Origin of the sequence: Segatella copri (assembly GCF_015074785.1) — a bacterium.
GTDB lineage: Bacteria > Bacteroidota > Bacteroidia > Bacteroidales > Bacteroidaceae > Prevotella.
Genome location: NZ_CP042464.1, coordinates 1441788 through 1499458 on the forward strand (window position 1 = coordinate 1441788; position 57671 = coordinate 1499458).

General features: G+C 48.0%; 50 protein-coding genes, 2 tRNA genes and 2 pseudogenes (2 of these 54 cut by a window edge). 24 read left to right on the forward strand and 30 right to left on the reverse strand.

The window, feature by feature from the left end; genetic code table 11:
- A protein-coding gene (yfcE, locus tag FO447_RS06405) for a phosphodiesterase (RefSeq protein WP_200758138.1) crosses the window boundary here: on the reverse strand, positions 1-533 show its 5' portion. 13 nt of this gene lie to the left of the window's left edge; the window shows 533 of its 546 coding nt (coding positions 1-533); its start codon is at positions 531-533; its stop codon lies beyond the left edge, outside the window.
- Between the two features lie 131 nt (positions 534-664).
- Positions 665-919, reverse strand: coding sequence for a hypothetical protein (locus FO447_RS06410; protein ID WP_006848733.1), 255 nt, complete (start codon positions 917-919; stop codon positions 665-667).
- Positions 920-1191: 272 nt separating this feature from the next.
- Here FO447_RS06410 and thrA point away from each other — a divergent pair, with 272 nt between their 5' ends.
- The 4 genes from thrA to FO447_RS06430 all read left to right on the forward strand — a co-directional run bounded on the left by thrA (position 1192) and on the right by FO447_RS06430 (position 7385).
- Positions 1192-3633, forward strand: a complete 2442-nt coding sequence (thrA, locus tag FO447_RS06415) for a bifunctional aspartate kinase/homoserine dehydrogenase I (RefSeq protein WP_200758140.1) — start codon at positions 1192-1194, stop codon at positions 3631-3633.
- A gap of 21 nt (positions 3634-3654) precedes the next feature.
- Positions 3655-4905 (forward strand): cofactor-independent phosphoglycerate mutase, encoded by a 1251-nt coding sequence (locus FO447_RS06420; protein WP_200758142.1) that lies wholly within the window; start codon positions 3655-3657, stop codon positions 4903-4905.
- A 93-nt stretch (positions 4906-4998) separates the two neighbouring features.
- Positions 4999-6300 (forward strand): threonine synthase, encoded by a 1302-nt coding sequence (gene thrC / locus FO447_RS06425; RefSeq protein WP_006848737.1) that lies wholly within the window; start codon positions 4999-5001, stop codon positions 6298-6300.
- A 128-nt stretch (positions 6301-6428) separates the two neighbouring features.
- Positions 6429-7385: a D-2-hydroxyacid dehydrogenase gene (locus FO447_RS06430; RefSeq protein ID WP_153142516.1), complete on the forward strand. Its 957-nt coding sequence runs from the start codon at positions 6429-6431 to the stop codon at positions 7383-7385.
- Between the two features lie 203 nt (positions 7386-7588).
- Here FO447_RS06430 and FO447_RS06435 read toward each other — a convergent pair whose 3' ends face one another.
- The 3 genes from FO447_RS06435 to FO447_RS06445 form a co-directional block, all read right to left on the reverse strand.
- Positions 7589-8782 carry an ATP-binding protein gene (locus FO447_RS06435; RefSeq protein WP_022120313.1) on the reverse strand — a complete coding sequence of 398 codons (1194 nt, stop codon included), beginning with the start codon at positions 8780-8782 and terminating at the stop codon, positions 7589-7591.
- Between the two features lie 333 nt (positions 8783-9115).
- Entirely contained in the window at positions 9116-10144 is a 1029-nt protein-coding gene (locus FO447_RS06440; protein ID WP_200758144.1) for an iron ABC transporter permease, read from the reverse strand.
- A gap of 39 nt (positions 10145-10183) precedes the next feature.
- Entirely contained in the window at positions 10184-11458 is a 1275-nt protein-coding gene (locus FO447_RS06445; protein ID WP_200758146.1) for an ABC transporter substrate-binding protein, read from the reverse strand.
- 117 nt (positions 11459-11575) lie between these two features.
- Between FO447_RS06445 and FO447_RS06450 the strand changes: the two genes are divergently transcribed.
- The 3 genes and pseudogenes from FO447_RS06450 to FO447_RS16335 all read left to right on the forward strand — a co-directional run.
- Positions 11576-12250 carry a YhcH/YjgK/YiaL family protein gene (locus FO447_RS06450; protein ID WP_200758148.1) on the forward strand — a complete coding sequence of 225 codons (675 nt, stop codon included), beginning with the start codon at positions 11576-11578 and terminating at the stop codon, positions 12248-12250.
- A 359-nt stretch (positions 12251-12609) separates the two neighbouring features.
- Positions 12610-12807: an Abi family protein gene (locus FO447_RS15980; RefSeq protein ID WP_234699112.1), complete on the forward strand. Its 198-nt coding sequence runs from the start codon at positions 12610-12612 to the stop codon at positions 12805-12807.
- A pseudogene (locus tag FO447_RS16335) lies at positions 12768-12908 on the forward strand (Abi family protein); the annotation flags it as partial. The gene FO447_RS15980 and the pseudogene FO447_RS16335, both read left to right, overlap by 40 nt.
- A gap of 98 nt (positions 12909-13006) precedes the next feature.
- Here FO447_RS16335 and FO447_RS15990 read toward each other — a convergent pair.
- The 14 genes and pseudogenes from FO447_RS15990 to FO447_RS06520 all read right to left on the reverse strand — a co-directional run bounded on the left by FO447_RS15990 (position 13007) and on the right by FO447_RS06520 (position 28393).
- Entirely contained in the window at positions 13007-13315 is a 309-nt protein-coding gene (locus FO447_RS15990; protein WP_234699132.1) for a hypothetical protein, read from the reverse strand.
- Between the two features lie 366 nt (positions 13316-13681).
- A complete protein-coding gene (locus FO447_RS06460; protein ID WP_200758150.1) occupies positions 13682-15391 on the reverse strand; it encodes a fimbrillin family protein in 1710 nt (569 codons plus the stop codon).
- 22 nt (positions 15392-15413) lie between these two features.
- Positions 15414-16976: a fimbrillin family protein gene (locus tag FO447_RS06465; RefSeq protein WP_200758152.1), complete on the reverse strand. Its 1563-nt coding sequence runs from the start codon at positions 16974-16976 to the stop codon at positions 15414-15416.
- Between the two features lie 34 nt (positions 16977-17010).
- Positions 17011-17898, reverse strand: a complete 888-nt coding sequence (locus FO447_RS06470; protein ID WP_200758154.1) for a fimbrillin family protein — start codon at positions 17896-17898, stop codon at positions 17011-17013.
- A gap of 20 nt (positions 17899-17918) precedes the next feature.
- Entirely contained in the window at positions 17919-18806 is an 888-nt protein-coding gene (locus FO447_RS06475; protein ID WP_200758156.1) for a FimB/Mfa2 family fimbrial subunit, read from the reverse strand.
- Positions 18807-18822: 16 nt separating this feature from the next.
- Positions 18823-19365 (reverse strand): annotated as a pseudogene (locus FO447_RS06480) (DUF3575 domain-containing protein); the annotation flags it as partial.
- 310 nt (positions 19366-19675) lie between these two features.
- Complete coding sequence (locus FO447_RS06485; RefSeq protein ID WP_200758485.1) at positions 19676-20755, reverse strand: helix-turn-helix domain-containing protein; 1080 nt, start codon at positions 20753-20755, stop codon at positions 19676-19678.
- A 340-nt stretch (positions 20756-21095) separates the two neighbouring features.
- Positions 21096-22082 (reverse strand): hypothetical protein, encoded by a 987-nt coding sequence (locus FO447_RS06490; protein WP_234699081.1) that lies wholly within the window; start codon positions 22080-22082, stop codon positions 21096-21098.
- Between the two features lie 81 nt (positions 22083-22163).
- The gene (locus tag FO447_RS06495) at positions 22164-22715 is read right to left on the reverse strand and encodes a hypothetical protein (RefSeq protein ID WP_200758161.1); all 552 of its coding nucleotides are present in this window, start codon (positions 22713-22715) and stop codon (positions 22164-22166) included.
- Positions 22716-22819: 104 nt separating this feature from the next.
- Positions 22820-23833 (reverse strand): CHC2 zinc finger domain-containing protein, encoded by a 1014-nt coding sequence (locus FO447_RS06500; RefSeq protein WP_200758163.1) that lies wholly within the window; start codon positions 23831-23833, stop codon positions 22820-22822.
- A gap of 30 nt (positions 23834-23863) precedes the next feature.
- On the reverse strand, positions 23864-25396 hold the full coding sequence (locus tag FO447_RS06505; protein WP_200758165.1) for a hypothetical protein: 1533 nt from the start codon (positions 25394-25396) through the stop codon (positions 23864-23866).
- Positions 25397-25624: 228 nt separating this feature from the next.
- The gene (locus tag FO447_RS06510; RefSeq protein ID WP_200758167.1) at positions 25625-26245 is read right to left on the reverse strand and encodes a hypothetical protein; all 621 of its coding nucleotides are present in this window, start codon (positions 26243-26245) and stop codon (positions 25625-25627) included.
- A 131-nt stretch (positions 26246-26376) separates the two neighbouring features.
- Positions 26377-27399: a hypothetical protein gene (locus FO447_RS06515; RefSeq protein ID WP_200758169.1), complete on the reverse strand. Its 1023-nt coding sequence runs from the start codon at positions 27397-27399 to the stop codon at positions 26377-26379.
- Entirely contained in the window at positions 27386-28393 is a 1008-nt protein-coding gene (locus FO447_RS06520) for a hypothetical protein (RefSeq protein ID WP_200758171.1), read from the reverse strand. Before FO447_RS06520 ends, FO447_RS06515 begins: the two co-directional genes overlap by 14 nt.
- Before the next feature lie 995 nt (positions 28394-29388).
- Here FO447_RS06520 and FO447_RS06525 point away from each other — a divergent pair.
- The 6 genes from FO447_RS06525 (at position 29389) to FO447_RS06550 (ending at position 35635) form a co-directional block, all read left to right on the forward strand.
- Positions 29389-30396: an IS110 family transposase gene (locus FO447_RS06525; RefSeq protein WP_200756378.1), complete on the forward strand. Its 1008-nt coding sequence runs from the start codon at positions 29389-29391 to the stop codon at positions 30394-30396.
- Positions 30397-30798: 402 nt separating this feature from the next.
- The gene (locus tag FO447_RS06530; protein ID WP_200756378.1) at positions 30799-31806 is read left to right on the forward strand and encodes an IS110 family transposase; all 1008 of its coding nucleotides are present in this window, start codon (positions 30799-30801) and stop codon (positions 31804-31806) included.
- Between the two features lie 402 nt (positions 31807-32208).
- Positions 32209-33216 (forward strand): IS110 family transposase, encoded by a 1008-nt coding sequence (locus FO447_RS06535; protein WP_200756378.1) that lies wholly within the window; start codon positions 32209-32211, stop codon positions 33214-33216.
- A gap of 402 nt (positions 33217-33618) precedes the next feature.
- A complete protein-coding gene (locus FO447_RS06540) occupies positions 33619-34626 on the forward strand; it encodes an IS110 family transposase (RefSeq protein ID WP_200756378.1) in 1008 nt (335 codons plus the stop codon).
- A gap of 318 nt (positions 34627-34944) precedes the next feature.
- Entirely contained in the window at positions 34945-35037 is a 93-nt protein-coding gene (locus FO447_RS06545) for a smalltalk protein (RefSeq protein ID WP_022121332.1), read from the forward strand.
- A 37-nt stretch (positions 35038-35074) separates the two neighbouring features.
- Complete coding sequence (locus tag FO447_RS06550; RefSeq protein WP_117586902.1) at positions 35075-35635, forward strand: DNA-binding protein; 561 nt, start codon at positions 35075-35077, stop codon at positions 35633-35635.
- A gap of 260 nt (positions 35636-35895) precedes the next feature.
- Here the strand turns inward: FO447_RS06550 and FO447_RS06555 are convergent, their stop codons facing one another.
- Complete coding sequence (locus FO447_RS06555) at positions 35896-36183, reverse strand: hypothetical protein (protein ID WP_117695227.1); 288 nt, start codon at positions 36181-36183, stop codon at positions 35896-35898.
- Between the two features lie 42 nt (positions 36184-36225).
- Positions 36226-36369, reverse strand: a complete 144-nt coding sequence (locus FO447_RS06560) for a hypothetical protein (RefSeq protein ID WP_181976490.1) — start codon at positions 36367-36369, stop codon at positions 36226-36228.
- Between the two features lie 48 nt (positions 36370-36417).
- On the opposite strand from FO447_RS06560, the gene FO447_RS06565 reads away from it, so the two are divergent.
- From FO447_RS06565 to nrdG, 4 genes are all read left to right on the forward strand, one after another.
- Entirely contained in the window at positions 36418-37884 is a 1467-nt protein-coding gene (locus FO447_RS06565; protein WP_118153107.1) for an SLC13 family permease, read from the forward strand.
- A gap of 45 nt (positions 37885-37929) precedes the next feature.
- The gene (gene coaW / locus FO447_RS06570; RefSeq protein WP_022121336.1) at positions 37930-38763 is read left to right on the forward strand and encodes a type II pantothenate kinase; all 834 of its coding nucleotides are present in this window, start codon (positions 37930-37932) and stop codon (positions 38761-38763) included.
- Positions 38764-39134: 371 nt separating this feature from the next.
- The gene (locus tag FO447_RS06575) at positions 39135-41354 is read left to right on the forward strand and encodes an anaerobic ribonucleoside triphosphate reductase (RefSeq protein ID WP_118066879.1); all 2220 of its coding nucleotides are present in this window, start codon (positions 39135-39137) and stop codon (positions 41352-41354) included.
- Between the two features lies 1 nt (position 41355).
- Positions 41356-41871 carry an anaerobic ribonucleoside-triphosphate reductase activating protein gene (nrdG, locus tag FO447_RS06580; RefSeq protein ID WP_022121338.1) on the forward strand — a complete coding sequence of 172 codons (516 nt, stop codon included), beginning with the start codon at positions 41356-41358 and terminating at the stop codon, positions 41869-41871.
- A 49-nt stretch (positions 41872-41920) separates the two neighbouring features.
- On the opposite strand, the gene FO447_RS06585 is transcribed toward nrdG, so the two are convergent.
- A complete protein-coding gene (locus FO447_RS06585) occupies positions 41921-42319 on the reverse strand; it encodes a 2-amino-4-hydroxy-6-hydroxymethyldihydropteridine diphosphokinase (protein WP_200758174.1) in 399 nt (132 codons plus the stop codon).
- Positions 42320-42756: 437 nt separating this feature from the next.
- Between FO447_RS06585 and FO447_RS06590 the strand changes: the two genes are divergently transcribed.
- The 4 genes from FO447_RS06590 (at position 42757) to FO447_RS06605 (ending at position 47075) form a co-directional block, all read left to right on the forward strand.
- On the forward strand, positions 42757-43680 hold the full coding sequence (locus tag FO447_RS06590) for a glucosaminidase domain-containing protein (RefSeq protein WP_117695220.1): 924 nt from the start codon (positions 42757-42759) through the stop codon (positions 43678-43680).
- Positions 43681-43754: 74 nt separating this feature from the next.
- On the forward strand, positions 43755-45044 hold the full coding sequence (locus FO447_RS06595; RefSeq protein WP_200758176.1) for a M64 family metallopeptidase: 1290 nt from the start codon (positions 43755-43757) through the stop codon (positions 45042-45044).
- Positions 45045-45068: 24 nt separating this feature from the next.
- Positions 45069-45551 (forward strand): cytidine deaminase, encoded by a 483-nt coding sequence (locus tag FO447_RS06600; protein WP_117695216.1) that lies wholly within the window; start codon positions 45069-45071, stop codon positions 45549-45551.
- A 516-nt stretch (positions 45552-46067) separates the two neighbouring features.
- Positions 46068-47075 carry an IS110 family transposase gene (locus FO447_RS06605; RefSeq protein ID WP_200756378.1) on the forward strand — a complete coding sequence of 336 codons (1008 nt, stop codon included), beginning with the start codon at positions 46068-46070 and terminating at the stop codon, positions 47073-47075.
- A gap of 134 nt (positions 47076-47209) precedes the next feature.
- On the opposite strand, the gene FO447_RS06610 is transcribed toward FO447_RS06605, so the two are convergent.
- The 7 genes from FO447_RS06610 to spt all read right to left on the reverse strand — a co-directional run bounded on the left by FO447_RS06610 (position 47210) and on the right by spt (position 52096).
- Positions 47210-48652: a right-handed parallel beta-helix repeat-containing protein gene (locus FO447_RS06610; protein WP_200758178.1), complete on the reverse strand. Its 1443-nt coding sequence runs from the start codon at positions 48650-48652 to the stop codon at positions 47210-47212.
- A 42-nt stretch (positions 48653-48694) separates the two neighbouring features.
- On the reverse strand, positions 48695-49387 hold the full coding sequence (locus FO447_RS06615; protein WP_006849545.1) for an LrgB family protein: 693 nt from the start codon (positions 49385-49387) through the stop codon (positions 48695-48697).
- Entirely contained in the window at positions 49384-49743 is a 360-nt protein-coding gene (locus FO447_RS06620; RefSeq protein WP_117728647.1) for a CidA/LrgA family protein, read from the reverse strand. The genes FO447_RS06615 and FO447_RS06620 overlap by 4 nt, the downstream gene beginning before the upstream one ends.
- A 17-nt stretch (positions 49744-49760) precedes the next feature.
- Entirely contained in the window at positions 49761-50327 is a 567-nt protein-coding gene (locus FO447_RS06625; RefSeq protein ID WP_200758180.1) for an AAA family ATPase, read from the reverse strand.
- Between the two features lie 126 nt (positions 50328-50453).
- Positions 50454-50527: transfer RNA gene (locus tag FO447_RS06630), tRNA-Pro, on the reverse strand.
- A gap of 37 nt (positions 50528-50564) precedes the next feature.
- A tRNA-Pro gene (locus FO447_RS06635) sits at positions 50565-50638 on the reverse strand.
- A gap of 267 nt (positions 50639-50905) precedes the next feature.
- Positions 50906-52096, reverse strand: a complete 1191-nt coding sequence (gene spt / locus FO447_RS06640) for a serine palmitoyltransferase (RefSeq protein ID WP_022121347.1) — start codon at positions 52094-52096, stop codon at positions 50906-50908.
- A gap of 195 nt (positions 52097-52291) precedes the next feature.
- On the opposite strand from spt, the gene FO447_RS06645 reads away from it, so the two are divergent.
- Complete coding sequence (locus FO447_RS06645) at positions 52292-53332, forward strand: diacylglycerol/lipid kinase family protein (RefSeq protein WP_118416507.1); 1041 nt, start codon at positions 52292-52294, stop codon at positions 53330-53332.
- Positions 53333-53414: 82 nt separating this feature from the next.
- Here the strand turns inward: FO447_RS06645 and FO447_RS06650 are convergent, their stop codons facing one another.
- Positions 53415-54155 carry a tRNA1(Val) (adenine(37)-N6)-methyltransferase gene (locus FO447_RS06650; RefSeq protein WP_200758182.1) on the reverse strand — a complete coding sequence of 247 codons (741 nt, stop codon included), beginning with the start codon at positions 54153-54155 and terminating at the stop codon, positions 53415-53417.
- A gap of 226 nt (positions 54156-54381) precedes the next feature.
- Here FO447_RS06650 and lon point away from each other — a divergent pair, with 226 nt between their 5' ends.
- Positions 54382-56853, forward strand: coding sequence for an endopeptidase La (gene lon, locus FO447_RS06655; RefSeq protein ID WP_200758184.1), 2472 nt, complete (start codon positions 54382-54384; stop codon positions 56851-56853).
- Positions 56850-57671, forward strand: the 5' portion of a protein-coding gene (tgt, locus tag FO447_RS06660; RefSeq protein WP_006849113.1) for a tRNA guanosine(34) transglycosylase Tgt. 306 nt of this gene lie beyond the right edge of the window; the window shows 822 of its 1128 coding nt (coding positions 1-822); it begins with the start codon at positions 56850-56852; its stop codon lies beyond the right edge, outside the window. The genes lon and tgt overlap by 4 nt, the downstream gene beginning before the upstream one ends.

A 57671-nucleotide genomic window follows, 5' to 3' on the forward strand; every position in this document is an offset into this window, starting at 1 on the left:
GTAGCCAGCACTTCGAGCGTATCCAGCTGATACATGGTGAACTTACCATCTTCCAATGTTGCAAAGGTTGGCGGATTGCCACCCTTCGGGAAGGTGATGCTGCCTGTATTTACGATGGCCTGCCCCTTCTCGTTATGAGAGAGTTCCCAGAGATGGGAGTGTCCATAGATCATAGCCTCGTAAGGACCCTTCGGCATGTTTTCCTTATTGTATACATGTCCATGGGTCAGAAGATAGCGCTTGCCTCCGTCTACCAGCAAGGCATAGGTCTCCATGACAGGGAAATCGAGGAGCATCTGGTCTACTTCCGCATCGCAGTTGCCACGCACAGCGATAATCTTGTCTGCCAGCGCATTCAGTCTTTCTACGATACCCTTAGGATCGATTCCTTCCGGAATGCGGTTGCGGGGACCGTAGTTGATGATATCCCCCATGATGCACATCATGTCACAATGTTCAGCCTCGAAGAAATCGAGGACCTTTTCCAGGGCTGGCAAACAGCCGTGGATATCTGAGAATAAAAGATATTTCATTACTTGATTCAAAAAGTATTAATACTCACCCTCAACCCATTTTTTACCAGATTCAGTATATTTCATCCAAATAACCAAACCGACACCAATGATTGCTGCTATTGCAAAAAGTATTGTCAACATTTCCATAATTATTTCTTTTTTAATTCTACTTTTAATAAATAATTGCCTGCATAAGCAAAACATGCAGCAGCGATTACTGCGCATCCCATGCAAACATAGTTAGTTACTCCCATTGCCTCACCTGTAAACAGTGGCGACAATGCACCAATTCCAATACCGCTGCATACCATCTTTGAAAGACCAAAGAAATACTCAGCCAGCATCTCATTTCGTTTGAAATTGCGTTCAACGAGTTGATTTTTACTATTTACTTCTGTAACCATATTGCTAATGCTTTGAATTACATCGGCAAAATTAAGCAAATAATCCGAAACACCCAAACATTTCAACGTTTTTTATATATATAATAAGGTATAAGGGAGAGGAAGAGCCTATAATTATCTACTGAAATAGCTTTTTTATCTACAATATGCTACTTTTTTGTTAAAATCCTTGGCAGTTTGATATATTATTCGTACTTTTGCCCTCAAGTTCTGCTTCGGCCCCGGTCGTTTCGGGGGAGGCATTACATTACCAACGTAAAATTCAAGAACATATGAAAGTATTAAAATTCGGCGGAACATCGGTTGGTTCCGTAAAAAGCATCCTCAGCTTGAAACGTATCGTTGAAAACGAGGCTAAGAAACAGAGTGTAGTGGTTGTCGTGAGCGCGCTTGGCGGTATCACGGACAAACTCTTGCAAACCTCTCAACTTGCCCTCAAGGGTGATGAACAGTGGAAAGTAGAATTCGAAGCCATGGTTGATCGCCACCACAAGATGATAGACACCATCATCACCGACACTACAGACAGAGAAAACTTATTCAAATCGGTTGATGCCCTCTTCGAGCAGTTGAAGAGCATCTATTTTGGTGTATACCTCATCCACGACCTCAGCGAGAAAACACAGGATGCCATCGTGAGTTATGGTGAAAGACTCAGTTCCAAGATTGTTGCCACATTGATTCGTGGAGCCAAATGGTTCGACTCACGCAACTTCATCAAGACTGAGCGCAAGAACGGCAAAGGCAAGCATGTACTCGACAGCGAGCTGACCAACAAACTGGTAAAAGAAGCCTTTGCAGAAATTCCACGCATATCTCTCGTTCCGGGTTTTATCAGTCGTGACAAGAACACAGACCGCACCACCAACCTTGGCCGTGGCGGTAGCGACTACACCGCAGCCATCATAGCAGCTGCACTCGATGCAGAAGTGCTCGAAATCTGGACTGATGTAGACGGTTTCATGACCGCCGACCCACGTGTCATCAAATCAGCTTATACCATCAACGAACTGAGTTACGTTGAGGCGATGGAGCTTTGCAACTTTGGTGCAAAGGTCATCTATCCTCCAACCATCTACCCGGTTTGTGTCAAGAATATTCCTATCAAGGTTAAGAACACCTTCAACCCAGATGCTCCGGGCACCATCATCAAGAACAAGATAGATGGCGACCAGAAGCCTATCAAGGGTATCTCTTCCATCAACGGTACAGCGCTCATCACCGTAACCGGTCTTTCCATGGTCGGTGTGATTGGTGTAAACCGCCGTATCTTCACCGCTCTTGCCAACGAGGGCATCTCTGTGTTCATGGTGTCACAGGCATCATCTGAGAACTCTACCTCTATCGGTGTGCGCGAGCAGGATGTAGAAGAGGCTGTAAAGGTATTGAACAATGAGTTCCACAACGAGATTGCCGATGGTGCCATGTACCCAATGCACGCAGAGAAGGGCTTGGCTACTATCGCCATCGTGGGTGAAAACATGAAGCATGCAGCCGGTATCGCCGGTAAGCTCTTCGGAACCCTCGGCCGTAGCGGTATTTCCGTCATCGCCTGTGCACAGGGTGCTTCAGAGACCAACATCTCGTTCGTAGTGAAGAGCGATTATCTGAGAAAGTCACTCAACGTACTCCACGACAGTTTCTTCCTTTCAGAATACAAGGTTCTGAACCTCTTCATCTGCGGTGTGGGTACCGTGGGCGGAAAGCTCATCGAGCAGATCAAGAACCAGTATGCCGACCTCATGGAGCGCAGCAAACTGAAGCTCAACGTGGTGGGTATCGCTTCTTCCAAGAACGCCATCTTCAACCGCGATGGTATTGATCTCGAAAACTATCGCGAGGAACTGAAGACTTCAGACCCAAGCACTCCAGAGGTTCTGCGCGATACCATCCTGGCGATGAACATCTTCAACAGCGTGTTTGTAGACTGTACAGCCAGCAAGGATGTGGCCGCTCTCTACCAGAGTCTGCTGGAGCACAACGTAAGCATTATCGCAGCCAACAAGATAGCTGCATCAAGCGAATATGAGAACTACGAGAAACTGAAGAAGACTGCCATCCAGCGTGGTGTAGTATTCCGTTTCGAGACCAACGTAGGTGCCGGTCTTCCTATCATCGGAACCATCAACGACCTCCGCAACTCCGGAGATAAAATCCTTAAGATTGAGGCAGTTCTCTCAGGTACGCTCAACTTTATCTTCAACGCCATCTCCAGCGTCGTTCCATTCTCTGAGACTGTGAGACTGGCTAAGGAGAAGGGCTACAGCGAGCCAGATCCACGTATCGACCTGAGCGGTATGGACGTGATTCGCAAGCTGGTGATTCTCTCCCGCGAGGCAGGTTACCGCGTAGAGCAGGAAGATGTAGAGAAAAACCTCTTCGTGCCAGACAAATACTTCAAGGGTTCGCTCGACAACTTCTGGAAGAAGCTTCCTGAGCTCGATGCCGATTTCGAGGCTAAGCGCAAGGCGCTCGATGTAGAGCACAAACGCTGGCGCTTCGTTGCTACCCTGGATGGCGGCAAGACAAGCGTAGGTTTGCAGGCTGTCGGTCCTGAGCATCCGTTCTACAATCTGGAAGGTTCCAACAACATCGTGCTGCTCACCACCGAGCGCTATAAGGAATACCCTATGATGATTCAGGGCTATGGTGCCGGAGCCAGCGTAACTGCTGCCGGTGTATTCGCCAACATCATGAGTATCGCTAACATTTAACACTTAACATTAAAAAAAGAGATGAAACATATTATCATTCTTGGCGACGGAATGGCTGACCACCCGGTAGAAAGACTGGGTGGAAAGACACTCCTGCAATACGCCAACAAACCCTATATGGATATGCTTGCCAAGAAGGGCAAGACAGGAAGACTCGTTACCGTGCCAGATGGATTCCATCCGGGTTCTGAGGTTGCCAACAGCTCTATCATGGGCTACGACCAGAACGAAGTTTACGAAGGACGCGGACCGCTGGAGGCTGCCAGCATAGGCTATGAACTGAAGCCTACCGACCTTGCCCTGCGCTGCAACATCATCAATGTGCAGGACGGCAAGATTATCACCCACAACGGTGGTAACCTGGAAACGGAAGATGCGGATGTGCTCATCAAGTATCTCAACGATACCCTCGGCAAGAAATATCCTGATGTCAAGTTTGTTACCGGCATCCAGTATCGCCATCTTCTGGTGGTGAAGCACGGAAACAAGCATATCGACTGTGCCCCACCTCATGATCATCCCAACGAGGAATGGCATAAGCTGATGGTGAAACCTATCTTGCCGGAGATTGGAGGCGATGAGGGTCATATCAGCCGTCGTGATACAGCCGACCTTCTGAACCAGCTGATTCTCGAGAGTCAGGAACTCCTGGAGAACCATCCTTTCAATGTGGCGCGCAAGGAGCGTGGCGAACGAATGGCCAATCTTATCTGGCCTTGGGGCGGCGGTTACCGTCCGCACATGCTCACCCTCTCCCAGATGTATCCACAGATCAAGAAGGGTTCCGTGATTTCTGCCGTAGACCTGATTCGAGGCATCGGCCATTACGCCGGTCTGCGCAACATCATCGTTGAGGGCGCTACCGGTCTTGCCAATACCAACTACGAGGGCAAGGCAGCCGCAGCTATCCAGGCATTGAAGGATGGCGACGACTTCGTTTATGTTCACGTAGAGGCGAGCGACGAGGCGGGTCATGATGGCGATCTGGAGCTGAAGCTGAAGACCATCGAGAACCTCGACCAGCGACTCATCAAGCCTATCTTCGATGAGGTAAGTACCTGGGACGAGCCGGTATGCATCGCTGTTCTCCCCGACCATCCTACTCCGGTAGAGATCCGTACCCACGTAAAGGAGCCTGTGCCTTTCATCATCTATTACCCTGGCATTGAGCCGGATAGCGTAGAGAAGTATGACGAGGTAAGCTGCGTGAGTGGCGGTTACGGCATGCTGCAGCTGCAGGAATTCATGAACACATTTATGGGAATCAACTAAGTTAATAGTTAACAGTTTATAGTTTATAGCAAGTCTGCTTAATACAAGATTACCCTATAAACTATAAACTATAAATTTTAAACTAGAATTACAATGAAATATTATTCAACAAATAAGAAAGCACCCATCGCCGACCTTCACAAGGCGGTAGTTAAAGGTCTGGCAGAAGACCGTGGTCTCTATATGCCAGAAATCATCAAGAAGTTGCCACAGGATTTCTTCGACAACATCGAGAAACTCTCCTTCCAGGAGATTGCCTACAAGGTAGCTGATGCCTTCTTTGGCGAGGACGTTGATGCCGAGTCATTGAAGAAGATTGTATACGATACCCTGGCATTCGACTGCCCTGTAGTCGAGGTAGAGCCAAACATCTACTCTCTCGAGCTGTTCCATGGTCCTACCCTCGCCTTCAAGGATGTGGGTGCGCGCTTCATGGCCCGTCTCCTGCAGTACTTCGTACGTCAGGAGGGCAAGGAAGAGGTGAATGTGCTCGTAGCTACATCGGGCGATACCGGTTCGGCTGTTGCCAACGGTTTCCTCGGCGTTGACGGCATCCATGTTTACGTGCTCTATCCTAAGGGCAAGGTGAGCAAGATTCAGGAGAGCCAGTTCACTACCCTCGGCCAGAACATCACAGCCCTCGAGGTAGATGGCGTATTCGACGACTGCCAGGCACTGGTGAAATCTGCGTTCATGGACGAGGAGCTCAACAAGCACATGAAGCTCACCTCAGCCAACTCTATCAACGTAGCCCGCTTCCTGCCTCAGGCATTCTATTATTTCAATGCCTATGCCCGCATGAAGGAGAAGGGGCTCGCCGACAAGCTGGTTATCTGCGTACCTAGCGGCAACTTCGGCAACATCACAGCCGGACTCTTCGGTCATGAGATGGGATTGCCTATCCACCGCTTCATCGCAGCCAACAACGCCAACGATATCTTCTACGAGTATCTGCAGACAGGCAAGTACAATCCACAGCCTAGCAAGCAGACCATCGCCAATGCCATGGACGTAGGCGACCCATCAAACTTTGCCCGCATCTACGACCTCTACAAGGGCGATCACGATGCCATCGCTGCCTACATCGGTGGTGCTACATACAAGGACGAGCAGATTGCAGAAACCATGAAGCAGTGCTACAATGAAACCAAGTATGTGCTTGACCCTCACGGAGCTTGCGGCTATCGCGCCCTGAAGGAGCAGTTGAAGCCAGGTGAGGTTGGCGTATTCCTCGAGACCGCTCATCCTGCCAAGTTCAAGGAGAAGGTAGACAGCATCCTTGACAGCGACATTGAGATTCCTGCACGCCTTGCAGAATTCATGAAGGGTGAGAAGAAGAGCATCCAGATGACCAAGGATTTCGCATCATTCAAGAACTACTTGATGAACGAATAAACCATACATACGGAAAAGCCTTTCTCTTTCTCAGGGGGAAGGCTTTTCCCATTAAAATAAACTCAGACTCAGATTTGCCAGGACAGATGGGTCTTGAATTTTATAACAACAGAAAACGGGAAAAATTTATGAAGATTGTTATTCTAGACGGCTATGCCGCAAACCCGGGAGATTTGGATTATCATCTTCTGGAGAAACTGGGCGAGGTGGTAGTTTATCCTCGCACATCAGATGCAGAGAAAGTGGAACGTGCCAAGGATGCCGACATCATCCTTCTGAACAAGGTACAGATAGATGCAGAGACGCTGGCGCAGCTTCCTAAACTGAAATACATCGGTATCCAGGCTACCGGTTTCAACGTGGTAGACATCGAGGCTGCCAAGAAACAGGGCATCATCGTAACCAATATACCAGCCTACAGCACCGACAGCGTGGCACAGATGACCTTCGCCCTCATCCTTGCCGTAACCAACCGCGTAGAGCATTACACCCAGGAGAACCGCAACGAGCGCTGGGCTTACAATAAGGATTTCTGTTATTGGGATACCCCACTGATGGAACTTGCCGGCAAGACCCTGGGTATCATGGGACTGGGCAATATCGGCATGAAAGTTGCCAACATCGCCCGCCAGTTTGGCATGAACATCTGTGCCTGCACCAGCAAGAATTCGAGCGATCTGCCTGAGTGGATCCAGAAGGTGAGCAAGGAGGGTTTGCTTGCCACGAGCGATATTCTCTCGCTCCATTGTCCGCTTTCTGATGACACCTATCATTTCATCAATAAGGAGAGTCTGGAGAAGATGAAGGATACCGCCATCCTGGTTAATACGGGTCGCGGTCCGCTGGTAGATGAGGAGGCCGTAGCTGCTGCCCTTCACGAAGGCAGTCTGGGTGCCTACTGTGCCGACGTAATGGCTCAGGAGCCGCCATCAAAGGAGAATCCGCTCTTCGGCGAGCCTAATGCTTACCTCACCCCTCATATTGCCTGGGCCACCTACGAGGCTCGCGAGCGCCTGAACAAGCAGGTAGCCGCCAACGTCAAGGCATTTCTCGAGGGCAATCCGATTAATGTCGTGAATAAGTAAGAATGCTACTTTAAAAATCTGCATTTCTTAAATGAAGACAGCCAACCTTCAATATCCCAATTGAAAGTTGGCTGTTTACTTTTTCTTATAGTTTTCTTCTGAACTGCCTAATCAGGTACTTGGGATTTCGTCTCATATTCCATAAGTCAACAAGAATAATTCTATCGTATTCCGCATCATATCGATAGATGATTTTCCAATTTTTATTCAAACAATTGCATGATATCCATACAGAAGAATTCTTCAAATGGAATACCATCGGTGCCAACAACGATTGATTTCAGAGGATGGAATTTCTCTTGAAACATAGGAATACCACTATTCATGCCTCTCTTTCCACTCTTAACCTCTATGGCAACGAAATCTCCTTGTGACTCCAGGATATAATCCACCTCATTATTATGATCTCGCCAATAATAGAGATGACAGTCATTGTCCTCCACAAAATCGAGAAGACAAGTACCCACTGCCGATTCCACCCATCTGCCCCAAATCATTGGGTCAACATAATCTTTGTCAAACCCCTTACCGCGATATGCCGTGAACAAAGCATTGTTAAACACTGTAAACTTTGGGATAGACTGTCTCTTACGAGCCTCATCGCATGCAAACTTTTGAAGTCCGCAAAGCAAGTTGGCTTGCTTCAATATTTCGAGATAAGAAGACAAAGTCGTGACATTGCCTGCATCTTGCAATTGTCCAAGCATTTTGGTGAGTGACAACAACTCACCAGAATAAGAACAACCTACCTCAAAAAGCTGTGACATGAGTGAAGGCTTGTAAATATTCGAAGTCAAGAGAACATCCTTTTCAATGGCAGGTGCCACAAGAGAATCCTTGACATATTTCCTCCAACGCCTAAAATCCCCTATATAATCCACCGAGCCTGGATAACCTCCAAAATAAATCCATTGTTGGAGTGATAACCCGAAGGCAGCTTTCATTTCCGGAAAAGTCCAATGCCCCATACGAATCAACTCGAATCTACCAGCTAAAGACTCGGTTAGCCCTTTGCGCAAAAGCAAGCGAGACGAACCAAGCAATACGACTTTCAGGTTTACATGATTTAGGGTATCGGCATCCCACTCTCTCTTCACATATTCACTCCATCTGCGTATTTTCTGTATCTCGTCTATTACAAGAACAGCTTCTTGCAAATGCTGAATATCCATTCGGCTTCGAACAGACTCCCAAGAACGTCGAATCCAATCCGAATCTTCTTCATTTACAGAATCAGCATTAAATTGAAATACTACCTTATCAATAGTCTCTGCTATTTGCGCCATAACTGTTGATTTGCCAACCTGTCTTGGTCCTGCCAAAACAAATATACACTTACGTCTTTCGCTCAACCTACTCAACATCAAGTTGTAATGTGGTCTTCTATACTCACCCATATTCTTTAATTTGTAATATTAAACAACTCAATTCTTTATAACGAATTACTCAATTCTTTGTCACAAATTACTCAATTCTACGTCACGAATTACTCAATTCTACTTTGCAAAGATACAAAGAATAGATGAGTAAACACATTACCCATGATTATTTTTTAGCATTCTTAACTCATCATACAGCTTTGCCCCTCTCCTTCACGCGCTTAAGATGCACCTGGCCAGATTATACATCTTCTCATAATGCTGACGAAACATTCGTTCTATATTCTTTTCCTGTTTCATACACTATCAGTTGAGCCCAGCAAAAAACTAAGCAAAACTCTGACTTTTTCCCTATCTCCTCTTCACCAAAACATAGATGATGACGGGAGCGCCGAATAGCGGGGTGACGGCATTCAGCGGGATGATGCCACCGTCCGACGGAAGGGTGCAGAAGAGATTGCAGAGAAGGGCAATGGATGCACCCATCAACATCGTGACGGGCAACAGTCGGCGATGATTCTCCGTGCTGATGATGAGGCGGGCGATATGCGGCGTTGCCAGGCCGATGAAGGCAATGGGACCGCAGAAGGCAGTAACCACTGCCGTAAGAAGACCGGTGATGATGAGCAGAACGATGCGCAGACGCCTGATGTTGAAGCCCAGATTCTCGGCATACAGCTCGCCTAACAGCATGGCGTTCAGCGGTTTTACAAGGAGCAGAGATGCAGCCAGGGCAATGAGGGTTAACGGGATGAAGAACATCATCTGCTGGCTCGAAACATTGCCAAAGCTGCCCATGCCCCAAACCATATACGATTTCACGCCCTCTGCCGTGCTGAAGAAATTGAGCAATGAGATGGCGCTGCTTGCCAGATAACCCACCATCAGTCCGATGATGAGCAGTACCGTATGGCTGCGCACAATGGCAGAAAAGAAGGTGATGATGCCCATCACCACCATAGCCCCTATAAAGGCTGCGATGAGGATAGCCAGGAAACCGCCGATGGCATAGTTGCCGGCATCGCCCAGAAAACCTACCCCTAAATCATCCAGGGCAATATTGCCGCCAAAGGCAAGCATCACGATGGCTACCGCCAGTCCGGCTCCGCTGCTGATACCGAACACGTCAGGACCCGCCAGAGGATTGCGAAAGGCTGTCTGCAGGAGCAAGCCGCTCGTGGCGAGGGCTGCGCCCGAAAGCAAAGCGGCAATCGCCGCCGGCAGTCGCGATTCCAACAGAATATAGCGGTAGGTTTCGTCAGTCTGAGAACCCGAAATAATCGCCCCCACGTCCTGCCACGGGATGTTTACACTCCCCCATGTCAGGTTGGCGAAAAACAGTATGATAATGGCGATTGCCCCTAAAACGATGGTTTTCATTCACTAAAACTATTTCTTGTAAAATCTCTGATTAAAGCCCTATTTCTTATAGAATCTCAATTTGCCGAACCGCTCGCCATGAGCCAGGATGATGAACTCTCTGAGCAGCAGTTCGGGATGGAAACTCGTAAGCTCGAAATAAGGTACCGTAGAGGTATCTACCTGATAGATATTACCCCGGCTGAAGGCAGCAAGAGCCTTGTAGCCGTCATATTCCTGAAGCAGTTGAGCCTGCGACAGAGGGGCACCACCGAAATACTTGAACGCCCATACATCCACCTGCTTTCCCTTCGCCAAGATTTGCTCCGGACTCATCGCCAGACTTCCGCTGTGCTGATCGTCCTCGAAGATATAACGGGCGTTGGCATCCTTCAGCAGAATACCGATAGTACTCTGACCTCCAGGCACATACCATACGTTGCCCGTTTTTCTTTCGGTCAGGATAGAGAGGCCCTTCGGATACCCGGCAGCCTCAGCTTTCAGCTTCAGATATTCCTTTTCTATCTTCGCAAAGAGCGAATCTGCCTTTGGTTCGCAAGATGCAGCAAGAGCGGTCTTCGGTGCATTCCCGTCTTTTTTAAAGAGCATGCCGTAGAATTTCATCCATTCCGCCCTGCCTAGTGGCGAAGACTCCATATAGTCGGCAGCCTCGATGATGGGCACGTGCAGTTTATCAAGCTTGCCATATCCTCCGCTGTTTTCGAAAGGCGAAAGGAGGATGGCTTCGGGTTTCAGGGCGATAATGCGCTCGATGTCGGGAGCCATACTGGAACCGCAATCCACGATGGAATTCTGAGCAGAAGCATTCCCGGAAGAAGCCTTCCCTGCAGAAGCAGCCCTCTTCCTGACATCCGGAATATTGATGTAATTGAGGTCGCAGACGCCACGGATAGCCTGCTGGCATCCCAGTTCGTACATCAACTGGCAATGGGGAGCGATAAAAACTGCACTCCTCTCCACCGGTGTCCTCACGGTATCGGTAGTGCATCCCATGCCCAAAGTGCGTTGCAGGGCGAGTCTCGCCACCGTCTTATCCCCCTCCTCTCCCTTCGGAATCAGGATGTAGCGATGCAGCATCGTTCCCGCCTTCCAGGGATTGGCGATGATAGCCTCAGCATACTGATAATCAAAGCCTTCCGCAGCATCGGAAGTCTCTTCCCCATCGCCATGCTTCACGATGGTAAGCAACTTGGCGTACTTCATCTCCAAGGTATCTCCAGCCTCAGCATCGGCAGCAGCCGTCTTTCCTCCCTGGCATGCCGCCATCAGCAGGGCCGCCGTTGCCCCACACAAAAGAATATACAGTTTTTTCATAATCTTACAAAATATGTGTGCAAAGATACAAAGAAATCTCCATTTTCCGTTTGTTTTCTCGAATATTCTTTGTACTTTTGCCCTCAAATTTAACTAACACTACAATAATAAGTCAAAATGAAGAAGATTATCTGGGGCATAGCCCTTTTATTCTGTACATCGCTGACTGCAAATGCGCAGAACGGCTGTAAGAATTCTGAAGAGAAAAGCTGCTGTAAGAGAGGTTATTACACACAGTATTACGGCGATAAGCCCGAACTCATAAAAGAGGCTATAGCTTGGGCTGAGAGCGGTATCTGGCGCAATGGTTTCGACAAGGCGAAGCCACATTCCAGCGTAAACCTCGTAGATTTCTATCTGCAGTATCAGAAGAATCCGCAGCAATGGCAGGCGCTCTTCGACTATCTGGCAAAGACCGATTTGCTGAGCATTCCGAAGGGAAAGCACAAGATTCCAGGTTCCGACCTCGTGGTAAGTGTAGAGGACAGCAAGAACGAGCCGCTGGAAAAGCGCCGCAGCGAGAGTCATCATAAGCACATCGATTTTCAGTATGTAGTAAAGGGCACAGAGCGTTTTGGCGTGATCGACCACTACTCCAGCACCCCCAACTGCAAATATCGTCCAGACGTGATTCATTATGATTACGACCGCCAGAAGGCCCGTTTCTACGACAGCAATCCTGGCGAATTCTTCATCTTCTTCCCACGCGACTGGCACATCGCCAAGGTGGCAACAGATGGTGGAGACCAGACCATCCGCGTTATCGTAATCAAGGTAGATTATAAGGATTAAAAAGGGTAACTCGCTCTAATTGGGACTTTGATTGAATATCAAGAAGTTGGACGTTTGCCTACATAATATAGATAACAATATGAAAACGAGCGGACTTCTGCTCGTTTCTGTATTTTGCAATATCCAAAGAACGCCTCAATTCGAGGGCAAAGATACGACAATTTTCTAAATATCCAATGATTCACAATGAGATTTTTATGGAAATTAGAACTTTTTGCGTTAAATTCCTCTTTTTATAAGCAGATTTTCAAGAAAAAGTTTGGAGATTCCGACAAAAAAGCATATCTTTGCAGCAACAAATCCCACCACGCCTCTCAACGATGCGTACCACGGTGGGACTTCGCTTTTTATATGGGTATATGGAAGAAGACCAACTACATCATCTATACAAGTCGGGCAGTACATTTGAGCAAGCCATCAACCTTTATCTCTTTGATAAAGAACTCCGTCAACTTATATTCAAGGCAATCCAAGATATAGAGATTTCTCTTCGAACTAAGATGTTTCTTTTGGTACGCTTTCTAAGTTGTTTTGCCTGTTTAAGGATAATCGGCTAAAAAAGCAAGTGGCAAGAGAACTTGGACTTCCTCAATACACATATTTGGAAAGTTGGATAAGGTGTATAACTGTACTTCGCAATTGCTGTGCTCATCATGCCCGTATATGGAACAGGCGTTTTGCCTTGAAGCCTCAATTACCCAATCGACTTCCTCTTCAATGGATTACTCCAAGTCAAAAGCCCATCAAGTTGTACCATCAGCTATGCACCTTATTATATTTGGAGCAAACTATTACACCTTGCATGGACTTGAAAAGTTCTCTGTTCAAATTATTTGCTGAATACCCCAATGTAGATTTACATGCCATGGGATTTCCGCAAGGTTGGGAAAACGAACCATTATGGAGACTGTAGGCAAGCATCGCCACCGTCTTATCGCCCTCCTCTCCTTTCGGAATCAGGATGTAGCGATGCAGCAGCGTTCCCGTCGTCTTTCCGCCCTGGCAGGCAGTCAGCACAAGGAGCGCCAGGAGTGCCCCGAATATATATGTTTTTCTTTTCATCATATCATATCTTTATCATGTTGCAAAGGTACAAAGATTTCTTCATTTTCCACCATTTTTCCTAACAAAAAATCCGTCTTGATTCATTTCTCTATATCCCCCAACATTTTTTCTAAACTTTTTAGTATTCTCGGGCAAATTCTGTTCGTTTATAGTTTTTACTTTTAATTATTGATTAATACTACTCTAAAAATCATCCAATTTACTATCAATTGAATGTACGAATTTAGTCTGTGCCTGACAAAAATTTGCAGACACAACCACTCTCATTGGTGGATTCTCCGTGTGTTCCATCACGTCCTCCTTTTTTTATTGGGGTTATACTTCGGTTCTTTCCGTTGCGGGCGGAACATTTCCGCCCGCAACGGCTTACTGCTTCCTCAAGGTAGGCAATGCTCCTTTAAGTTCGTAACGCCACTCTGAGCCTGCGTTCTGCAAGGCGGTGTTCATTGCATCAACGGCTTTCTGCCAGGTAACGACAGAGCCGTCCACCTTCGTGGCTTCGGGGGCGATGCCTTCCTTATTGTAGCCGATACCTTGTTCATGATTGTTCTTCCAATAGCAGACGGTCACGGTATTGAAGTTATCTCCCAACAAGCCGAAGATATGCACATAGCCAGTGCTACTACCTGTACTGGTTACGTTGCCCGTGGCATAGCAGGCACAAACGCCGTTTCCTCCGTTGAGTCCCACCAAACCGCCGCCAGAGATATTCGATACGGGGTCTATTTCTATGATCACGTTGCCCGTGGCATAGCAAGCGGTCATGGTGGCACCCCCATTCGTCTGACCTACCACGCCGCCGACATAGACCGTTCCCTTCACTGTGGCAGAGGAGCTGCATCCGGTGGTGGAACCGTTCCATTGAGCACCCACTACACCGCCGACGTACACCGTGCCGCTGACGCTGCCCGACACCGAGCAGTTTTCAATGGTGCCATCGCTAAATCCTGCCACACCGCCGGCAAAGCCCGACCCGTGATTGCTTGTTATCTGTACGTCCTCCATCATCACGTTCTTCACCGTACCAGCATAACCGATAGAGCCGAACAGACCCACAAATTGGTCATTTGTCGTAACGGTCAGCCCCTTGATGGTATGACCGCCACCGTCGAAGGTGCCGGTGTATTTGTTGCTGAAACTTGTGCCTATCGGTGTCCAGTCTTTGCCTGTGAGGTCAATGTTTTTGTCGAGGGTAATGTTAATGTCGGTCTTACCTCCGTTCACTAATTCGGCTATATTCATCAGACCGTCGGCGGAGGTCACGGTGTAGCTGCCGTTGCTCTCTATGGTATAGCCCAGGTCTTTTGCCGCTGCGAGGGAGACGGTGTAGGTATATTCACCGCCCGCCTGCCAGTCGGTAGCATTCTTCATCTTATAAACGAAGGTCTTGCCGTTGGTGAAGGTGCAGGTAATGAAGGTCGTGCCAGCTGCCACACTTTGCGGGGCTACGAGGGCGATGTAGGTGTTGCTGCCCTTGTCATACGGGACGATTATATCCGGGTTGTCGCCTTCGGTGGAGAGACCCGTCAGCTGCACGGATGCCAGCCCCTCGGTGTAGTCCGTCAGAACGATGGTCACCCGCGCCGTGCGGTGGGTGAAGCGGAGCGTGGGGCTACCGTAGGTCACCTTCTGTCCGTCGGCTACGATGAGGTCGCTGCCCTCAAAGTCCTTCTGGGCACTTTGGTTGGCTTTTACCTTCACAGCAGGCGGAGTTGTCTCGCCAGCGATGTAGGGCCACCACGCTGTGACGGTGATGTCGTTGTGGTTTGTCCAGTAGTGCGGGTCGGTGGAGGTCAGCGTGGCGCTGGCGGGGTCGGCGGCGGTGAGCGTCACGTTGTACGTCTTCACCGTGCCATCCATCAGGACTGCCACGCTCTGCACACCCTCCCAATTGCCGTCCACTGGGGCACGGGTGCCAGCGATGGCTGTCGCGACGGGATTCAGCCCCGTGGCGGTGAAGACGATGGATGTGCCTTCCGCCCCTTCCGGCAGGAAGTCCGCTTCGTCCTGCGTGCAGGCGGCAAGGCCGAGCAGCAGGGCGATGGCTGCGGATATATGGATGTTTGTTCGTTTCATGATGCGTGTTGTTTAGGGGTTGTTATTGTTTCTTTTGCAGTACGGGCAGACCGTTGGTGCCTAGTGCCCACTGGTAGTCGTTGTCAGTGAGGGCGTGGTTCATGCCATCGACGGCTGTCTGCCATTTCACGGTCGCGTCGTCCACCTTCGTGGCATCTACCCTTCCTACTTCATTACGATAAACTCCTTGCCCGAGATTGCCTCCCCAATAGCAGGAAGTTATAGTATTGTAGTTATGACCCACTATAGCTCCAGATTCATACTCTGTCAATGTGCCGTCGAACCAGCAAGCGATGATATCGCCATAATTTGATTCGGCTATACCACAAGTTCTACCATATGCAGAAATTTTTCCCGTCACAGAGCAGGCAATGATTTGGCCATGATTTCGGCCCACTATTCCAGCAGTATTTCCACTACTGCCATACAGATTCACATCTATGAGTTGTAGGTTCTTTATCACTCCACGTTCACTTAAGAATGAACCCAAAAATCCAGTATTATTCATTGCTGAAGAGTTAAATCCTGTAATGCGGTGTCCTTGTCCATTAAAGACGCCGGAGTAGAATGTAAATATGCCTGACCGTGTCCATTCCTTACCCGTCATGTCGATGTCGGCGGTGAGGGTGCAATTTATCGATTCATCTTTTTGTGAGGCTTCGTTCCATGCCAGCAGGCCGTCTGCGTTATAGACCGTGTAGGTCTTGGTGTTGCTGTCGTAGATGTAGCCCAGATCCTCAGCCTCGCCGCTCTCGCCACCGCCGTCAGCCCAGTCACCGATAGTGCAACCCTCTAACGTCAGGCCGGTGGCATTCACCTTTACGGTGTAGGTATAGCGGTTGCCCGCTTCTAATACGACGTTGTTCTGCGGACGGAAGTAGAAGGTGCCGCCGCCGAGTTCCACCTTGACGAACGGCTTGCCTGCCGCAACGGTCTGCGGGGCGGTCAGTGCCTCGTAGGTGTTGCCGCTTGCGTTGTAGGTCTTGATGGCGGTCGGGTTGCCGTTATCGGCGGACAGGCTCACGAGGCTCACCGTGGCACCGGCGACGCTCGTGAATCCCGTGCCGGGCTTCAGTTCGATTGCCACGCGTGCCGTGCGGTGGGTAAATTCAAGTGTCGGGTTGTTAAATTCCACTTTCCGGTTCTCAGCAGAGATGAAGTCGCTTTTCTGGAAGTCAGCCAATTTGCTTTGGTCTTCGGCAACCTTCACGGCAGGCATCTGTGTGATGTCTGTATCATCCAAGGGCCACCATGCCGATACGGTAATCGGGTCGCGGCTGGTCCAGTAGTACGGGTCGTTGGAGGTCAGCGTGGCGCTCTTGTAGCCGTCGGCATCCGAAGTCGATACTATGTACTCCTTTACCGCATCGCCCATCTTGAGTGCCACGGAATTGACGCCCTGCCAGTCGCCGTCCACGGATGCACGGGTTGATGGGGCTGCCTCCACGGACAGTCCGGTGGCACGGATGACTATAGGATATTCCTCTTTGGACAGACGGTTATCGTCTGCCAGTTCGTCCTGTGTGCAGGCGGTGAGGGCGAACAGCAGCGCGAGGACTGCGGGGATAAATAATCTATGTCTCATAATTCTTCATTCTAATCGATTAATTATTAATATCTTACAGGTCAGCATCCACTTCTCCACCGTCTATATCGTTCCACTTTGCAATGGTGGCTTCGCTGACTTCAAGGACTTTGTTGCGTACCTTGACGGTATAGGTATAGTTGTTGCCCGCCTGCAGTGCGCCTTCGGGCATGGTGAGTGTGGCATGATATTCCTGCCCTTTGTAATTCACAACCAACGGCAGGGATGCAACTGTCTGCGGGAAGAGGATGATCGATGACGTGAGATTGCCGTCTGCCAGATTCATGGTCAGTTCTCCGGTCTGTGCCCCGTTGTCTGCGGTGGCAATACCGTCGGCCGTGTTGAACGTACCAGTGAGTAACAATCCGTCCAGCGTGTAACGTTCAGGCTTGACCACGCTGAAATCCACGCCGTCGCCCGCCTTGAAGGTAAGGGTTATCTGGCTCATGCGGTGGTGGAAGGAGTTGTTTTCACCACCTTTGCCGGTTTTGTCGGTGAAGCTCACCACCGGGCTGTGTTTGTCTCCCGTAGCTCCTGAAGCAAAGAGGAAGTCGATGGCAGGCTGGTTCTGCTGCGCCGTGGCATCGGTCGTGGCTGCGAGGATGCCTCCCGCCGCGTTGTACGGATAGTAGGCGCGGAAAGTATGGGTCTTTGTATCTTCGAAATAGATAACCTTTCCTTCTGCCTCAAATTTCCCGTTCTTCAGGATGAAAGGCACGTTGCCGTACCGGGTATCGTTGCCGATGTCGGTGATGCCGATACGGTCACCGTTGTCCCAAGTGGTTCCGCTGGCGCGGGTGGCGATGGCGATGTCGGCGGTAAACTGGGCGGCCACAGGGCCACCATTCAGGTTCTCGTTGTCGTTGTTGCATGCCGTCAGTGCGAGGGCGAGCAACGCAAGTGCAAAAAATCTTGTCTTCATTATATCTGTCATTTTATTAGTTACAAATCGGCATTTACATCATCACCTTTCACTTCTTCCCAGCCGTTGATTTCGGCTCCGTCCACTTCCATGCCTTCGGGAGTCTCAACCAGCGTTCCGCCGAGGGTCAGCGATTCGCCCTTTCCGGTGTTGAACTCCTTGAGGGCTTCCGTAAGGTCGCTTTTCAGCGTCGTGGGGGTCGGGTTGCCGTCAGCATAGCGGATTTCACCCGTCAGCAGTTGTTCCGTGCCGGTCACACCCAGCAGCCGCACCGTGGCTTTCCACTTGCCGGCATCGTCACCTTCGGTAATCTTGGTGAAGGGCAGCACGACGTTCGAAGCGGCTCCGTAGGTATCGGTAGCGAAATCGAGTGTTTGGGCTGCACCCGTCAGATGGGCAACAATCTCCGTGATGCGTCCGGCGGCATCACCCGTCGGTTCGACGACAAGCGTCAGTTCGCGTACCTGCTGCTTCATTGCGGCGGTCAGCGGATAGTCCTTGTCTTTCTCGATGCTCAACTGTTCCGTATAGGTGAAGAACCATCCCGGGGCATTGTTCACAAAGGCATCCGTGCCTGCCCGGTTTCCCGTGGCTGCGGCAATGGTGGCTGTGGTGCCGTTCACCGTGATTCCTTCAGCCGGATTCCACACCGCAAGGGTGTAGCTGCCCGGAGCAAACAGATGGTCAGGGGCATGGATGGCGGAAGTCTCCGTACCCGTATAGTCGCCCATGGTGACCGTCCACGTGGCAGGTATGTCGATACCCTCACCTCGGGCCGACCAGTCGGCTGTCACCGCAATCTTCCCGTAGTCGGGATGCGGCGTGTCATAAAGCGTGTCCTTCACGCAGGAGGAGAGCAGCACGGCGGCTGCCATTCCCATCATATTTATATATCGTCTTGCTTTCATATACTATTCCTCCGTGTTAGAATAACTTCCATACCAATGTCACACCGGCATTGATGGGACCACACCAATCTTTTGTTTCGTTGCCGCGGCGTACACGTACACCGTTGATGACCTCATATTTCTCATAGTCGGCATTCAGGTAGCCCAAACCGAGGTTGAAATCAAGAGCCAGTGCCTTATTCAGCCGCAGCTGATAGCCGGCGGTGATGCCGCCACCCATCAGGTCGCCCTGCTTGCCAGTTTCGGAGAGCTTGTAGTTGAACTGTCCGGTCTTGAATATCGCGCCCAGATACCAGGCTTTCTTCTCACCCATATAGTAACGCACTTCTGGAGCCACTTCCCAGAGTGCATAGCGGCGGTCTTTGTCATTCCAACTCCAAGAAGTCCACGAGCTGTTTACGGCAATGCCCCACGACGGGCAGATGCGCCATTCCACGCCAAGATCTGGTGTCAGGGTAGCCCAGCGCAGCAGGTTGGCACGCAGGGAAAAATGATAGTCGGTTGGGGTTTTGGTTTCCAATGGCATGTCGGTAAGGTGATTTTGTTGAGCAGCTTTCTGCTGCGCAATGACAGGAAAAGTTACCGTCATCAGCCATAGAAACAGGGTTAGGATAGTGATTTTTCTACTCATATAAACATGCATTTTATTATCTTTAATTATCTTTGTCTCCTGCAAAGATAATAAATGTCATTCTATGCCCAAAAGATTAGAAAAACTTTTTCTATTAATTTTTATAAAAATTGTCGTCGAGCATCTTTTTTGTCGAATTAGCACTTTTTGAATTGTCGAATTAGCACTTTTTTGTCGTTTGAGTACTTTTTGAAAATGGGCTTCTGTGACCTTTTCCGATGTTTTTTTACTACACAAATTATTCCCGATTTGCTTTTTTCCATTTGGCAGGCGTACATCCTTCCTTCTCGGAAAATAATTTGATAAAGTTACTGCGGGAAAGAAAACCGGAAGACTCAGCCAGCTTCTGTATATTGATTTCTGGATGCTCCTTCAGTATGTTTTTCGCATACTCCAACCGGAGACTGGTTATCCATTCGCGGAATGTCATTTTATACGTAGTCTTGATATAAGCGGAAAGATAGGTACGGTTCGTATAAAGTATTTTGGACAGTTCTTTTATGGTAAGTCCCTGCTGGACATAGCCGTCTGTCTTTATCCAGTTGTCAACCTTCTCTATAAATTCTGTATAGGACCCAGGAACTTCTTCTGAAACCATTTCGGGTTCAATTCCCGAATTTGTCAGAAGTTCTTCTTCAGATTGCATATCCTGCTCAAACGCATTTTCTACCTGTTCATAGAACAGCAGGTAGTTCTGATAGCTGTAGAAAAGATAGCTGTAGAACGGTATTGACGACAAAATCCAGATAAACACATATTTGTCTGGCAGAAATGTCAGCAATCCGCATCCGACACCAAAGATAACAGCCCAATAAGTGAATATGGAAAGCCATTCGATATATGCGCCTATATCATCCGCCTGAGTTTCATTGAAAATCCGAATGGCTCTACGATATGCAATTATGACTCTGCGAGCTAAAACGACTCCAAAAACGACCAACCAGGCAGCTAAAGCAAATAAAGAGATTTTTTGTATGATTCCGCTTGGCAACAGGAACAACACAACTCCGGAAAGAGTTGAAAATACAATCCATAATATGATATGTGTCCACACACGCCGTTTGGTAACGTAAAAACGATCAAGCAACATTATCAATGCCGAACTGAACAGAGAATAGCACAGGAAGTATGTGGACATGTTCATCAATATGGCAGAATCCGCATTTTTGAATCGGATACCAAAGAAGAAATGTACCGAATAATTTGCCGAAAGCAGCAGCATAGCTATACCCATCATCTGTCGGGAGCGGAGATAATTCTTGAAAATTTTCTTTTCAGGAGTCTTTGCAAACAAAAAATAAAAGCCGAAGAATAACATTAACGGCAGTGCGGTACAAAGTGAAAAATTGTATATAGTTGGTTCCATTGATTACATTTAAAATTTTTCTCAGCCATTGGCGTATATTATTGTTTTCGGTTGCAAAGATACTCATTTTTCTCCAAATATCGTTTGTTTAATCCGAAAATCGTTACAAAAAGTGGAAAATACTTTGCATAATTAGAAATTTTTCTGTTTGTTGCATGATTTAACTTGAATTACTTCAAAATCGGAGTTTCAAAAGGTAAAAACAATGTGTCATAGCGTAAAGATCTGCCATTTTTACGCTATGACACTAAAAAACGCAGAGATTCCCCCTGGCATCCCTGCGTTTTCTATATCATTTGCCCAATAAAGCACGAACTTCCTCAGGCGTTCTGTTCATCATCTTAGCCACCATCTCCAGGGGCATTCCATTCTCCAGCATGCCCTGCGCCATGCTTTTTATCTGAGTAGCTTGCTCATTTATCTGAGTAGCTTGCTCATTTATCTGAGTAGCTTGCTCATTTATCTGAGTAGCTTGCTCATTTACCTGATTAGCCTGCTCACTGATAATCTTATTGAGCTTCATCACCTGCGTATCGCGAGCTTCTATGGCAGAATAGTATTCATCCTCATCATTCATCTCCTGCCGGATATTAGCACTCATCGTAGCGAGTCCCAGACGGTGAACGATATACATCATATCCGAATCATCCTTATATTTATCACCCTCCAGACATAACATCTGCTGGTTCTTCTTATCCCTCTGCGACTGGTCGAACACGCTCAGCACCTTGTCGAGCCTGTTGTTTATCTTGCCATGTAAAAGAGGAATCTGCACCAGGATACTGTCATGCGTCAGACTGTTGATGAAAGGATCATCCATCCCGTTCTCCACCTCTTTCCCGTCATAGTCGAGCGCCTTGTGGTTCACGTATACCACAGCCTTGTCAATATCTCCCACTCTATGGCCCAGCAGATACACAGCCACCATCGGCACGGCATATCCCTTGTTCTCTCCCTCCTTTATCATATTCTCCTCAGCATTATACTGGGCAGCCAGATAACGTCGGAACCGGAGCGTCTCGGTATCGAGCCATGTCTTCTGAAGTTCGATAAGGATGAGCCTTACGCTTCCATCCTCTTCCCTCACCCTGGCAGCAAAGTCGATGCGAAACATCGAGATATTGTCTCGGGTGATGTTAGGATGCTCATGCCTTCTCATTTCCACGCTCACCACTTCCTTTTTCAGCAGGGCGGCGAGCACGGTTTTGGCGATGCGTTCGTCTTCCATCAGGAATTTGAACACTGAATCGTATATCGGATTAGCTACATAGTAAATCATATCTCTGTTCCTCCATAATTATATTTCCGCTACAAAGATACGAGTTTTCTGCGAAACGGCAAATTTTTTGAGGATAAAATATCAGAAATGGCTGAAATTATTCACTTCCACCACCACTTCGCCCCCGCGTCTCAGCACCTTGTTAACACGGTCGAAGAGCTGGAGGAAGAGTTCCTGGCTTCTGAGGACAAAGCCGGGAGCATGAGCCTCGCCGATGAGGATGCCGCCCTTGCGCAGACGGAACGGACCATTGCCCGGCTGAAGCATCGGACACGAAAGGGCATGAAGCTCATCCAGGCACCCGAACCTATGATGCTTGCGCTCCAGGCGGCAGCGCTCGCAGATTTCGGGGAGAGGAAGAGGCGAGCAGCCCACCCCTGATGAAGCATCAGAAGAAGAGGAAGCCTCCTTCTTCACCGCCTCCAAGAACATCATCTTGCGGGCGAAACTGCGGCATTTAGCCACCACTACGCGATATTCACCAGGCTCCAGGCAGCCCCCCTCGCGCTCTACTGTATCGCAAATATGCTCGTGGTCAACAACGCCACCCTTGCGATCTACTATTTCCAGACTGAGGCGACCCACTACGGCGCCACGAACTGTACGAAAACGATTTAATACTAATTTCATCATAACAGACAATAACCGATAAAAATAACAAACAATAACCGATAAAAATAACAAACAAAATATACCCAAAAAGCTATTGAGAAAACAATGAAAATTCACATTCACTTTCACATTTTCTGAACGTAAGAGGACTGATAATAATCAGATAAATCCTTGCATCCTTCGGGCAACTGATGATACACCAACTGCGGAAACATCTCCTTCAATTTCATATAGAGACTAATGCCAGGCTTATCCTGATCCGGCCACATGTGAAGATTCCTTCCCGACAAAAGACTGCGACATTCTTCATTACAAAGTGTAGCACTGGGTATTGCTATCGCCTTATAACCCATAGACATAGCACTCCAACAGTCGGTACATCCCTCAGTAATAACCAAAGGTTCATTATCAGCTACTTGGGGCAAAATCTGCATCCCGTATACCATAGGTTTGCTGCCAGGTGCAAATTTAAACCGGGGCTTCTCCTTAGATTTATCCCCCAGAAATCTGCTCTGTACCGTTAGCAATCTTCCATCCACCCCATAGTAAGGTATGAGCAGGGAAGGCCCATCAAAAAACTTACCACCAAAGCGATAGCCAGCGATAGAAAAATCTGTACTTACCACTCTGCACCAATAGATGTATTCGGGGCGCAGCTTTCGCTGTTCGAAAAGGAAATCCCTTGCAGTCTCGGTGAGTTTCTTTCCCTCAAGCATTCTCATGAGATAATCTACATCCGGCTGATGCTGGAATGGTCCTCTAAGGTTGATTCTGTCCGTATCGCATTCCGTTTTCTGCTGCCCGACCGTACCCCTTGCTGGCTGCCCGACCGTACCCCTTGCTGGCTGTCGGCCATTCCCCACAACAATACCGAAGTTTCTTCCCAACCATTGGCAGGCTTCGGTAAAAGAGAGATTCTCCCGCTTCATCACCAGGTCGATATTATCACCACCCCACCCGCATGCAAAGCAATGGCAAGTATTGGTTGATGGCCAGAAATGCAAGCTCGGATTAGAATCGTTATGACTGATACAGAGCGCATTGCGATGACGCAAGCCTATTCCCAAAGCATCAGCCACCTCCTGTATATTGATGCCTCTAAGTTTAGAGAGCGTGATTGAATCTATATATTCTGCCATAGACTAATTGATTTTTTAATACGTGAATATCTATTTATCAGGAATATCATCATCAGCTGCATGGGTAGTTTTCTGCTGCGTTTTTCTAAGCACCTTTCTATCCTCGCCCTTTTTAGGTTTTTCGAGCCATCCCCATCTGCGCCAGTTGCATACCATGTTGCGGGCAGGCGTCTTGAGCCCCTTCTGCTTCAGGAATTCCTCGAGGAACTGATAAGAGAATTCCTGCGGCAACTCGCTGAAATAGTCTACAGTATGATAAGGCTCTCCTTCGCCCTCGGCAGAAATCTGCTCGAAAGCCTTGCCCCACCGCTGCAACATATTCTGCAAGATGCGGTCGGCACAAGCCAGATAGGTCTGCCTAACCAGTTTCCGGATTTCCTTCTCGCTCTTCTTCCCTTCCACTTTGTAAAGCACTTGCATGAGGGCAGCGATGCGGAAGGCTGAAACCGAACTGCGCTTGTAGAAGACATCCATCGACTTGGACATGGTTTTCACCACCTGCTGGCGGCAGTCGTTACACCATTTTACCACCGTCTTGTAAAGCCAGCTCATATCTTCCTCTATCTCCTGATGGAATTTTCCATCTTCCTCATAGCACAACCCGAAGAGTTTGTCCAATGTATTCTCCAGCTCATTACGCTGCATATCGGTCAACGCCTGAAACTGTGGCGGATTGTCGCCCAGATGACTGATGAGCGGGCATAAGATGGTTCGGGTTACAGCACCGCCCTCAATGGCAGCCTTGTTCATATATCTGCTCACCGCACTCTGAGTGCCGCAGAAAACGAACGACAGCAAGGCATCTACCATGGCACTATAGCTGGATTCGCTCATGAAATCCTGACCATATACGCTGCCCAGATCGTAAGCCGTCTTGATAACCTGCGAGAGGTCGGCAAACTGGCGCTTGGCAGAATGCACGATGGCAGAAATCTCATCGGCAAATTCGAAGAGCGTCTTCGGAGCACCATAGAGCTTGACTGCTGCATCGCATCGCTTGATGAACATGGTGAGCGATACGGTTTCGGGCAGGATGGTGATGTCGGTCTTCGGTTCGGGTGGCAGCTTGCCGTCCTTCTTTCCCTGGCGTCGCTTCAGGGCAGCATACTCCTGCTCCTTGGCTCTCATTTCGCTGTCGCGCTCGATGAAAGGTTTCATCAGGGTACGCATGATGTATCTGGCAAACGACTTTCCGCTCGACTGCTCGCCCTCTACGATGACCTGCAACACGATGGCCGATTTTTCTCCCTGATTATCATACACATACTGTATTCTGACACGTGTAAGATAAACGCTGAGCATGGCTGCAGCCACCACCAGCGTAGGATACTTGAGGTCAGAAGGCGAAGTGATCATCCATTCTCTGATGCCCGACGGATAATCCTTATCGGCAATCAGGTGATGCATGGGCATCTCTTCATTCTCTTCAGCCTGTTCAGCCAGCTTTTTTCCTATCAACCCAGATGATACCTTGTTATTGATTCCGCCCTTGGTATCCTCAGGCTTTGCCACTGGATTAGTCTGAGACGCTTCCTGTGGAGGTATTTTCTTTCCTTTTTCCATAATCCCAATCATTGATTATTTCTGAATGCAAAAGTAAGGAAAAAAAGCCTCCCCGGCAATAGGCGTCCTGCCGGTTCGCCTCCTACTAAGCCTCATCGCCGGCAACTAAGCCTTCCGCTAAGCCTCCAGCTCATCTGAAGGCATAAAAAAAGCACTTTCTGCTTGCAAACGAAGCAAAAAGTGCTGATACTGTATTATTTCTAAAAAATCTTCTGTTCAGATATGTTCCTATTCTTTTATATTATCACCCCCACTGACATAAGAAAGAACCAAACGGCGAACCACAGCATGAATGTCTTCATTAGGGAACTTCTGGCGATATTTCTCCGTAAGGTCTTCGCAGAAATACATCTTGCTAACAACCGTAGAAGTAGGAATAGTCTGTATAAATACATCGTATGTTGCAACAGGCTTGCCATCCTTTGTGTCGACAGGCACAATATTCTCCTTATACCAACCTAGTCCAGATGCGGCAGGGAACAATCTATAATTGTCATTCCTCTCCACTTTACCAGCGATGCTCAGTATATATCCGTCAGCAGACTTATCGTCCTCAGGATTCACCGCATATAGCATATATGTAGCAGCAAGCGTCGAGTGTCTTTTTATGATAAACTGATATTTCTTGCTTCCTCCAAAAGGAGGGTTTGCCTTCAAATCCTGCTCTATATCCTCACGAATTTGTGGCGCATTCACCACAAACTCTACTTCGCCAGTATAATTGACGACAGATTTCGATGACTGAGGATTTGGCGGAATAACTTCACCATTGTCATTGCTGTTGTCACACGCACAAAAAGCCAAGACTACCAACAGTAGTAAGACTGATTTTTTTACTAAATACTTCATATCCTAATTTGTCTATTAAACCTATTCTGATATTAAACGTAGAATATGCCTAAAACTTGCTCTATTTAACGTTTTTAACATTCTATCTAAAACTTGCCAACACTCACAAGAAGCAATCATTTCCCCGTTTCCTACTGCCCCTTACGGTAGATGGCGACAAAACGGTTAGCGATATTGATGAGTTTCTGCCGGGCGTTAGGATCACTTACATCATCAAAACTCCAGTTGGGAAATTCGCCACGCATCTTGGAGAAACGCTTGGAGATGACACTGGCATTGGTCAGATTGGAAGGCAGACCCAACTGCTCTGTAAGATACTTGCAGAAAGATGCGCCATTATCAAATTTGCCTTCAAAATCTTTGATTTCAGAGAGCGCCTCCATAATCAGGGCATAGTCTTTCTTCAAAGGAATAGCCTTCTCGTCTATCATCTTCTGCAAGGCTCGCTTTACTCTTTCTCCCTGGCTCAAGTCGTCCCATTCCTTCTCATTATCTTCTTCCGTTTTTTCCTGTCCGCCGTTTTCCTGATGCTCATCGTCTGTCACTTCCAATTCCAATGTCCTCTTCTGTTCAGGCTCGAATCCGTGCAGATAATCTTCATCATTGTTCTGGCGCATCAGTTCATTAATCTGAGATGAAACGAAGAAACCATCCTCGCCATAATAACCGATATTGGCTGCCAGCCGCTCAACCACCTCATGGTTCTTCACGACTGCTCCGAGGCACCTCTGGGAAAACTCCTGAGTTACGTAGCCTCTCCATTGCCCCATAATCATTGAGCAAAATTGAAACACTTTCGACTCCAAAGGCATCATCTGAAGTATCACAGCTGCCATATACAGGATGACAAATACGATTCTCTGCCGCTCGTCCTGAGCTGTAGCATACTCATCCTCGTCAACATAGTTTTTCTCATATTGCCCTATTCCTTCCACAAAGGCTAGGCGGCTCTCGGTATCGGTATGCGAAAACATCATTTTGTCTACGATGCAGAATACCTCATAAAAAACATCCTCGCATGAACATCTGGACGTAGGAAACCACGTCTTATCATTGAAGATATCATGGGTGATGGCTCTGAAAACCTGATAAATCATGTGTTGCGAAAAAGATTTATCTACCATCTGTCTGGTCTTCATCTTAAATAACCTCATCGTCGTAACCATTTAAATCATCAAGAATCACATCAAGAGAATTGATCAAAGCAAACTGAGAATTCCCATGACAATCGCAACAGACAGCATCTCCTATAACCAGGGCGGAAATCTCTGCATCGGAGATTTTCACCTTGGTTCGTTTCAGCGAACGGGAAGAGGTGCACGGACCTTTCCAATAATATACCTTGATGCCGTAATCTTCTTTACTGCACAGGTTCACCAACATGGCAATGTCTCTGTTTGCCTTGTCCAAGTGCAACTGCTCACCTTTATCTGTACCATATTGTACTTGATACTTACTGGCATTGAGACACTCCATGAATGAATGCTGCATCTGCAATTGCAGGACTAAGGAATATGGCGCATCGCTGAGAGACTGATGGCGAGGAAAAGAAAACACCACAGCCTTTGGTCTGCAGCCAGCCTTGATTCTCTCAGCCACGGCATCAAAGAAATCACCAGGTGGCAACTTGGCAGAAATCACCATATTCCAGCCATATTGATTCGCCACCCTGTTGATATTATCACGCAGAAGAGCCACCACCTTGTCCTGCCCTCTTTTGCCGCCGAAGATTCTGGATTCTTCCACAAAAAGGAATCCTTTGTTGGGGCGATTATCAATAATCACCTTGCAGAAAGGCTGGTTGTGAATTTCATTCTCCTTAAAATCACTCCAATAAAATTCTTTCTTGTCTGCGCATACATCCAGCACAGCCACACCTTCGCGAAATCCCAATATTCGGTTGTCGTGAATAACGTCTTCCTCATACTTCCGTGATTCCACCAAAGTCATTTTCTTGCTTTTCAGCAAACTGTCCATTACCTTCTCGAAACCAGTCTGACATTCCTGATATTTTTCAGGCGATGACATTTCGAGAAAATCCAAGGGTAGAGTACCCTCGATACTTGAAAGATTCCGGCTTTTGCAGAAATCAAACTTGAAGACAACAAAAGAAGTCTTTTCTGTGCTGTTTTTGATTCGTCCAGTCATTGGCTTGCGATTTAAGTTATACCATGAAAGTTATTTTTCATAGCATCTACAAAAGTAATACTTTTTCCCCGAATAAACAAATAAATTCTAAATTATTTTTTATCAAATTGTCTTTTTTTCATAAAACCATCAAAACAAAATGTGAAAGTGAATGTGAATTTGAAATGTAAATCAATGTATCGGGTTGTTCCATCCATTCCTTTTATTGGATATTGTGAATGAAATTCAGTCTTCGCGCGCGTACCTTATTATATATATAATATGAACCTATTATAATGGCTACTATTGCTTAAACACGATTATACGCTTCTCCTTCAGGTAACATTGAAAAACATTTCAAATTCACATTCACATTCACATTTTTGCCTTTCCTTCTATCCACCAGCTAACCCACATAGCAAGTTACTGTGCGCCCGATGCCCCCAAAACTGCGTCCCGACGCACCTCCAGCCACGTCCCGACGCAGATGGCGATACGTCGGGACGTAGATGGCGATACGTCGGGACGTAGATGGCGATACGTCGGGACGTAGATGGCGGTACATCGGGACGCAGTTGGGGGTACGTTGGGACACGCCCTGAAAGGGCAGAAGCTCCTAGCCCAGGGCAACGCCCTGGGTAGCTATTGACGCAATCCCGGCGCCCTGTAAGGGCAAAAGCTTTAAAACCTCAAGCAAAAAATATAAAGCTTTTGCCCTTACTATTATATTTGCACTTGGAAAAATAAAGAGGTAAAAATCTTTATATCTGCAAACTTTTGTTAACTTTGCAGAAAATTAGATAAGTACAATAAAAAAAGAAGAATACTCCATATCCAGCGTTAACCCTGTGCCCTTTCTAGCATAGTAAAGGCTTAGCCCTGTTTGGGGAACTGGATATTTTCTGAGCAGAAGCTTGAGAGTAAATTAGCCTGCTTGTGTAGAACAAGACAGGACTCGTAGTATAGTTGTAGCCGCTCAGAACGGAGCACCCTTCTTATTAAAAACTTTATTCAATATGCAAATATACGGAATAGATTTGGCAAAAGAGAAATTTGACGTAAGTTTTTTCGACTTGACATCAAAAAAAGTATCAAACCACCCTTCACATAAGGTTGTAAAGAACAATTTTAAGAGTATCGGAAGGTTTTTAGAAACCCTTCCAAGCGATGCTGTATTGGTTGCTGAGCATACCGGAGTTTATGGTGATACTCTCTTGAAGTGCTGCATGGATAGCAATGTGAAGATTGCCTTTGTGGGTGGATATGTCATCCATAGATACAGAGCTACCCCTGACCGTGCCAAGACGGATGTCCTGGATTGTGCACTGCTCAGAGATTTTGGAGAGAGATATCCTGATAAGCTGAAATACAAGACGTTTCCAGAAGAGGCTCTATATGAGCTTCGTCAATTGGCACGCCACCGGGAAATGCTTGTAGAACAGCGTAAGCAGCTAATAACAGCCGACAAGAGCGAGGATTGTCGTCCTATCAGAAGTCTTACCGTCAAGCGAAGCATGGACCGCATCAAAGAGATGTTGGACACGGAAATTGCAGAGACGGAAAAAGAAATGTTGAAAGTCATAAATGGACATGAGAGCATTCGCCACAACTATGAGCTTGTTAAAAGTGTCGATGGAGTTGGGCTGATTACCGCAGTAGAACTATTGGTAAAAACAGAGAATTTCACAAAAATAACTACAGCGCGCCAATATGCTGCTTATGCAGGAACTGCGCCATACGAAAAATCATCGGGGAAAATGGACAAGGGAGCACATATATCCAAGATTGGTAATAGACGGTCAAAGACCTTGTTGTACATCTGCGCAGAAAGCGCCAGATTGCACAACAAGGAGATTAAACTGTATTACGAGAGACGTACTTTAATAGATAAAAAGCCGCGTCATTATGTACTAAATGCCATAGCAAACAAGTTGCTAAGGATCATATTCACCCTCGTGGAAAAAGGTGAATACTATGACGCAAACTTCATTAGGCAAGACCCAAGGGTCGTTAAATATAATTAACGTTAAAAAATACGCTCAAAGCTTGCTCAATTAGAGTAAAACAGGGCGTATTGGCTACATCCTTAAAACCCAGGGCGTTGCCCTGGGCTAGGAGCTTCTGCCCTTTCTATTATATTTGCACTTGGAAAAATAAAGAGGTAAAAATCTTTATATCTGCAAACTTTTGTTAACTTTGCAGAAAATTAGATAAGTACAATAAAAAAAGAAGAATACTCCATATCCAGCGTTAACCCTGTGCCCTTTCTAGCATAGTAAAGGCTTAGCCCTGTTTGGGGAACTGGATATTTTCTGAGCAGAAGCTTGAGAGTAAATTAGCCTGCTTGTGTAGAACAAGACAGGACTCGTAGTATAGTTGTAGCCGCTCAGAACGGAGCACCCTTCTTATTAAAAACTTTATTCAATATGCAAATATACGGAATAGATTTGGCAAAAGAGAAATTTGACGTAAGTTTTTTCGACTTGACATCAAAAAAAGTATCAAACCACCCTTCACATAAGGTTGTAAAGAACAATTTTAAGAGTATCGGAAGGTTTTTAGAAACCCTTCCAAGCGATGCTGTATTGGTTGCTGAGCATACCGGAGTTTATGGTGATACTCTCTTGAAGTGCTGCATGGATAGCAATGTGAAGATTGCCTTTGTGGGTGGATATGTCATCCATAGATACAGAGCTACCCCTGACCGTGCCAAGACGGATGTCCTGGATTGTGCACTGCTCAGAGATTTTGGAGAGAGATATCCTGATAAGCTGAAATACAAGACGTTTCCAGAAGAGGCTCTATATGAGCTTCGTCAATTGGCACGCCACCGGGAAATGCTTGTAGAACAGCGTAAGCAGCTAATAACAGCCGACAAGAGCGAGGATTGTCGTCCTATCAGAAGTCTTACCGTCAAGCGAAGCATGGACCGCATCAAAGAGATGTTGGACACGGAAATTGCAGAGACGGAAAAAGAAATGTTGAAAGTCATAAATGGACATGAGAGCATTCGCCACAACTATGAGCTTGTTAAAAGTGTCGATGGAGTTGGGCTGATTACCGCAGTAGAACTATTGGTAAAAACAGAGAATTTCACAAAAATAACTACAGCGCGCCAATATGCTGCTTATGCAGGAACTGCGCCATACGAAAAATCATCGGGGAAAATGGACAAGGGAGCACATATATCCAAGATTGGTAATAGACGGTCAAAGACCTTGTTGTACATCTGCGCAGAAAGCGCCAGATTGCACAACAAGGAGATTAAACTGTATTACGAGAGACGTACTTTAATAGATAAAAAGCCGCGTCATTATGTACTAAATGCCATAGCAAACAAGTTGCTAAGGATCATATTCACCCTCGTGGAAAAAGGTGAATACTATGACGCAAACTTCATTAGGCAAGACCCAAGGGTCGTTAAATATAATTAACGTTAAAAAATACGCTCAAAGCTTGCTCAATTAGAGTAAAACAGGGCGTATTGGCTACATCCTTAAAACCCAGGGCGTTGCCCTGGGCTAGGAGCTTCTGCCCTTTCTATTATATTTGCACTTGGAAAAATAAAGAGGTAAAAATCTTTATATCTGCAAACTTTTGTTAACTTTGCAGAAAATTAGATAAGTACAATAAAAAAAGAAGAATACTCCATATCCAGCGTTAACCCTGTGCCCTTTCTAGCATAGTAAAGGCTTAGCCCTGTTTGGGGAACTGGATATTTTCTGAGCAGAAGCTTGAGAGTAAATTAGCCTGCTTGTGTAGAACAAGACAGGACTCGTAGTATAGTTGTAGCCGCTCAGAACGGAGCACCCTTCTTATTAAAAACTTTATTCAATATGCAAATATACGGAATAGATTTGGCAAAAGAGAAATTTGACGTAAGTTTTTTCGACTTGACATCAAAAAAAGTATCAAACCACCCTTCACATAAGGTTGTAAAGAACAATTTTAAGAGTATCGGAAGGTTTTTAGAAACCCTTCCAAGCGATGCTGTATTGGTTGCTGAGCATACCGGAGTTTATGGTGATACTCTCTTGAAGTGCTGCATGGATAGCAATGTGAAGATTGCCTTTGTGGGTGGATATGTCATCCATAGATACAGAGCTACCCCTGACCGTGCCAAGACGGATGTCCTGGATTGTGCACTGCTCAGAGATTTTGGAGAGAGATATCCTGATAAGCTGAAATACAAGACGTTTCCAGAAGAGGCTCTATATGAGCTTCGTCAATTGGCACGCCACCGGGAAATGCTTGTAGAACAGCGTAAGCAGCTAATAACAGCCGACAAGAGCGAGGATTGTCGTCCTATCAGAAGTCTTACCGTCAAGCGAAGCATGGACCGCATCAAAGAGATGTTGGACACGGAAATTGCAGAGACGGAAAAAGAAATGTTGAAAGTCATAAATGGACATGAGAGCATTCGCCACAACTATGAGCTTGTTAAAAGTGTCGATGGAGTTGGGCTGATTACCGCAGTAGAACTATTGGTAAAAACAGAGAATTTCACAAAAATAACTACAGCGCGCCAATATGCTGCTTATGCAGGAACTGCGCCATACGAAAAATCATCGGGGAAAATGGACAAGGGAGCACATATATCCAAGATTGGTAATAGACGGTCAAAGACCTTGTTGTACATCTGCGCAGAAAGCGCCAGATTGCACAACAAGGAGATTAAACTGTATTACGAGAGACGTACTTTAATAGATAAAAAGCCGCGTCATTATGTACTAAATGCCATAGCAAACAAGTTGCTAAGGATCATATTCACCCTCGTGGAAAAAGGTGAATACTATGACGCAAACTTCATTAGGCAAGACCCAAGGGTCGTTAAATATAATTAACGTTAAAAAATACGCTCAAAGCTTGCTCAATTAGAGTAAAACAGGGCGTATTGGCTACATCCTTAAAACCCAGGGCGTTGCCCTGGGCTAGGAGCTTCTGCCCTTTCTATTATATTTGCACTTGGAAAAATAAAGAGGTAAAAATCTTTATATCTGCAAACTTTTGTTAACTTTGCAGAAAATTAGATAAGTACAATAAAAAAAGAAGAATACTCCATATCCAGCGTTAACCCTGTGCCCTTTCTAGCATAGTAAAGGCTTAGCCCTGTTTGGGGAACTGGATATTTTCTGAGCAGAAGCTTGAGAGTAAATTAGCCTGCTTGTGTAGAACAAGACAGGACTCGTAGTATAGTTGTAGCCGCTCAGAACGGAGCACCCTTCTTATTAAAAACTTTATTCAATATGCAAATATACGGAATAGATTTGGCAAAAGAGAAATTTGACGTAAGTTTTTTCGACTTGACATCAAAAAAAGTATCAAACCACCCTTCACATAAGGTTGTAAAGAACAATTTTAAGAGTATCGGAAGGTTTTTAGAAACCCTTCCAAGCGATGCTGTATTGGTTGCTGAGCATACCGGAGTTTATGGTGATACTCTCTTGAAGTGCTGCATGGATAGCAATGTGAAGATTGCCTTTGTGGGTGGATATGTCATCCATAGATACAGAGCTACCCCTGACCGTGCCAAGACGGATGTCCTGGATTGTGCACTGCTCAGAGATTTTGGAGAGAGATATCCTGATAAGCTGAAATACAAGACGTTTCCAGAAGAGGCTCTATATGAGCTTCGTCAATTGGCACGCCACCGGGAAATGCTTGTAGAACAGCGTAAGCAGCTAATAACAGCCGACAAGAGCGAGGATTGTCGTCCTATCAGAAGTCTTACCGTCAAGCGAAGCATGGACCGCATCAAAGAGATGTTGGACACGGAAATTGCAGAGACGGAAAAAGAAATGTTGAAAGTCATAAATGGACATGAGAGCATTCGCCACAACTATGAGCTTGTTAAAAGTGTCGATGGAGTTGGGCTGATTACCGCAGTAGAACTATTGGTAAAAACAGAGAATTTCACAAAAATAACTACAGCGCGCCAATATGCTGCTTATGCAGGAACTGCGCCATACGAAAAATCATCGGGGAAAATGGACAAGGGAGCACATATATCCAAGATTGGTAATAGACGGTCAAAGACCTTGTTGTACATCTGCGCAGAAAGCGCCAGATTGCACAACAAGGAGATTAAACTGTATTACGAGAGACGTACTTTAATAGATAAAAAGCCGCGTCATTATGTACTAAATGCCATAGCAAACAAGTTGCTAAGGATCATATTCACCCTCGTGGAAAAAGGTGAATACTATGACGCAAACTTCATTAGGCAAGACCCAAGGGTCGTTAAATATAATTAACGTTAAAAAATACGCTCAAAGCTTGCTCAATTAGAGTAAAACAGGGCGTGTGGCGTCAAGCAAATACATGATTAATGAGGAAGGAATGCACGTGATTCGGGACAAGGATGCACGTGATTCGGGACAACTATTGTTTTTCAGAGAAAAATGTTGTATCTTTGCACTGTGTTAGAAGAAAGGCTGCACTCGGCAAAGTTCAAGCAAGCTTGACTTTGCTCTCGTTTGCACTTTCTTTGCATTGTCGTTCAAAGATAGGCTGAATTAACCACTAAAAAAAACTGATTGTTGAACCATTAAAAAAAAGAAAGGAAAAAGAAAATGAAAAAGGAAGTTTGGAAAACTATCTTGCAGGTGATTATCGCCGTACTTACTGCCGTAGGCACTACGCTCGGCGTTACCAGCTGCATGTAAACTGATTTGTTTAACCATTAAAAAAACGATTTGAATTATGGGTATTAAAGTAAAAGCAATTGAGCGCAACGTAGCGTTCGAAAAAGGTAAGCAAAAGTGGGCATTCGTGATGCAGGCTGAACTCTACAGCCAGCTCAACGCCACGAAGGTGATAGAAGAAGCTGCCGTTCGCAGCGGATTGCCTAAGGCGGTAATCAACGCCGGATGGTCGGCCATCGGCGAAGTGATTGCTGCATGGGCCACCGAGGGCCACAGCGTGGCTGTGCCAGGACTGGGCAGCCTCCGATTCGGTCTTAACTCTACCGCCGTAGAGGATGTGAACAAGGTGAGCGCCAACCTCATCACCCGCCGATACATCATCTTCGTGCCTAACACCGACATCAAGAAGGAACTCGAAGAGACTTCCGTCAACATCACCTGCTACGACCGAAACGGCAAGGTGGTGAAGCAGGTTACCTCTACCGATACGCCTCCTACTACCCCATCCGGAGGCGATAATCCATCCGGAGGCGATAATCCATCCGGAGGCGACACCCCATCGGGCGGCGATTCTACTGGCGGAACCGGAAGCGAAACCGGCGGCGATGGACTTGAATAAAAGGTGCTGAGCCTGAAAAAGTAAAACCCTCCCCAGGTCTTAAAAAGTCCTAGGGAGGGTAAACTTTGTCTGGCAGTTAAATTGTTTACGCAATGTACCATACCAGACGCCCGAATACAACATGCTAACCCACACATTTCCCCAAGGAATCAGCATGTCGTTAACAATCCTTTGTGCCTCAAATAAATAATACTTTTTTTCAAACTAAATCAACAGCCTAGCCTCACGGCTAAAACGTATATAATGTTCTTTATCTTATTTCAAAACATGATGGTAACATATTCTGCAGCGATATCAACCAGCTTCTTGCGACGGGCTACACCTATTATATAATGAGCCTCCTTCGCCGAACAGTGGAAGTATTTCTTCACAGCTGTTACCAGTTCTTCCTTGCGTATCGAGCCTATACCCTTAGGATAAGCCTTGCGGATAGCCTTCTCGATGTCCGCCATCTTATATTCATGGTGGCGCTTGTGGAAGTACTGCGATACGATGATAGATAGAACTATCACGAGCAGGATGATGATAAATACTACAGACTTGTTCATTTCATTATCTCCTTATTTATTAGACATATCAGATTCGCTGAATCACCCTTCCGGGTTCTCCAGGTTTTCTGCATCACCGATAGCCGTTATCGGTAAATCCACTGCAAATATAGCATTTTTTCTTGAAACAACAACATTTTTCGGCATTTTTTTCACTATTTCTGCAAAAAAACTTGCTAAATACAAAAAAAACACGTATTTTTGCAAGAAAATAATCCTTAAGACAGAAAGATAATGCAAGAAACTGTAAAGAAAGTATTGAATGGCGATTTTAATCGCAAGAAAGCATTGCTGTTCCTCATAACGGCTCTGCTTACCGTTATCGTCTGGAACCTGCCCATCGATAGCTTCGGCATCGATGGACTCACCATCGTGCAGCAGCGCGTCATCGCCATCTTCGTCATGGCCGTGATGCTTTGGCTCACCGAGGCCATACCGGCATGGGCTACCAGCGTAGTGATCATCTTCGTGCTGCTGTTCTTCGTCAGCGACTCCGCCTTCAAGATTATGCAAGGCTCGGAGGCAGAGATGGGCAAGCTGCTCGACTATCAGGGTGTGATGGCGTGCTTCGCCGACCCTACCATCATCCTCTTCCTGGGCGGTTTCGTACTCGCCATAGCCGCTACCAAGAGCGGACTCGACGTGATGATGGCGAAGGCCCTGATTGCGCCATTCGGCAAGCGTTCTGAGAACGTGCTGCTGGGTTTCATGCTCATCACCGGCATCTTCTCGATGTTCATCTCAAATACAGCCACCGCCGCCATGATGCTCACCTTCCTCACACCGGTGTTCAAATCATTGCCACCTTCGGGCAAGGGTCGCGTGGCGCTCACCATGGCCATTCCTATCGGAGCCAACCTGGGCGGTATGGGAACCCCTATCGGAACCCCTCCTAACGCCTTCGCCTTCAAGGTATTGAACGACCCTGCAGGACTCAACCTGGGTCTCAGCTTCGGTGACTGGATGCTCATCATGGCCCCTATGGTGCTCATCATGCTCCTGATGGCATGGGTCATCATCCGCAAGATGTTCCCGTTCTCTGCCAAGACCATCGAGCTCAACATCGAGGGCAACATGCAGCACAACTGGCGCACCACGGTAGTGGCCGTCACCTTCCTCGCAACCATCGTGCTCTGGGTATTCGGCAAGCAGCTGGGCATCAACGCCAACACCGTGGCCATGCTCCCTATCGCCGTATTCGCCCTTACGGGAGTGGTTACAGCCAAGGACCTGAAGGAGATTGACTGGGCTGTCATCTGGATGGTGGCAGGCGGATTCGCCCTCGGATTGGCGATGAACGGCACCGGTCTGGCCGAGGCAGCCGTAAAGAGCATTCCGTTTACAGAATTCAATCCGCTGGTCATCATGATCGTATCCGGACTGGTATGCTTCATCCTGAGTAACTTCATCTCCAACACCGCCACCGCCGCCCTGCTCATCCCTATCCTTACGGTGGTATGCACCGGCATGGGCGACAAGCTCAACACCATCGGCGGCACCTCTACCATCCTCATCGGAGTAGCGGTATCGGCCAGCTGCGCCATGTCGCTGCCTATCTCAACCCCTCCTAACGCCATCGCCTACTCTACCGGACTCATCCAGCAGACCGACATGGTGAAGGCAGGACTCACGGTGGGCATCCTGAGCATGATAGTGGGCTACGCCGTGCTCATCACCTTCTGCAAGATGGGCGTGCTCTAGAGGGGCATCATCTGAGAAAATACACATTATTATATATATAAAGGAATGAAAAAGATTGTTATAGGAATCGACGTAGGCATCTCTACGACCAAGATTGTGGGCATCGATGAAAGCGGCGTGGTGGTAAGCCCTATCCGCATCAAGGCCACCGACCCTATCACCTCGCTCTACGGAGCCTTCGGCAAGTATCTTCACGACAACAAGATTGCGCTGAGCGATGTAGAACAGGTGATGCTTACAGGCGTAGGTTCAGCCTATATCGACGAGCCCATCTACGGACTGCCTACCTCGAAGAGCGAGGAGTTCGTGGCCGACGGACTGGGCGCCCGATACGAGAGCAAGCTCGACCGCATGATCGTGGTGAGCATGGGAACCGGAACATCGCTCGTAAAATGCGATGACAACGAGATAAGGCACATCGGAGGCATCGGCATAGGCGGCGGAACCCTGGCAGGACTGAGCCGCATCATGCTCAAGACCGACGACATCAAGCAGATCATCAACCTCGCCAAGGACGGCGACGTGAGCAAGATTAACCTGCTGATAGGCGACATCAGCGCCAAGCCTCTGCCCGGACTCCCGATGAACGCCACCGCATCGCTCTTCAGCAACGCCAAGGCCAACGCCTCGCGCGAAGACATCGCCATGGGACTCATCTGGATGGTGCTGCAGTCGATAGGTTCGGCTACCATCCTTTCATCGCTCGAATCGGGCATCAAGGATTTCGTGCTCATCGGCAACCTCACCCTGCTGCCGCAATGCCGCGAGGTGTTCCCAGCCATGGAGAAACTCTACGGAGTGAGGTTCAGAATACCGAAATACTCGGAATTCTGCACCGCCATCGGAGCTGCGCTCGACTATAAGCGACAAGCAAAATAATTACCCCCGAATCGCCGCAATGCCCTATACATGGGCGTTGCGGCGATTTTCATTTCCCCCCCCCCTGCCACGGCACACAGACAACAAGGGAAAAACGCACACAAGCGCACAAAATGCGCAACACGCTGATAGATAACAACTTAAACGTTTCGGGAAACAGAAATTTGTCAAAGTTTTCCAAAACTTTTTCGTTTCTACCTGATTATCAGCGACTTAATATTTTTTAACGATAAAAAAGTTGTCCAAAAGTAATTACTTTCAGAAATATTTTATATCTTTGCAATGTCAAAAGGAGGTATCTATCTACCTCTTCAAGTCATAATGACTTAATACTAAGTAATTTAAACATCAATCGTAAAAGTAATACTAAAATGATCCAGACAGTAGTAAAGCGTGACGGACGCATCGTTGGATTCAACGAACAGAAAATCATGGCAGCCATTCGCAAGGCCATGTTGCATACCGACAAGGGTGAAGATACCACTCTTATCGAGCAGATAACCGACCACATCTCTTATCGCGGCAAGAGCCAGATGAGCGTTGAGGCCATTCAGGACGCCATCGAGATGGAGCTCATGAAGAGTGCCCGCAAAGATGTTGCCCAGAAGTATATCGCATACCGCAACCAGCGTAACATCGCCCGCAAGGCGAAGACACGCGACGTATTCATGAGCATCGTCAATGCCAAGAACAACGACATTACCCGTGAAAACGCCAACATGAATGCCGACACACCAGCCGGCATGATGATGAAGTTCGCTTCAGAAACCACTAAACCATTCGTCGACGACTACCTCCTCTCTGAGGATGTACGCGACGCCGTCATGCACAACTATATACATATTCACGATAAGGACTATTACCCAACCAAGAGTCTCACCTGCGTGCAGCATCCGCTCGACGTGATTCTGAACCACGGATTCACAGCCGGACACGGTTCAAGCCGTCCTGCCAAGCGCATCGAGACCGCAGCCGTGCTGGCTTGTATCTCTCTCGAGACCTGCCAGAACGAGATGCACGGCGGTCAGGCCATCCCAGCCTTCGACTTCTATCTGGCTCCATACGTACGCATGTCGTACCAGGAAGAGGTGAAGAACCTGGAGAAGCTGACAGGCGAAGACCTGAGCAACCTCTATGATGCACCTATCGACGACTACATAGAGAAGCCGCTCGACGGACTGCAGGGCCGCGAACGCCTGGAGCAGCACGCTATCAACAAGACCGTGAACCGCGTGCATCAGGCAATGGAGGCATTCATCCACAACATGAACACCATCCACAGCCGCGGCGGTAACCAGGTAGTATTCTCAAGCATCAACTACGGTACCGATACCAGCGCCGAGGGCCGCTGCATCATGCGCGAAATCCTGCAGAGCACCTATCAGGGCGTAGGCAATGGCGAAACAGCCATCTTCCCTATCCAGATATGGAAGAAGAAGAGAGGCGTAAACTATCTGCCTGAGGACAGAAACTACGACCTCTACAAGCTGGCTTGCAAGGTAACAGCCCGCCGTTTCTTCCCTAACTTCCTGAACCTCGACGCCACCTTCAACCAGAACGAGAAGTGGCGTGCTGATGATCCGGAGCGCTACAAGTGGGAGATTGCAACCATGGGCTGCCGTACCCGCGTGTTCGAAGACCGCTGGGGCGAGAAGACCAGCATCGCCCGCGGTAACCTGAGCTTCTCTACCATCAACATCGTGAAGCTCGCCATCGAGTGCATGGGCATCGAAGACGAAAAGCAGCGCATCGACATGTTCTTTGCCAAGCTCGACAATATCCTCGACATCACAGCCAAGCAGCTCGACGAGCGCTTCCAGTTCCAGAAGACGGCAATGGCCAAGCAGTTCCCTCTGCTCATGAAGTATCTCTGGGTAGGCGCAGAAAACCTGAAGCCGGAAGAGACCATCGAGAGCGTCATCAACCACGGAACCCTGGGTATCGGCTTCATCGGATTGGCAGAATGCCTGGTTGCCCTCATCGGCAAGCACCACGGCGAGAGCGAGAAGGCACAGGAACTGGGACTGAAGATTGTTACCTACATGCGCGACCGTGCCAACGAGTTCAGCGAGCAGTATCATCACAACTACTCTATCCTGGCTACTCCAGCCGAGGGATTGAGCGGTAAGTTCACTAAGAAGGACAGAAAGCAGTTTGGCGTCATCCCTGGCGTTACAGACCGCGACTATTATACCAACTCTAACCACGTGCCTGTATACTATAAGTGTACAGCCCTGAAGAAGGCACAGGTCGAGGCTCCATACCACGACCTGACCCGTGGCGGCCACATCTTCTATGTAGAGATTGACGGCGATGCTACCCACAACCCTTCTGTTATCGAGAGCGTGGTAGACATGATGGATAAGTACAACATGGGTTACGGCTCAGTAAACCACAACCGCAACCGCTGTCTCGACTGCGGCTACGAGAATGCTGACGCCCACCTCGAGGTTTGTCCTAAGTGCGGCAGCCACCACATCGACAAGCTGCAGCGCATCACCGGTTATCTGGTAGGTACTACAGACCGTTGGAACAGCGGCAAGCTTGCCGAGCTCCACGACCGAGTAACCCATATCGGAGGGGAAAAGTAAAATGATCAGCGTATTAAGCATCGTACATGATACGATGGTAGACGGTCCGGGCTTCCGCACATCCATTTATTGTGCGGGATGCCCCAACCATTGTCCGGGCTGCCATAATCCGCAGTCGTGGGACATCAGCCACGGCACGATGACCTCTACCGACGAGCTGATGAAGGAAATCATGAGCGACCCCTTCGCCAACGTCACCTTCTCGGGCGGCGACCCTATGTTTCAGGCAAAGGGCTTTGCCGAGCTGGCGCGCGCCATCAGGGAGCAGAGCAGCAAGAGCATCTGGTGCTTTACGGGCTATCTCTTCGAAAACCTCGTGAAGAATCCCGAGCAGCTGGAACTCCTCCGTCAAATCGATGTATTGGTAGACGGCCCCTTCGTACAGGCATTGCGCGATGAAGACCTCTTCTTCAGGGGCAGCAGCAACCAGCGCATCATCAACGTGCAGAAGTCGCTGAAAGAAGGAAGAGTGATAGAACTCAATCTTACAACAGAAAACCCGAATCCGGTATTGTAAATCTACATACCAGATTCGGGTTTCCCGTTTCTTTTCCGTGCCAAAATCATTATCTCTTAGCATCCTTTTCTTCGAGGTAGCTGATAGAACTCTGAATATAATCACGCTCCCACTCGCTCTCGTGCAATTTCTCATCGCCATAGAGCAGAAGGTCGAGATCCAGCGGAACATCTACCTTACGATAAGGGCCACGGATTTTGCGTCCGCATCCCTGCTCCACACACCGCAGCGCAGCAAGCACAGACTTCTTAGAGCAGATGGTCTCCCCCATCATCACCTGATTCAGAAACTTGTCTGAATTCTCCAGTCCGATAGGCTCAGTCCACATGCGCGGACCGAAGAGGCAGTTCTTGAACATCCATCTCAGATGTTCATGTGCCTTCAACACATTCTCCTCCTGATTTCTGTTAGAGCCGATAGCTATAATTACTTTTGTACGAGTTCTCATTATTAAAATCTTTATTTCTACAAAACAAGTCAGTTTCTCTCAGAAGAGACAGATTGCCCCTGCATTTGTATGTCACTGAACTTTCGCAAGTTTTACCCCCACACGCCCTGAAAGGGCAGAAGCTCTTAGCCCAGGGCATCGCCCTGGGTTATTACGGACGCAAACCTGTCGCCCTGTAAGGGCAAAAGCTTTCAAGTACCAGGCAATTTACAAAGCTTTTGCCCTTACAGGGCGCCTTGCTGATTGCTATTATACCCAGGGCGTTGCCCTGGGCTAGGAGCTTCTGCCCTTTCAGGGCGTGCTGCTTCTGGAGCTTTTGGGCCTTCAGCCCGTACTTAAGCCACATGCGAAAGTTCAATATGCAATATTTTGTGCAAAGATATTAAAAATTTTGTAATAAACCGCGATTTATCCGTTTTTTTTTATATTTTTGCAGAATGAATCATCTAAAAGCAAACATTTTAGGGCTCGCTCTGCTCTGCTGCCTCCCGATGGGCGCACAGCTGAAGTGGAACCAGGCCTATCAGACATATATCAACCAGTATAAGGATCTTGCCATCGAGCAGATGCTCCGTTACCGCATTCCAGCCAGCATCACCCTAGCACAGGGACTGTTTGAGAGTGCGGCAGGAAGGAGCGACCTCGTACGCCAGGGCAACAACCACTTCGGCATAAAATGTCACAACTGGACGGGGCCTACCCAGTACCACGACGATGATGCCCGGGGCGAATGCTTCCGCGTATACCAGGACGCAAGAGACAGCTACGAAGACCACAGCAAGTTTCTGGCACGCCAGCCACGCTACGCACGCCTCTTCGAACTCTCGCAGCACGACTACAAGGGATGGGCTCGCGGACTGAAAGCCTGCGGCTATGCCACCAACCCGCAGTATGCCAGCAAGCTGATACAGATCATAGAGCTCTACAAGCTCAACCAGTATGACAAGGCCAAGCGCTACGACCGCTTCATGGCTACCCACAGCGGTACCGACCAGCCTGTAAACGCCGAAGGATTGCTGCACCCTATCCATATCTTCAACAAGAATTACTATCTCTATGCCCGCGAAGGCGACACCTTCAAGAGCATAGGCAAGGAGGTAGGCATCAGCTGGCGCAAACTGGCTCGCTACAACGAGCGCAACAAGCACGCCGTGCTGCACAAGGGCGACATCATCTATCTGAAGAAGAAACGCTCCAAGGCACCTAAGCAGTATAAGAAGCGTCCTCACGTGATACAGCCGGGCGAAAGCATGTACACCATCTCGCAGAAGTATGGCATCCGACTGGAGAAACTCTACAAGATGAACCATCTCGACCCTAACATCCCGGTAAGCGTAGGAACACGACTGAGGGTGAGATAAGTGATTAGTGATTCGGTCACTTGGTGATTCGGTGAGAAATGTGAATGTGAATGTGAATTTCAAATGAAAATACAATGAAGAGAATGATATTATCCCTCGCCACCATGGCGATGCTGATGGCGCCCGGCACCATAAAGGCGCAAAACTTTGACGACTATTTCACAGACAAGACACTGCGGGTAGACTATACCTTTGCCGGCAACCAGAAGCAGCAGATGATAGCCGTAGACGAACTCAACGTAATGCCACGCTGGTACGGCAAACGGCAGCGACTGGCCGAACTCCCGGTAGAGGGCAACGGGCAGATAACCGTACGCGACCACCGCTCGGGCAAAATCATCTACCGCAACTCCTTCTCCACCCTCTTCCAGGAATGGCTCTCCTATCCAGAGGCAGAGAAGAACACGCAGAGTTTCGAGAACGTATTCCTCGTTCCGATGCCGAAAGATACCGTAGACATCACCCTCGACCTGCGCAACAACCGCCGCGAGATAACCACCACACTCACCCACCAGGTAGCGCCGAAAGACATTCTGATTCATCAGAAAGGCAACAAGCCTACACCATACGTCACCCTACAGCAGGCTGCCGACACCACCCGATGCATCCACATCGCATACGTGGCTGAAGGCTATACCGATGCAGAGATGCCTGTCTTCCTGAAAGATGCGCAGGAGGCTACAGAGGCCATCTTCGCCCACGAACCCTTCAAGAGCATGAGAGACCGCTTCAACATCGTAGCCGTAAAATCGCCATCCAAGCAGAGCGGACCTAGCATCCCAGCCCAGGGCATCTGGCACGAAACCGCCCTCAGCTCTCATTTCGACACCTTCTACAGCGACCGCTACCTTACCACCCTGCATCTCAAAGACCTGCACAACTGGCTGGCAGGTACCCCTTACGAGCACATCATCGTGCTGGTAAATTCGGATAAGTATGGCGGTGGCGGCATCCTCAATTCATACAATCTCACCACCTGCCACCAGAAATGGTTCAAGCCGGTAGTGGTGCATGAGTTTGGCCATTCCTTTGCCGGACTTGCCGATGAATACGCCTACGAGCAGGAGCAGATACCGATGTATCCTCACGATGTAGAGCCTTGGGAGAAGAACATCACTACCCTTGCCGATTTCCACGGCAAATGGGAGAACATGATAGACAAGAAGACCAAGATTCCTACTCCGCTCTCAAAGAAAGAGAAGGAGGCGGTGAGCAAGGTGGGTGTCTTCGAAGGTGCCGGATACAGCTTGAAGGGCGTTTACCGCGGTGTGCAGGACTGCCGTATGCGCATCAACGAAACGCCGGAATTCTGTGCAGTATGCAAGAAGGCGCTGCAGGACATCATCGACTTCTACACGAAATAAAGAAATCATAAAAACATTATATCTATGAAAGAGCAAAACCTAAACATCAGATACATGGTGGCTCAGCTCTCAGAGTTGAGCCAGCAGGAGCAGGAGCTCGTAAACAGGGCGAAGGCTGCCACCAGCAATGCGTATGCTAACTACAGCCACTTCTATGTGGGAGCAGCCCTGCTCTTGGGCGACGGCAGAATAGTGATTGGAGCCAACCAGGAGAACGCCGCCTTCCCGTCGGGACTCTGTGCCGAGCGCAGCGCCATCTTCGGTGCCCAGAGCAACTATCCCGACCAGCCTATCCTGACGCTCGCCATAGCTGCGAGAAACGGGAACGGCTTCCTCAAGTCGCCTATCTCGCCATGCGGAGCCTGCCGCCAGGTGATTCTGGAGATGGAAGACCGCTACCAGCGCCCCGTACGCATCCTGCTTTATGGCGAGAACGGAACCTACTGCTTCGACAGCATCAAAGACCTTCTCCCCTTCTGCTTCGTAGATTCGAACATGAAGGAATAAGAAAGGTAAAGAACCAAAGTTCTAGAAGCAGCACGCCCTGAAAGGGCAGAAGCTCCTAGCCCAGGGCAACGCCCTGGGTGTAATAGCAATCAGTAAGTCGCCCTGTAAGGGCAAAAGCTTTATTAATTCCGGTATTTTAAAGCTTTTGCCCTTACAGGGCGACAGGTTTGCGTCCGTAATTACCCAGGGCGATGCCCTGGGCTAGGAGCTTCTGCCCTTTCTATTATATTTGCACTTGGAAAAATAAAGAGGTAAAAATCTTTATATCTGCAAACTTTTGTTAACTTTGCAGAAAATTAGATAAGTACAATAAAAAAAGAAGAATACTCCATATCCAGCGTTAACCCTGTGCCCTTTCTAGCATAGTAAAGGCTTAGCCCTGTTTGGGGAACTGGATATTTTCTGAGCAGAAGCTTGAGAGTAAATTAGCCTGCTTGTGTAGAACAAGACAGGACTCGTAGTATAGTTGTAGCCGCTCAGAACGGAGCACCCTTCTTATTAAAAACTTTATTCAATATGCAAATATACGGAATAGATTTGGCAAAAGAGAAATTTGACGTAAGTTTTTTCGACTTGACATCAAAAAAAGTATCAAACCACCCTTCACATAAGGTTGTAAAGAACAATTTTAAGAGTATCGGAAGGTTTTTAGAAACCCTTCCAAGCGATGCTGTATTGGTTGCTGAGCATACCGGAGTTTATGGTGATACTCTCTTGAAGTGCTGCATGGATAGCAATGTGAAGATTGCCTTTGTGGGTGGATATGTCATCCATAGATACAGAGCTACCCCTGACCGTGCCAAGACGGATGTCCTGGATTGTGCACTGCTCAGAGATTTTGGAGAGAGATATCCTGATAAGCTGAAATACAAGACGTTTCCAGAAGAGGCTCTATATGAGCTTCGTCAATTGGCACGCCACCGGGAAATGCTTGTAGAACAGCGTAAGCAGCTAATAACAGCCGACAAGAGCGAGGATTGTCGTCCTATCAGAAGTCTTACCGTCAAGCGAAGCATGGACCGCATCAAAGAGATGTTGGACACGGAAATTGCAGAGACGGAAAAAGAAATGTTGAAAGTCATAAATGGACATGAGAGCATTCGCCACAACTATGAGCTTGTTAAAAGTGTCGATGGAGTTGGGCTGATTACCGCAGTAGAACTATTGGTAAAAACAGAGAATTTCACAAAAATAACTACAGCGCGCCAATATGCTGCTTATGCAGGAACTGCGCCATACGAAAAATCATCGGGGAAAATGGACAAGGGAGCACATATATCCAAGATTGGTAATAGACGGTCAAAGACCTTGTTGTACATCTGCGCAGAAAGCGCCAGATTGCACAACAAGGAGATTAAACTGTATTACGAGAGACGTACTTTAATAGATAAAAAGCCGCGTCATTATGTACTAAATGCCATAGCAAACAAGTTGCTAAGGATCATATTCACCCTCGTGGAAAAAGGTGAATACTATGACGCAAACTTCATTAGGCAAGACCCAAGGGTCGTTAAATATAATTAACGTTAAAAAATACGCTCAAAGCTTGCTCAATTAGAGTAAAACAGGGCGTGTGGCGAAAAAATTCGAAAGTTCAGTCATTATTTCGCCTTATAATCATTATTCCTCCTTATACTCATTATTCCTCCTTATACTCATTATTCCTCCCTATACTCAAAGCATCCTGCGGCAGGCTGCTCTTTCTTTCTCGGCAAACCATCACGGTCGGTTGCAGGCAGGGTTTCGGCATCTGCCTTACCTATTGCTGCCGACTTCTTGCGCAGATGGAAATCATACTTCAGATTGTCGGTGTCGAAAAGGCGGAAATGCTTCTCGGCAAACACCGTCGTATCCTTGATGTCCTCATAAACCACATGGGTGAACTTCAGACTGTCGTCCGTCTCCAGCTTCTCCGTGCGCAACACACAATGGTCGAAGAGGAAATTGAAGGCATCCTCCTCTTTCGGAGCCTCCCAGACCACCTCATCATCATGATAGCCCGTTACGAGCGAATTTTTCACCTCGAAACGAGGCAGCGGAGAGGCAAAACCGATGGCCGACTCGCGGCGCCCGTCAAACGGATAGAACTGGGCTATGGTGCAGCCGTTTACCTCAACATCGCCACCCTCAACATAGAGCGGATGTTTCAAGCAGTTGGTTATCTGCGAGTTATAAATCTGCACCTTGGCAGAATCAACCCTCACACCGTAGCCCTGACTGTTATGAATCGTAGCGTTCTCGATGAGCAGTTTCTGTTTCGTAGCATCGCCCGCTTCTATCATCACAGCATCGTAGGCACTATGAATATCAGCAAACGAAATCCTGCAGTCATGAGCCGAAGACATCAGTCTGATTCCCTGCCATTGTCCCGGTGTGCGGTCATAAGGCAGATAATCGAACATGTGGTCCAAGCGGTCGCCCCGCATCACCACTTCCCTGTCCTTTTCGCCCTCAATCTTCAGCGACCCGAACACCTGCAAGCCCGCATTCTCGTGGAAATAGAGTTGGGTGCCCGGAGCAATGGTCAGCGTAGCAGCCGAATCAACCCTGATGCCGCCATAAACCACAACCGGCAGCGTGCTCTCCAGAAGCTTGTCTTCCTTCACCTCGAGCGAATTGAGTTTCATCGCATCCCATGAAAACGCCCTCAGGTTCACCTTCTGCTCCACGCCACTTTCCAGCGCAAACACCAGGTTGTCGCTCACCAGCTGCGGCTCTTCGCTGTTCTGCATCGCCGAAGTCAGTTCTACGAACACACGTATGCTGTCACCCTTCCTGATCTCCACATTCTGCGTCTGGAATCCCGCTTCGGTGCCCAGATAAGAGCCGTCAACATTCACCCGGTAGCCCTTCTGGTTACCATTTTCCAGACGCACCGACTGGCAGCGCAGAGCCTTGCCCGTACGGTTGTAAACCCAGAAGCTTCGGGTAGGCGTAGGCACATTCGAGAAGGTGGTGTCCATCTTCAGCGTATCTACCGAAAACGAGAGCACATCTCCCCTCGACGTTGAGAAACTCTCATCGTCGGCACAACTGGCAAGCAGGGCGCTCATCGCCATCCCTACACCCATTATATACAAAAATCCCTTTTTCCGTTTCATATCTATAAAAACGGAAAAAGGGAAATATTATTGTATCAGATTCTACATAAACAGAGCAAAGATGGATGAGCCAACAACCGTCATCACACCGCAAACCACGATGCTCAGACTGCTCATGGCTCCCTCTATGGTACCCATTTCCATCGCCTTTGCCGTACCCAGCGCATGGGCAGAACAGCCGATGGCGATACCTTTGGCAATAGGCTCCTTGATGGAGAGAAGCTTCAGGAACTTCTCGGCAAAGATGTTGCCCAGCACACCCGTTACGATGATGACAACCACCGAAACCGAAACATGACCGCCCAACTCCTCAGAAACGCCGATACCGATGGCGGTAGTGATGCTCTTAGGCAGGAAGGTAACGTAGGACGCATGGTCGAAATGGAAGATGAGGGCGAGAATGAGCACGGAGCAGAGACTCGCCAGCACGCCCGAAACGATGCCTATCAGCACAGCCCGATAATTCTTCTTCAGAAGCTCAACCTGCTGATAAAGCGGCACAGCCAGACAGATGGTGGCTGGTGTGAGCAGATAGCTGATACTGTTGGCGCCCGCCGAATAGGTTTTGTAATCTACGCCCGTCAGCAGGAGCGTGATGATGACGAGGATGATGGAGATGAGCAGCGGGTTCATCAGCGACCATCCCGTCTTCAGCTTCAGCAGCATGCCTATGCCGTAGGCAGCCAGACTGATGAGAACGCCGAAGAAAACCGAATCCTGGAACAACTGGTTCATTTTTTCGCCTCCTTTCCTTTTCTGATTACCAACTGCGTAATCCAGCCCGAAGCACCCATCACGACGAAGGTGCTGACCACCGTAACTACGATATACTGGAACCATGCATTACCGATATCCTGATAAGAATCAATCAGTCCTACGGCAGCCGGAATAAACATCACGGGCATGATGGCAATGAGGAAACTGCTGGTTTCGCGGATATGCTTCACCTTGATCAGTTTTGTTTCCAGCGCAAGGAAGAGCAGGATGATGCCATAGATGCTTGCCGGAATAGGCAATGGCAGCAAAAAATGGAGCAATTCTCCAGCAAAGGAGAACGCTATGATTATCAAAAATTGAATTAAAAACTTCATGTTGATCTACTTTAAATTTATATCAAGCTAACATACTGCTCAATGAGGCTTGCCGTCTCTTCTACGCCCAGGCGCACAGTATCCAGGCAGATGTCGTAATCATCGGCATTTCCCCAGGTAAGGTCTGTATAATACTTATGATAAGCCACTCTGCAATCCTCGGTGTGCTCTACAAACTCCTCAGCCTCATCATACGAAAGTCCCTGTTCTTCCTGAATATCCTTGATGCGAGCCTCCAGATTGCCGCTCAGGAAAACAGAAATCAGGTCTTTGCGCTCGCGGAAGATATAGTTGCCGCAACGGCCGATGATGATACAGTCTTCATCGCCTATCATATCGGCAAGTGTATGGAGCGGTTTTTCTGTCAGCGCCCTCTGCGTTTCGCCAAGCGACGACATCGAGAAGAGCAGTTCATCTACCGGCCGCTCATCGAAGAAAGCCTCCATCTCGTCGAGCACTCCTCTCTGTTCAGCCATTTCCATCAAATTTTTACGGGTATAAAAAGGAATACCATACTTTTCGGCGAGCAGCTTGCCCACGCGAATAGCGCCACATCCACACTGGCGCGCTATCGTAATAATCATGATTCTATAAAATTAAAACGTATATAATAATTACTCAGTTGCGTTATCCCCCTCCAGCCCATCCAGGGCGGGAGTTTTATATAGCAAAAAAGCTAAGAAGATTTGACTCTTCTTAGCTTTCTTGTGTCGGGGCGACAGGATTCGAACCTGCGACCACCTGTTCCCAAAACAGGAGCGCTACCGGGCTGCGCTACACCCCGCTTGTGCTTTGCTAAAGGTTTGAGTGAGAGAAAATAGTCGGGGCGACAGGATTCGAACCTGCGACCACCTGTTCCCAAAACAGGAGCGCTACCGGGCTGCGCTACACCCCGCTTACTCATCTCTACGATACCTCTTAAGCATTGCTTTAAGCATCATTTCTGAATTGCGAGTGCAAAGGTACTACATTTTTTCGATTCCACCAAATTTTTCCCTAACTTTTTTCAAAAAAACATGCATTTTAATGCAAAATGGCTGGGAAACAGGCAAAAAAACAAGGGCAACCCCTATCCGGAATTGCCCTTATACCTTATTATATATATAGTAGCGGCAAAGAACCGCAACCATACTTGCTGAACTTTTAAATCAGAAATCTGATTTTACTTGATGATTCCCTCTTCTACGAAAATCTTCTTCAAGATCTGGACAGCCTGCTCAACCTGCTCTCTTGTGTGAGTAGCCATGAGAGCGAAACGTACCAATGTATCCTGAGGAGCACAAGCTGGAGGAATAACAGGGTTGATGAACACACCTGCATCGTAAGCCATCTTGGTAACAACGAATGTCTTCTCAGCATCGCGTACGTAGAGAGGAATGATAGGACTCTCTGTCTCGCCAATCTCGAAACCTTCCTCGCGGAAACGCTTCAAGGCATAGTTGGTTACATCCCAGAGATTCTCGAAACGCTCTGGCTCATTCTGAATGATGTGGAGAGCCTCAAGAGCTGCTGCTGTGGCAGCTGGAGTGTTAGAGGCGCTGAAGATGTAAGTACGGCAGTTGTGACGGAGGAAGTTGATAGTATCCTTGTCTGATGCGATGAAACCGCCGATAGAAGCCAGACTCTTGGAGAATGTACCCATGATGAGGTCTACCTCGTCGGTCAGACCGAAGTGGTCGCATACACCACGACCCTGCTTGCCGAATACGCCAAGACCATGAGCCTCGTCTACCATGATAGAGCAGTTGTACTTATGCTTGAGCTTTACAATCTCAGGCAAGTTAGCCAGGTCACCCTCCATAGAGAACACACCGTCAACAACGATAAGCTTGATAGCCTCCTGAGGGAGCTTAGAGAGCACGCGCTCCAAATCTTCCATATCGTTGTGCTTGTAGTGGAGCTGGGTAGCGAATGAGAGGCGGCGGCCATCTACGATACTTGCGTGGTCGCGGTCATCGCAGATAATATAGTCGTTACGACCTACTACGCAAGCCAAGACACCCTGGTTAACAGAGAATCCTGTAGAGAAACACAAAGTTTCATCCTTGCCCATAAACTCAGCAAGCTCCTTTTCGAGCTGCACGTGCAAATCGAGCGTACCATTGAGGAAACGGCTTCCTGCACAACCAGAACCATACTTGTCGAGCGCAGCCTTAGCTGCATCAATAACACGCTGGTCGTTAGTCAAACCCTGATAAGCATTAGAACCGAACATCAGAATCTTATGACCATCGATGTCGGTTACCTCTGTCATCTGCTTACTTGTGATCTCGCGGAAATATGGATACACACCGGCAGCCATATACTTCTGAGGTTCACGATAATTCTTGTATCTTTCTTGTAATTGTCCCATTATTAATAGGTGTACTTTATTATCTTTTTTTATACTTTTCTAACTTTCAGGGTGCAAAGATACAAAAAAGAACTCAATAAACGGCTTTTTTTATAAGAAAGTTTACTTTTATAGTTTTTTTAATCGATATTTCTTGTTATTTTGGGTATTTTTATTACTTTTGCAGCCTAAATTTTACAAACTCTTGACTATATAATGAAGAAAAAGATACTTTTCATCATGAATCCGATTTCAGGAACAGCCAGCAAGGCGGCAGTTCCGAGTCTGATAGATTCTGTTTTGGACAAAGAGCTTTTTGAGTACGAGATAAGAATGACTGAAAGAGCTGGGCACGCTTCGGAAATTGCTACCGAAGCGAAGAACAACCATGTAGATGTGGTTGTGGCGGTTGGTGGTGACGGCACCGTCAACGAGGTAGCCCGCTCGCTGGTTCACTCCGATACTGCCCTCGGCATTCTGCCTTGCGGTTCGGGCAACGGATTGGCAAGACATCTGCTGCTCCCAATGAACCTGAAGAAATGCATAGAGGTCATCAACCAATGCCAGATTAGAGATTTGGATTATGGTGTCATCAACGACCACCCGTTCTTCTGCACCTGCGGCATGGGCTTTGACGCTTTCGTCAGCATGAAGTTTGCCGAGAGCGGCAAGCGTGGTCCTATCACTTATGCTGAAAATATCCTGCGCGAGGGATTGAAGTATAAGCCTGAGACTTACACGCTGGAGGACGAGACGGGCACCAAGCAGTATAAGGCGTTCCTCATTTCCTGTGCCAACGCATCTCAGTATGGCAACAATGCCTATATTGCCCCTCAAGCATCCATGAGCGACGGTCTGATGGATGTCGTCATCATGGAACCGTTCGATGTTATCGAGGCGCCTCAGGTAAGTTTCGACATGTTCAACAAGACGTTGGACAAGAACTCGAAGATCAAGTCGTTCCGCTGCAAGAAGCTCCATATCACCCGCAGTCAGCCAGGCGTAATCCATTATGATGGCGACCCTGTGATGACGGGGGCAGAGATTGATGTTCACCTGGAAGAAAAGGGAATCAAGATGCTGGTGAACCCATTTGCGAACAAGAACGACCGCAAGCCGAACATGTTTCAGTCTGCCTTTGCCGATTTCTTCAACGACATCAATGCCGTGCGCGATGATATTCATAAAGACATCCAGCGCCAGAGCAAAAGAGTAGAAGCTATCAGCAAACTGGTACAGAAGAAGCTGAACCTTTAAGGGAATGTTGAGTGTTGAATGTTGAGTGTTGAATTTAGAGGGAGTGTTCATTCAACATTCAACACTCAACATTCAACATTCCTCAAAGGTAGAATTCTTCCGTTATTTTCCTATACCATTCCGAGCGGTTTCCCTGCGAATCCATCATCGTTTCAACACACTCTTCATAAGGCGAAATGCGATGCTTGGCAAAACTCAGCATAAAGCGCTTTGGCTGCTTGCGTTCCACCGTCTTTACACCACACTTCCGTATAAGATAAAAACCTAATATACAAGACTCTGCAACAAACTGCTCCACTACTTCTACGGGAACAATAGCAGAGAAAATGCCGTCATCAGAAAGCAACCGTTTTACACCCGCAAACAAATCGCGGAACGGAAGACTGTCCGTATGTCTCGCCATCGTTCTCTTACTGTCCGGATTTTTCAAACTATCTACAAAGAACGGAGGATTGCTCACTATCGCATCAAAAACACCGGCAGCCTTCAAACTTTCAGCAGTTTCCAAAGCCTCAGCAGTTTTCGAAGTTCCCCCGAAATCCTGCAGTCTGCAGCATTCTATTTCCACCCTGTCGCGAAACGGACTTGCCATCACATTCTCCCTCGCCTGTCCGCAGGCATCAGCATCCATATCAATCCCTACGACCTCAGCTTCAGGAAAACGCTGCGCCATCATGAGCGAAATCAGTCCCGTTCCGGAGCCAATGTCCAGAATCCGCCTGCCACCTTGCGCCCATGCACCCAGCAAAACGCCGTCAGTTCCCACCTTCATGGCACAACGGTCTTGCTCTATCTCAAACTGTTTAAATCGAAAATTACCCATAAATTCTTCTGTCTCTTTACAGAAGAAAACGAAGCCGCCGCCGATTTATTTTATCGCAAACAGCAGAAATTGCCACTTCCACCTGCAAAAGCAGCTGCTTACATCTATAAAAACGGGTACTAATATATAGAAAAAGCAATTTTATTATTAAATAATCTATCATCTTCCACGATATTTCACAAAAAATGAGTACCTTTGCACGGAAAATAGAAATCATAACAAAAAAATGGATAATAGAAGAACAAGTACCCGAATACAAATGATTGCAGATTACGAGGGCGACCCGAAAACCCTGATCGAAGACCAGGAAGAAGGTTTGTACCCTACCCTCTGCATGCGAGATATTGTAGTTTTCCCTACCAACATGACCCCTATCGTTGTGGGCAGAAAGGAAAGTCTGAATCTCGTCCGGATGCTGGAAAAGAAGCCAGACACCACATTCTGTGTATTCTGCCAGAAGAATAAAGACACAGAATTGCCCTACGAAGAAGACCTTTACCCTGTAGGCGTCTTCGCCAAACTCATCAAGGTGATCAAGATGCCTGGCACAGACCAGATGAGCATCATCATCCAGGGTCTGGGCAGATGTCAGATGAAACATCTCGTTCAAAAAGAGCCTTACACAGTAATTGACGTAAAAAGTCTTCCGGAGAAATGGCCTGACGAGAACAACGATGAACTCTTCAGAATGCTCTACGAGAACTTCCATTACGAAGCGACAGACTATATCAAATCAAACGCCAACTATAATGATGATGCCATCCAGGCCATCAACGAACTCTCGAGCATTCACATGCAGTGCAACTTCATGTGCTCCCTCCTCCCTTTCTCAATCGAGGATAAAATCAAGATGCTGAAAGAGGAAAATCTCAGCGAGCGCATCATGATTGCCATCAGATCCCTGAACAAGGTGCGCCATCTGCTACGCATCCAGACTGAGATTGAGAACAAAACCCACTACGACCTCGATGAACAGCAGAAGGAATACTTCCTCAAGCAGCAGATCAAGAACATCAGGGAAGAACTGGGAGAAGGAAACGCCAGTCCGGAGAAGAAGGAGATTCTGGAGAAGGCGAAACAGAAGAACTGGAGCGAGGAAACTGCCAAAATCTTCAAGAAAGAAATTGCCAAGCTCGACACCCTGAACCCGCAGAGTCCTGACTATTCGATACAGATAGGATTCCTGCAGACCATGGTAGATTTGCCTTGGAACTCCTACACCCAGGACGACCTCAGTCTGACCCGTGCCAAGCGCATTCTGAACCACGACCACTACGGCATGGAGAATGTGAAGGAGCGCATCCTGGAATTCCTCGCCGTAAGAGCACTGAACGGCGGCGGCAAGAGTCCTATCCTCTGCCTCTATGGTCCTCCGGGCGTAGGAAAGACCAGTCTGGGCAAGAGCATCGCAGCAGCCATGAAGCGCAAGTATGTACGCATGTCGCTGGGCGGTCTGCACGATGAAGCCGAAATCCGCGGTCACCGCCGCACCTATGTGGGAGCCATGCCGGGCCGCATCATCAAGAACATGCTGAAGGCAGGCAGCAGCAATCCGGTATTCATCCTCGACGAGATTGACAAGGTGGCGCAGAGCAATTTCAACGGCGATCCTGCCTCAGCCCTGCTCGAAGTGCTGGACCCGGAACAGAACAATGCCTTCCACGACAATTATCTCGATATGGATTACGACCTCTCCAAGGTGCTCTTCATCGCCACAGCCAATGACCTGAGCGTCATTCCGCGTCCGCTCCTCGACCGTATGGAGTTGATAGAAGTAGGCGGCTACATCACCGAAGAGAAGACAGAGATTGCCAAGCGCCATCTCGTACCGGAAGAGCTGGAAAGCACCGGACTCGACAAGGTTTCGCCGAAGGTAAGCTTCAACAAGAATGCCCTCGAGTTCATCATCGAGCACTACACCCGGGAAAGCGGCGTAAGACAGCTGAAGAAGCAGATTGACAAGAGTCTGCGCAAGATGGCTTACAAACTTGCCTGCAACCAGGAGCTGAAGAACTACACTATCACCCCTGCCGAAGTAAAAGACCTGCTGGGCAATCCGCCGTTCAACCGCGACATCTACCAGGGCAACGACTATGCAGGAGTGGTAACCGGACTAGCCTGGACCTCAGTGGGCGGCGAAATCCTCTACATCGAAACCTCGCTCAGCAAGGGCAAGGCAGGCAAGCTCACCCTGACCGGAAATCTGGGCGACGTGATGAAGGAATCAGCCATTATCGCGCTGGAATACGTCAAGTCGCACATCGACCTGCTGCAGGTAGACTACCGCATCTTCGAGCAGTGGAACATCCACATCCACGTGCCTGAGGGAGCCACTCCGAAAGACGGTCCTTCTGCCGGAATCACCATCGCCACCAGCATCGCCTCAGCCATCACCCAGCGCAAGGTGCGTGCCAACACAGCCATGACCGGCGAGATTACCCTCCGCGGAAAAGTGCTCCCGGTAGGCGGAATCAAGGAGAAGATTCTGGCAGCCAAGCGGGCAGGAATCAAGCACATCGTGATGTGCAGGGAGAACCAGAAGAACGTAGAGGAAATACCAGAGAAATATCTCAAGGGCGTAGACTTCCACTATGTAGAGAATGTGGCTGACGTCTGGCAGTTCGCGCTGACCGATGAGAAGGTGAAAAACCCAGCAGACTTCAGCATTGAGAAAAATGATAAAAAAGAAAAGAAATGAAATTTGAATTACAAGTAACAGATAAAGCAAGCGATGCGCGTACAGGCATCATCACCACCGACCACGGACAGATCAAGACCCCAATCTTCATGCCCGTAGGAACCGTAGGAAGCGTGAAGGGCGTCCACTTCGAGGAACTCAAGAAGCAGGTCATGGCACAGATTATCCTCGGAAACACCTATCACCTCTACCTGCGCCCAGGTCTTGACGTCATCAGGGCAGCAGGCGGACTGCACAAGTTCAACGGCTGGGACCGTCCTATCCTCACCGATAGCGGCGGCTTCCAGGTCTTCTCGCTCACCGGCATCCGCAAGCTCAAGGAAGAAGGCTGCGAGTTCCGCTCCCACATCGACGGCAGCAAGCACTTCTTCACACCGGAGAACGTGATGGACACCGAGCGCATCATCGGAGCCGACATCATGATGGCCTTCGATGAATGTCCACCGGGACAGAGCGATTACCAGTACGCCAAGAATAGCCTCATGCTCACCCAGCGCTGGCTAGACCGCTGCATCAAGCGGTTCAACGAAACCGAGCCCCTCTACGGCTATCAGCAGAGCCTCTTCCCTATCGTTCAGGGCTGCACCTTCCCGGACCTGCGCCGCGAAGCAGCCAAATACATTGCCGACAAGGGAGCCGACGGAAATGCCATCGGCGGACTTGCCGTAGGAGAGCCTACCGAGGTGATGTATGAGATGATAGAAGTAGTGAACGAAATCCTGCCGAAAGACAAGCCGAGATATCTGATGGGCGTAGGAACCCCGCAGAACATCCTCGAAGCCATCGAGCGCGGCGTAGACATGTTCGACTGCGTAATG

Excerpts from the sequence above, each read along its gene's own strand:
- FO447_RS06410 (WP_006848733.1), bottom strand. The coding sequence starts at position 919 with ATGGTTACAGAAGTAAATAGTAAAAATCAACTCGTTGAACGCAATTTC.
- thrA (WP_200758140.1), top strand. The coding sequence starts at position 1,192 with ATGAAAGTATTAAAATTCGGCGGAACATCGGTTGGTTCCGTAAAAAGC.
- FO447_RS06420 (WP_200758142.1), top strand. The coding sequence starts at position 3,655 with ATGAAACATATTATCATTCTTGGCGACGGAATGGCTGACCACCCGGTA.
- thrC (WP_006848737.1), top strand. The coding sequence starts at position 4,999 with ATGAAATATTATTCAACAAATAAGAAAGCACCCATCGCCGACCTTCAC.
- FO447_RS06430 (WP_153142516.1), top strand. The coding sequence starts at position 6,429 with ATGAAGATTGTTATTCTAGACGGCTATGCCGCAAACCCGGGAGATTTG.
- FO447_RS06435 (WP_022120313.1), bottom strand. The coding sequence starts at position 8,782 with ATGGGTGAGTATAGAAGACCACATTACAACTTGATGTTGAGTAGGTTG.
- FO447_RS06440 (WP_200758144.1), bottom strand. The coding sequence starts at position 10,144 with ATGAAAACCATCGTTTTAGGGGCAATCGCCATTATCATACTGTTTTTC.
- FO447_RS06445 (WP_200758146.1), bottom strand. The coding sequence starts at position 11,458 with ATGAAAAAACTGTATATTCTTTTGTGTGGGGCAACGGCGGCCCTGCTG.
- FO447_RS06450 (WP_200758148.1), top strand. The coding sequence starts at position 11,576 with ATGAAGAAGATTATCTGGGGCATAGCCCTTTTATTCTGTACATCGCTG.
- FO447_RS15980 (WP_234699112.1), top strand. The coding sequence starts at position 12,610 with ATGGAAGAAGACCAACTACATCATCTATACAAGTCGGGCAGTACATTT.
- FO447_RS15990 (WP_234699132.1), bottom strand. The coding sequence starts at position 13,315 with ATGATGAAAAGAAAAACATATATATTCGGGGCACTCCTGGCGCTCCTT.
- FO447_RS06460 (WP_200758150.1), bottom strand. The coding sequence starts at position 15,391 with ATGAAACGAACAAACATCCATATATCCGCAGCCATCGCCCTGCTGCTC.
- FO447_RS06465 (WP_200758152.1), bottom strand. The coding sequence starts at position 16,976 with ATGAGACATAGATTATTTATCCCCGCAGTCCTCGCGCTGCTGTTCGCC.
- FO447_RS06470 (WP_200758154.1), bottom strand. The coding sequence starts at position 17,898 with ATGAAGACAAGATTTTTTGCACTTGCGTTGCTCGCCCTCGCACTGACG.
- FO447_RS06475 (WP_200758156.1), bottom strand. The coding sequence starts at position 18,806 with ATGAAAGCAAGACGATATATAAATATGATGGGAATGGCAGCCGCCGTG.
- FO447_RS06485 (WP_200758485.1), bottom strand. The coding sequence starts at position 20,755 with ATGTTATTCTTCGGCTTTTATTTTTTGTTTGCAAAGACTCCTGAAAAG.
- FO447_RS06490 (WP_234699081.1), bottom strand. The coding sequence starts at position 22,082 with ATGATTTACTATGTAGCTAATCCGATATACGATTCAGTGTTCAAATTC.
- FO447_RS06495 (WP_200758161.1), bottom strand. The coding sequence starts at position 22,715 with ATGATGAAATTAGTATTAAATCGTTTTCGTACAGTTCGTGGCGCCGTA.
- FO447_RS06500 (WP_200758163.1), bottom strand. The coding sequence starts at position 23,833 with ATGGCAGAATATATAGATTCAATCACGCTCTCTAAACTTAGAGGCATC.
- FO447_RS06505 (WP_200758165.1), bottom strand. The coding sequence starts at position 25,396 with ATGGAAAAAGGAAAGAAAATACCTCCACAGGAAGCGTCTCAGACTAAT.
- FO447_RS06510 (WP_200758167.1), bottom strand. The coding sequence starts at position 26,245 with ATGAAGTATTTAGTAAAAAAATCAGTCTTACTACTGTTGGTAGTCTTG.
- FO447_RS06515 (WP_200758169.1), bottom strand. The coding sequence starts at position 27,399 with ATGAGGTTATTTAAGATGAAGACCAGACAGATGGTAGATAAATCTTTT.
- FO447_RS06520 (WP_200758171.1), bottom strand. The coding sequence starts at position 28,393 with ATGACTGGACGAATCAAAAACAGCACAGAAAAGACTTCTTTTGTTGTC.
- FO447_RS06525 (WP_200756378.1), top strand. The coding sequence starts at position 29,389 with ATGCAAATATACGGAATAGATTTGGCAAAAGAGAAATTTGACGTAAGT.
- FO447_RS06530 (WP_200756378.1), top strand. The coding sequence starts at position 30,799 with ATGCAAATATACGGAATAGATTTGGCAAAAGAGAAATTTGACGTAAGT.
- FO447_RS06535 (WP_200756378.1), top strand. The coding sequence starts at position 32,209 with ATGCAAATATACGGAATAGATTTGGCAAAAGAGAAATTTGACGTAAGT.
- FO447_RS06540 (WP_200756378.1), top strand. The coding sequence starts at position 33,619 with ATGCAAATATACGGAATAGATTTGGCAAAAGAGAAATTTGACGTAAGT.
- FO447_RS06545 (WP_022121332.1), top strand. The coding sequence starts at position 34,945 with ATGAAAAAGGAAGTTTGGAAAACTATCTTGCAGGTGATTATCGCCGTA.
- FO447_RS06550 (WP_117586902.1), top strand. The coding sequence starts at position 35,075 with ATGGGTATTAAAGTAAAAGCAATTGAGCGCAACGTAGCGTTCGAAAAA.
- FO447_RS06555 (WP_117695227.1), bottom strand. The coding sequence starts at position 36,183 with ATGAACAAGTCTGTAGTATTTATCATCATCCTGCTCGTGATAGTTCTA.
- FO447_RS06565 (WP_118153107.1), top strand. The coding sequence starts at position 36,418 with ATGCAAGAAACTGTAAAGAAAGTATTGAATGGCGATTTTAATCGCAAG.
- coaW (WP_022121336.1), top strand. The coding sequence starts at position 37,930 with ATGAAAAAGATTGTTATAGGAATCGACGTAGGCATCTCTACGACCAAG.
- FO447_RS06575 (WP_118066879.1), top strand. The coding sequence starts at position 39,135 with ATGATCCAGACAGTAGTAAAGCGTGACGGACGCATCGTTGGATTCAAC.
- nrdG (WP_022121338.1), top strand. The coding sequence starts at position 41,356 with ATGATCAGCGTATTAAGCATCGTACATGATACGATGGTAGACGGTCCG.
- FO447_RS06585 (WP_200758174.1), bottom strand. The coding sequence starts at position 42,319 with ATGAGAACTCGTACAAAAGTAATTATAGCTATCGGCTCTAACAGAAAT.
- FO447_RS06590 (WP_117695220.1), top strand. The coding sequence starts at position 42,757 with ATGAATCATCTAAAAGCAAACATTTTAGGGCTCGCTCTGCTCTGCTGC.
- FO447_RS06595 (WP_200758176.1), top strand. The coding sequence starts at position 43,755 with ATGAAGAGAATGATATTATCCCTCGCCACCATGGCGATGCTGATGGCG.
- FO447_RS06600 (WP_117695216.1), top strand. The coding sequence starts at position 45,069 with ATGAAAGAGCAAAACCTAAACATCAGATACATGGTGGCTCAGCTCTCA.
- FO447_RS06605 (WP_200756378.1), top strand. The coding sequence starts at position 46,068 with ATGCAAATATACGGAATAGATTTGGCAAAAGAGAAATTTGACGTAAGT.
- FO447_RS06610 (WP_200758178.1), bottom strand. The coding sequence starts at position 48,652 with ATGAAACGGAAAAAGGGATTTTTGTATATAATGGGTGTAGGGATGGCG.
- FO447_RS06615 (WP_006849545.1), bottom strand. The coding sequence starts at position 49,387 with ATGAACCAGTTGTTCCAGGATTCGGTTTTCTTCGGCGTTCTCATCAGT.
- FO447_RS06620 (WP_117728647.1), bottom strand. The coding sequence starts at position 49,743 with ATGAAGTTTTTAATTCAATTTTTGATAATCATAGCGTTCTCCTTTGCT.
- FO447_RS06625 (WP_200758180.1), bottom strand. The coding sequence starts at position 50,327 with ATGATTATTACGATAGCGCGCCAGTGTGGATGTGGCGCTATTCGCGTG.
- spt (WP_022121347.1), bottom strand. The coding sequence starts at position 52,096 with ATGGGACAATTACAAGAAAGATACAAGAATTATCGTGAACCTCAGAAG.
- FO447_RS06645 (WP_118416507.1), top strand. The coding sequence starts at position 52,292 with ATGAAGAAAAAGATACTTTTCATCATGAATCCGATTTCAGGAACAGCC.
- FO447_RS06650 (WP_200758182.1), bottom strand. The coding sequence starts at position 54,155 with ATGGGTAATTTTCGATTTAAACAGTTTGAGATAGAGCAAGACCGTTGT.
- lon (WP_200758184.1), top strand. The coding sequence starts at position 54,382 with ATGGATAATAGAAGAACAAGTACCCGAATACAAATGATTGCAGATTAC.